The following is a 57,671-nucleotide window of genomic DNA, read 5'->3' on the forward strand; positions in this document are numbered from 1 at the left end:
ATGCTTAGTTGCAAAACGTTTCGCGCCGTGACGTCCTGTTTGACGACGTTCCGCTGGTGTTTGTGTATCGATATCATCTTCAGGAACTAAACAGTGTGGCTTGTCACCAATAAGGTGCTTTTTGCCCATCTCTGTTAGTGCTTCACGGATCATTTTCCAGTTTTTAGGATCGTGATAACGTAATAAACCTTTATGTAGTCGACGTTGACGCTCACCTTTAGCAACGGTCACATCTTCACGCTTTTTATATTTCACACGTTTCAGTGGGTTGGTTTCTGAGTAATACATTGAGGTTGCATTACACATTGGTGATGGATAGAAGTTCTGAACCTGATCACACTCAAGGTTGTTCTTCTTCAACCACATCGCTAGGTTCAGCATGTCTTCATCTTCTGTTCCCGGGTGAGCAGAGATAAAGTAAGGGATAAGATATTGTTTCTTACCGGCTTCTTGGCTGTATTTTTCAAACATAGACTTGAAGCGATCGTACGTTCCCATACCTGGCTTCATCATTAAATCTAATGGGCCTTTTTCGGTATGCTCAGGTGCAATTTTTAAATAACCGCCAACGTGGTGAGTTACTAGTTCACGTACGTATTCTGGAGACTCAATCGCTAAATCGTAACGAACACCAGAAGCAATTAATACTTTCTTCACGCCTTTTACTTTGCGCGCTTCACGGTACAAATCAATTGTATGTACGTGATCAGTATTTAACTTGTCACAGATCTTAGGGAAAACACATGAAGGGCGACGACAGGTTGCTTCCGCTTTAGGAATAGAACAGCCTAAACGATACATGTTCGCTGTTGGGCCACCAAGATCTGAAATTGTGCCAGTAAACCCTGGAACTTTGTCACGAATTTCTTCTAATTCATTAATAATAGATTCTTTAGAGCGGTTCTGAATAATACGACCTTCGTGTTCAGTAATACTACAGAACGAGCAGCCACCAAAACAACCACGCATAATGTTGACTGAGGTTTTAATCATGTCATATGCAGGGATCTTTGCTTTGCCGTACATAGGATGAGGTACACGTGCATAAGGCAGATCAAACACAAAATCCATTTCTTCTGTAGTTAGAGGAATTGGTGCTTGGTTTACCCATAATTCACGATCACCATGACGCTGGATTAATGCACGACCAGAATATGGATTGGTTTCTAAATGCATAATACGACTAGCGTGAGCATAAAGAATACGGTCACCGTTTAGTTTTTCATACGGTGGAATTCGAATCGCTGTTGTTTTTGAATCGTGACTTGAAGCACGAACCGTAATAACTTGCGGTTGTTCTTCTTTTACTTCGGCTTTGTTAGTTTCGCACTGCTCTTCTGTTGCGTATGGATTGATTGGAACAAAAGCGGCTTTACCTGGTTTCTCTATACGAGAAGAATCAATGATTTTAAAGCCTTCAGGTTCTGCGGGTAGATTCACCGCAGTACCACGAATATTGGTCATTGTTTTAACATCTTCGCCACTAGCAAGGCGATGAGCCACCTCAACTAAAGCACGCTCAGCATTACCAAACAGAAGTATGTCACCTTTGGCATCAAACAGTACTGAGCGACGAACTTTATCAGACCAGTAATCGTAATGTGCTAAACGGCGTAGACTTGCCTCTATGCCACCTAAAACAATAGGCGTATCTTTAAACGCTTCACGACAACGTTGAGAATATACCAATACAGCACGGTCAGGACGCTTACCACCTTCATTGTTTGGGGTATAAGCATCATCATGACGAAGTTTTCTATCTGAGGTATAACGGTTGATCATTGAATCCATGTTACCCGCGGTGATACCAAAGAATAAATTTGGTTGACCAAGAGTCATGAATTCGTCTTTATTATCCCATTTTGGTTGGGCAATGATACCAACGCGGAAGCCTTGTGCTTCTAACAAACGTCCGATGATCGCCATACCAAAACTTGGGTGATCCACGTACGCATCCCCAGTTACAATGATAATGTCGCAGCTATCCCAACCAAGTTGGTCCATTTCTTTACGAGAAGTAGGAAAGAAAGGGGCTGTTCCATAGCATTCTGCCCAGAATTTAGGGTATTCGTTTATTGGAGTTACGTTGTGCATTAGTTCACCTCAGAATTTGGAGGCCGAATTATACCGATTTGCGAGTGATTTAACCAGAAAATAAAGCCCTCAGTATAAGTAGGGGCGTCTAATAGCAAGATAGAACTAGATGTATAAACGGCATAAATAGGTAATAGATATGGCTAAAAAAGAGAGGGTAAAAATGATAGCCGTGTCTTTAATCATGGAGAATGTACTCGTCTTATTTTAAATATTGATACGTGAAATGTATCTTTATTCTATAAAAGTTACGTGAGCATTAGGTAAATTGTCTGTCAGGAAACTGCCTATTTAATAATAGCATCACAGAATTAAATGGAAAAATAACAGATAAATTAAAAAAAACGCCAGTAGTATTAAGCTACTGGCGTAAATTAGTTGCTTACCTATTTAACAGATTAAGCGTACATTGGAACTAATACCATTGTGCCTACAATTACTGTGATTAAGCCACAGATAACAGGAACAGAGGTACGTTTCACTACTTCAAATGGGCTGATTTTAGCCATACCCGATGTCGCAACGATAACACCTGATACTGGTGAAATAGTACGACCAAGGTTAGATGCTTGAAGCATTGGAATGATAAGGAACGCAGGGCTTAAACCCATTTTTTCAGCAAGTTGCGGAGCAAGCTCAACAAACGCATAGAATGGAGCATTACCAGAACCCGTTGCGATAGCAGCAGCAACCGTTAAACCAGTAAGAAGAAGCATTAAGGCTACACCACCAGCCCCCGCTTTATCAGCTAGGTGTAGAAGGTTATCAATTGCACCAACAGACATTAGACCTTGTGCAAATACACCAGCAGCAACCAATAGCATTACCACGCCTTTAAAGGCATCAGCCATACCAGCGTAGCAAGATTCTAGGTCTTCTAGTGTAGCTCTGCCATTGAAACGATTAGTTATAAAGTTAATGACTGCACCGATGAAGATTGAAGCAACAACGATGGTATAAATATCTAGAGATAAGCCTGGGATAGTTTCACCATTGAAGACAAAAACACCAACGATTGGTAAGAAAGGTAAAATCGCGTAGTAAGAAGGCGCGTTTACTTCCATTGCAGAAATATCCACTTTTTCCATCGGTGTATTTTCTTTCTTATCTAGGTATTTATTCCAGAAGAAAGCGGCAGCAGCCATAACAATGATTGCACAGATAGAAACAGGTAATACTGTTTCAACAGCAAAACTGTGTAGAGGCATACCCGATTTTTCTGCTGCAACAATAACGTCACCAGAAGTTGGCGAAAGAATGATGGCTGCTGGAGATGCACAGACTGCAACTGCTGCAGGACGGGAGATACCCATCGCTGTCATCATAGGGAATAACGTTGCCATTAGTAGCACACCAAGACCTGTAGCAGAACTTACAGCAAGAGACATTAAACAAGCAACGATATAAGCTGCTACCAGTAAAACGTAAGGTGATTTAATAAAAGCTAATGGTTTAGAGAATTGTTTTACAACAACATTGTTTGCGCCAATGTGAGTCATGTAAGAAGCAAAACCACAAAGTAGCATGATCTGCATACCTAGGCCGCCCCCACGATATTGCAGCATATATTTTACGTATTCTAGTGCATCTGTTAATAAGTTACCTGTCGCGGTAACTTTTGCAGGTAAAACGGTATGACCTAATAAGCCTGCAATAATAAGTAATGCTAAACCAGCAGTTAGTAGTACCCCAGCCGCCTTGTATCCTTTTACGATAAAGTACCCCACCAACACGGTGATTACTAAACCAATCATTAACTCCAACATGGAATTTTCCCCTATTAAATTTCAAAAATACAAAAATTGTGTAACTTATATACATTTTCTTACACATTTCGTAATAGAAACTTACCTAATTTTTATCTGTGGCACATCTGATACTTGAACTCTCTATGATCTAAAACAAATAATAAATAATACTGTTAATAGCATGCTACTTTAGTGTTAATCGTCTTATTCTAAAAGGATGAAAATTTGAAAATAGAGAGATGGAATTATGAGAGATCGAATAATGTGATGTTTTTTTTCCATCACTAGACGAAGTGAAAATAGCGTTTATACTATTGTCATTCTAAATCGGTGGCGTAATTATGTTTTTTCAAACCTTACAATATATTTTGATCCCCGCACTGCTAGGTGCACAAATCCTATTAACCATTATCTTAAATAAAGGTGATATTTGTCCCGGTCAGCGTGGGCGCATCCATAAATGGTTACCCGTATTGATTTTAGGTTGGTGTGTTGTTGCTGGATTTGGTATGACTTATGCCTCGATTTTTGCCATTAATTTTGTTCCAGCGATAGCTATTGCTGCTTTCTATTTGAGTGTTAAAACTGGAAAAACTCGTGATAAAGGACCATTGATTGTTATGGCATTATCTAATGGTTTTGCAGGAGCAAGTTTTGTTAATTTAGCCTTGGGTTCAGGTTCATTTACACAGTTATTTTTTGCAATCACAGGTCCATTTTTATTTGGAGCGTTATTAACGCATCTTCTTTTGACGTTGGCGCGAACTCGCTTACAAGCATTTCATAAATTATTGCCGATTAGTGGTGTGGTGAGTGGAATTGTTATGGCTATTATTTTGCTGTGCCAAACGTTAAGTATTCATGAGATATTTTTGGATAAGATGGCGGTTAAGTTAGGTATTGCATTAGGCTTGATGCTATTAAGTATTGGTTTGTGGAGCTTTCACTTATTTAAACAACAAGCTGTAAAGTGGCAAATGTTGCTTGCTTCTAGCGTTATTATGGCTATTTCTGGTTATTATCAATTTCAGTTGTTTTTTGTGATGTAGGGCACGCATTACTTTCTAAAACTGATCTAATCTAAGGGTGTCTCTTAAGCAACATGGAGGGTGAAGATTGGATTTAAGTAATGCTCACGGACTAGAAAGTGGAATTCTACTCGGCATCATTAATGAAAAATTGCGATTGGAATGTCACAGTCTAGAAGAATTGTCCAGCGTGTATGAGCTTGATACACAAGGAGTTCAAGACAAGCTCAGTGGCTTGGGTTATCAATACGACCCATTAACGAATCAATTTAAAAATAGATAAGTTTTAAATTAACGCAATAGAAATAAAGCAATAGAAGATACCTCGATTTAAGTCATTTTAATTCCATCTAAATGACTCTGGCTCTGCTGTTTCGCAGTAGAGAAAAATGCTTGTAAATATCTTTTATCATGTTCGCTGTCCCTAACGGCAGCGAACAATCTTCTCCACAATCCTTTCCCTAGTGGTTTACTCTCAATTAACCCTTGCCTTGAAAATTCACTGATTGCCCAGTTAGGCAGTGCCGCCACACCTAAGCCCGCCGACACCATTTGTATTAACATTAATGTGTTTTCTGCTTGTTTCCATTTGGCTGGTTCAACATGATTTGGTGATAGGAAGTGCTTTACGACATCTAAGCGCTGTTTTTGTACTGGATATGTCAACATGGTTTGATCGAGTAAATCCTCCGGCTCAATGCACTCTTTATTGGCAAGAGGATGATTTGTTGCCATGACAAGACGCATTTCAAAATCAAACAATGGCTCGTAATGTATCTCACCACGAGGTTGAATGTCAGATGTGATTACTAAATCTAGATCACCATTCACTAATGCAGGTAAAGGTTCAAAACCAAAGCCTGATGAAAAATCTAATTCAACTTCAGGCCAACCAACTTGATATTCTTTAATTGCAGGCATTAGCCATTGAAAGCAAGAGTGACATTCAATCGCCATATGTAATCGGCCATGTAAATCTTCTTTTAGACTGGCAATATCATATTCAGCTCTGGCCATTTTTGGCAAAACCTCATCTGCAAGTTTTAATAAGATCTCACCTTCAGAGGTGAATTTTACTGGGCGTGTTTTTCGTAAAAATACATGATTACCAAGGCGCGCTTCAAAATCTTTCAGTTGGTGAGAAAGGGCTGACTGGGTTAAATGGAGCGCATTAGCCGTTGCGGTTAATGAGCCAGTATCTCGCAATGTAGTTAATGTTTTTAGATGTTTTAATTCAATCATTACTGTACCTCAAGTTCCGTTTGAGTAAGCCTAGTTACCTTCACAGTAAAGTGAAAATAGAACAAAGTAAACATCTAGACGGCTAAATAAAATTAATCCATTTAAATTAAGCGAACACTTAGTTGAAATAAATTCATAATCAAAGTGAAGTATTCGACGTTGTAGACAGTTAGAAAAAAGGTCATTGTTTAGCCATCCAAACGGCTAAGGGAATTAGACAAATGACAACAAAATTAAACAATACAGTAGGAAAAACAGTTACTCATATTTTAGGCTACCCACGAGTAGGTGCTCAACGAGAGTTAAAATTTGCACAAGAAAAATATTGGCGTGGCGAGATAGAGCAAAAAGAATTATTAGCAGTTGGCAGTGAATTACGCCAACGTCATTGGAAAGATCAAACAACATCTGGCCTTGATTTCGTTACTGCGGGTGATTTTGCTTGGTACGATCATGTATTAACGACAAGTTTACTTTTAGGTCACGTACCTGCTCGTCATAATCACGGTTTTCCTGATTTAGACACATTATTTAAAGTGGGTCGTGGTCAATCTCAAAACAGCTGTGGTTGTGGTGAAGCGGCATCAGACATGACTAAGTGGTTTAATACTAATTATCACTATATCGTGCCGGAATTTTCTAAAGACGATAAATTTAACGTTAGTTGGTCACAGCTGTTTGATGAAATTGCAGAAGCGCAAAAGCAGGGGCATACCGTTAAACCGGTACTTCTTGGCCCATTAAGTTATTTGTGGTTAGGTAAAGAAGTGAATGATGAAGAAGTAGAACAAGGGTTTGATCGTTTAGCGCTTCTTCCTCGTTTACTCACCGCTTATCAGGCAATTTTTTCGAAGTTATCTGCGCTTGGTGTTGAATGGGTACAAATTGATGAACCAATTTTAGCGCTTGAGTTACCCAAAGCATGGGCAAATTCATTTAAATTGGCTTATCAAGTGATTCAAAGTGATCTGAAGTTACTATTAACAACCTATTTTGATGGTGTCGAACATCATTTAGATAAGATTACCGAATTAGCAGTAAATGGTTTACATATTGATATATCAGCAGACCCTAAACAATTAGACACGATTGTAGATGCATTACCAAAAGAGTGGGTGTTGTCTGTTGGTGCGATAAATGGTCGTAACGTCTGGCGTGCAGACTTAGAGCGTTTACATGAAAAATTACAACCAGTGAAAGCTAAATTGGGTGATAAGTTGTGGATTGCAAGCTCATGTTCATTGTTGCATAGCCCAGTAGATTTAGATCAAGAAACGGAATTATCACAAGAAACGACACAGTGGTTTGCGTTTGCAAAACAAAAGCTAAAAGAAGTTACTTTGTTAGGTGGTGCACTAGATGGTAACCAAAACGCAATCCTAGCGTGTCACCAATACAGTCAGCCACTGCGTGAACGTGAAACGGCAGAGCACATTAATAAGCCTGCAGTACAGCAACGTTTAGCGGCAATTACTCCTGCGTTAGCAGAGCGAGCAGAAGCGTATTCAGTTCGAGCACAACACCAAGCGGAAAAATTAGGTTTACCATTATTGCCAACTACAACGATTGGTTCATTCCCACAAACCTCAGATATTCGTCAGCAGCGCAGTGCGTATCGTGCAGGTAAATTGAATGAACAAGATTATGTGGCAGCAATGAAAGGTCATATTGCTGATGCAGTTGAGCGTCAAGAGCGTTTAGATTTGGATGTGTTGGTACATGGTGAGGCTGAACGTAATGATATGGTTGAATATTTTGCGGAGAATCTAAATGGATTCCAAGCAACACGATTTGGTTGGGTTCAAAGTTATGGTTCTCGCTGTGTTAAACCGGCTATCGTGGTGGCAGATATTGAGCGTGAAGCTCCAATTACAGTCGATTGGACTCAGTACGCACAGTCTCTAACAACCAAACAAATGAAAGGTATGCTAACAGGCCCTGTAACTATTCTTGGTTGGACGTTCCCACGTGAAGACATTACTCGTAAAGAAATCGCACAGCAGTTAGCTCTAGTATTACGTGATGAGGTTTCTGATCTTCAGCAAGCGGGCATTAATATTATTCAAATTGATGAGCCAGCAATTCGTGAAGGATTACCTATTAAAAAGAGCGATCAAAAAGCGTATTTAGATTGGGCAGTAGAAGCGTTTAAGATCTCAGCGGCAAGTGCGAAATCAGAAACTCAAATTCATACCCACATGTGTTACAGCGAGTTCAATGAAATTATCGAATCAGTGGCAGCGTTAGATGCAGATGTGATCACCATTGAAACGTCTCGTTCAAACATGGAATTATTGAAGGCGTTTGAAGACTTTAATTATCCAAATGAGATTGGACCGGGTGTTTATGATATTCACTCTCCAAACATTCCAAACGAAGAGTGGATTGTTGATTTAATTGAAACCGCAGCAGCAAAAGTGCCTGTTGAGCGTTTATGGGTGAACCCAGATTGTGGTTTGAAAACTCGTAACTGGAAAGAAACAGAAGCAGCGCTTGAAAACATGGTAAAAGCGGCAAAAACGTTGCGTAAGAAATGGCAAGTTAACGCTGCTTAGATAAGAATGACTAATATTACTGGTTAATAACGTTCATTTACGTGGGACCAAATAAAAGCGAAACACCTTCATTTAGGGTTTCGCTTTTTTATTTTACTGTTTTTTAATGAGTCGCTTTATTAACGAGTCGTTACCCAAAGGGCGTGGATCATTCCTGGTACCCAGAAGAAAAGAGTCAGTACAATATTGATTAAGAGATCTTTTCCTACCCCTTTTGCAAAGAAAACACCTAGTGGTGGAAGTAATACACATAAAATAATTAAAACAAGCTTGTTCATATAATCCCTTTTTAAACTATGTTTACCATCATTAATAAGTACTAGATGAACAATCATTGGTCAACTAATACCTTATCTAATTGCATGAGTGTTGCGGAGGATTCTTTGATTTAAGAGTAATTTATTAATTTGTGATTCGTCGACAGGCTTTGAAAAGTAATATCCTTGGTATTTATCACACCCTTCTATTTTCAGTATATTAAGTTGTTCTTTGTCTTCAATGCCTTCAGCGGTGACTGCAATCCCTAAGTTATGACCGAGTTGAATTATGGTTCGAACAATCATGTGATCTTTTTCGTTCGTCGCACAATCATCAATAAATGACTTATCTATTTTAATAATATCAACAGGTAATTGTTTTAGATAACGAAGAGATGAATAGTCAATACCAAAGTCATCAATGGCAATTTGCACTCCTAATTTTCGTAATTGAATGCATTGTTGGATCACTTTTTCTGGCTGTTTCATTAAGGCGGTTTCAGTTATTTCAAGTTGCAGGTATTTGGCTTCTAGTCCTGAATCGTCCAAAGCATCACGGACAGAGCCGGTAATATCATCATGGGATAATTGAACCACGGAAACATTAACCGAAATAGAAATAGGGGTTCCGTTATCACACCATGCTTTACCTTGTTTGCACGCCTCATTTAACACCCACCGTCCCATCGGTATAATGTCATGACTTTTTTCTGCAATTGAAATGAATTCAAGAGGGGATATCACACCGAGGTCTGGGTGATGCCAACGAATTAATGCCTCTACTCCTGCTATTGTGTCCGTGGGGATCATTACTTTAGGTTGATAAAGAAGATGAAATTGTTTTTCGTTTAATGCAGTCGATAGTTCTTTCTCAAGCTGATAATGCCTAAAAGTTTCTTGCATTAAATCCTGATTAAACCATCGAGCACAATTTTTACCTTGCTGTTTTGCTTTATATACTGCGATATCACTATTTCGACACCAAAGATCAGTGAGATTTGAGCAATCATCATATAGCGATACGCCAATGCTCGTTGTAAGGTTATAGTGTGATTTTAAGTGTTTATAAGGTGTGCTGGAAAAGTTTAAAATAATTTGAATTAGGCTATCCGCTGCAGTTTTAATATCAGCGTGTTTAATGATTATTGTAAACTCATCTCCGCCAATTCGATAAGCGGTAATGTTCTCTGTTTCGATGGCATTTAGGCGGGCTGAAAAATCAATCAATACCAAATCACCAATGTTATGGCCTAAATTATCGTTAATTTGCTTAAAGCTATCGAGGTCAATTTGAATTAATGCGAATTGCTGTTGGTTCGTTTTCTTTAATTTGATTTGGCTAAGATCAAAATAAAATTTCTTTCGATTATTCAATTGAGTTAGAAAATCCGTTTCACTGTCTTTTTTATAATCAATCATTTTTGTTCTTAGTTTTTTCTGATAGAACGACATAACAGAAGCAAAGCCAGAAATAGCGAGAAGTTCCAGAGCATCTTCAATAAATTCGTCAAATTCTGAAGCGGGTAACTCTATCGTGTAAGAAAGTAGTAATAAAATAGCAGAAGCAATTGGCCATAAAGAACCAGGATATAAAATAATATAAGTTAATGGGATGACGATAAAAGACTCTTCAATGGAGTCCATTTCGAGTGGCTCAATCATATTGCCAATTATAATAATAGAGAAGGAAAGTAGTGCCGAGTAATAAGCTATTTTTTTATTAGGACAAAAGCGAGCTATTAGCATCAATATTGGGTAGCTAAAGTAAGCGTACGTTCCTATATCATGTTCAGAGATAAGAGTATCGCTGACAAGATAGACAGATAAAAGGAAGAATGCAGTGATCCAAAGATTGATATTACGAAGCTTTACCCAAATAGATGTCATGGCTTGTTTGTTTCTATTGTGTTACTTGTCATTAGTGACATGCTACCCTCTCAGTATACGGTATGCAATGGTATAAATTGTGTTTTGCCGCATCACTCGCAAATTTGATTAGATTTAAGAAGCATCTGCAGATAAGTACACTTTAGAATTAACCTAGTAGTTGTTAAAAATATGGATTACCTATTTATAATAATTATGGATGCTATAAAATAGTTTGCAAATAATCACATTAATAATGAAGTTACTTCGCTTATGAAAAAAGTTTTAGTCGTTTCTCACTCTCAAAGTGGGCAGCTTGCAAAATTTGTTGAGCTCGCAACTGCACCTTTACGTCAAAGTGATGAAGTAAAGGTTGATTATCATTGTGTTGAACCTGTCAATAAATACCCTTATCCATGGTCGTTTTACCCGTTCTTTGATGCTTTTCCTGAAGCGATTTATATGAATGGCTGTGAAGTGAAGCCTGCAGAAAATTTAGAAGAAGAGTATGACCTAGTTATTATCGGTTATACGGTGTGGTTTTTATCCCCTTCAATTCCAATGACAGGGTTTCTTAAAACAGCGCAAGCAAAGCGTCTAATCAAAGATAAACCTGTTATTACTCTTATTGCCTGTCGTGATATGTGGGTAATGGCACAAGAGAAGATGAAAGCAGTCATTACAGAATTAGGCGGTACATTGATTGATAATGCGGTATTAACTGATCAAGGTGGTTCTGTTTATGCCTTTATTACTACTCCTCGTTGGTTATTAACGGGTAAAAAAGATCCATTTTGGATTTTCCCAGCTGCTGGGGTATCTGAAAAAGATCTACAAGAAAGTGAGCGCTTTGGTCATCGCCTTGTTAGTGCATTAGAAAACGATTTAGAAAAGAAAAAAGAACCATTACTTAAAAAACTGAATGCCGTGACAGTAAATGGAAAACTGATTGGTTCTGAAAAAATTGCCACACGTTCGTTTATGGTGTGGGGTAAGTTAATTCAAAAGTCGGGTAAGCCGGGTTCTTTTCCTCGTAAAATAGTGATTACTATATACGCAGTATTTTTGGCGCTAATGGTATTAACTTTGGTACCGATAAACTTATTAGTGAAGAAACTTATTTCACCTTTTAGAAAGAAAGCAGTAGAAGAAAGTATTACCTATTACGAAAAACCGTCAGGACGTTAGAATGAATAAAAAAGTATATATCAATGACATTCAGGCTTTTTTGCCGAATGATGCCGTTGGTAATAAAGAAATCGAAAACGTTCTTGGACAAGTTGGTTCGCGTCCCTCTCGTGCAAAAAACCTCATTTTGCGATCCAACAAAATTAAGCAGCGCTATTATGCAATTAATCCTGCAACAGGTGAAACGACACACACGAATACTGAACTTACAGCAGAAGCAATTAGAAAATTATCGTCACCTTCCTTTGATATTAATACTACCGAATTGTTAGCTTGTGGTACGACGATTGCGGATCAAATTTTACCAAATCATGCCCTAATGGTACATGGTGAGCTTGGCATCCCTAGCTGTGAAGTGATTGCGACATCAGGCATCTGTTTGTCAGGCACTATGTCATTAAAATATGGTTATATGTCGATTTTGAGTGGTCAAAGCAGTAATGCGGTAGTGACAGGATCTGAAAATGCATCAGCGATGATGAGAGCCAATAAGTTTGAAGCTGAAATTGAAAATGTGGTGGATGAATTAGAGCGTCAGCCAGAAATTGCCTTTGAAAAAGACTTTTTACGTTGGATGTTAAGCGATGGCGCAGGGGCTGCACTATTAACCTCTCAACCTAATCCCGATTCAATCTCTCTTGAAATTGAATGGATGATGCAAAAATCATACGCTAACGAGCTTGATGCTTGTATGTATGCAGGTGCTGAAAAACAAGCAGATGGCAGCTTAAAAGGCTGGCGTGAATATGGATCTCAAGAGTGGTTAGATCAATCAATCTTTTCAGTTAAGCAAGATGTAAAACAACTGAACGATAATATTGTTGAATACACTGTGACTAAGCCATTAAAAGAGCTAGTCGAGCAGGGTAAAGTGAAGGCCGATGAAATAACGTATTTTGTGCCTCATTACTCATCAGGTTATTTCCGAGATCGCCTATACCAAGGCATGCTAGAAGCAGGGTGTGATATTCCACAAGATCGCTGGTTTACTAACTTGCCAAGCAAAGGTAATACAGGTTCAGCATCTATCTATATCATGCTAGAAGAGCTATTTCATTCAGGTGACTTAAAAGTAGGTGATACATTATTGTGTTATGTGCCTGAAAGTGGTCGATTCTCTACCGCCTTTATGCAATTGAAGGTGGTCTAATGGAAGCGAAAAAAGTACCACAAGATAATATTTCTACTTATGCCAATAACGCAAAAGCCGTGTATGCCACCGATGAAAATGGTGAATATTCAGTGGTCGCGTCTACCGGTTGGGAAGTAGAAGAAGAAGTCACAAAACAAGCCTTAAATGAGTTTGAACGCCAAGCCCTTGAAGCGTATGAGTTGGCAAGAAAAGGGGAAAAGTCCTCTTTGTATTATCATATGTTTGCTCAACGTATGGATTTAATGGTGTTAGCGCAATCTGTAGGTTGGTTTCAATGGCGAGTCAAACGTCATTTTTCACCATCGGTGTTTGCTAAATTATCACCCGCTAAGCTTTCGGCCTACAGTGATGCATTAGGTGTTTCAGTTAAGCAATTAACTAAATTACCTAACCTTTCGAATAAAAATAAATAAAGCGTGTTTATGACCACTATCTTGAAAAAACAGAATACTCAGTTTCAACATAAACACTATGCACACTGCGAGAGTGGTGTCATGTCTTCGATGCTTACTCATCATGGCTTGCCATTATCTGAGCCAATGGTGTTTGGTTTATCAAGCGCTTTAGTGTTTGCTTATCTCCCATTTGTAAAACTCAGTGGTATGCCATTGATTGCCTATCGTTCGATGCCAAAATCCATTATGAAAGGATTACAAAAAAGCATCGGTTTGAAGATGAAATTAGAGAAATTTTCAAAACCAGAGCAAGGTACGAAGCGATTAGATGAATTACTTGAACAGGGTAAGATCGTAGGTGCACAAACGTCTGTATTCTGGTTGCCGTATTTTCCAGAAGAGATGCGTTTTCATTTTAATGCTCATAACCTTATTGTTGTTGATAAAAAAGATAAAACATATCAAATCAGTGATCCTGTCTTTGAACATTTGGTTGAAGCCGAAGAGAAGGCGCTACAAAAAGCCCGTTTTGTTAAAGGTGTAATGGCACCAAAAGGGTCTTTATATTATCCAACGCATATTCCAAGTTCGATTGATTATCCTAGCGTGATTGAGAAAAGCATTAAGAAAACAGCTAAAACGATGCTTAAAACCCCAGTCCCGATTGCTGGCTTAAAAGGGATGCATTTTCTAGCAAAACATATTCGCCAATTAGAAAATAAAGATGAGCATTATGCCAAGCTATTTTTAGGTCATATCATTCGTATGCAAGAAGAGATTGGTACAGGTGGTGCAGGTTTTCGTTATATCTACGCCTCTTTTTTACAAGAAGCGTCAGAATTAATCAAAAACGAAAAGCTAAAAGCCGCTTCTATTGAGATGACGGCTATTGGTGATGAATGGCGTGAATTTGCATTATTAATAGCAAAAGCGATCCGCCCTCGAAATAAAAAAGCCATTGAATTTAATGTTATTGCCGAAAAATTAGAATCAGTTGCCGAGCAAGAAAAGCAGTTGTACTTATCATTAATGCGAGCGTTTTAATGATCAAAATTAGTGGGTTAAATAAATCCTATGGTAACAAGAAAGCGTTAGATAACTTAACGCTCTCCATTCCCTCAAATAGTATTTATGGTTTGCTCGGTCCTAATGGGGCAGGAAAAACCACGCTGATCTCCATTTTAAATGGCTTAGTGTCGTTTGATTCTGGAGAGGTTTCTTTTTTTGATTTACCGTTAAAAAAGAATCTAAATACTATTCGTCAGCGCTGTTCTTTAATCCCTCAAAGCTTGGCCTTTTATGAAAATTTAAGTGTAAAAGAGAACTTAAACTTCTTTGCTGGTGTGCAAAAAATAAAAGGCAAAACCTTAAAAGGTAATTTAGCGTATGCGGTAGAAACTAATCGCCTTGCAGCCATGATGGATCAAAAATCATCAACCCTATCTGGCGGTCAAAAACGTCGTTTAAATATCGCGATTGGTTTGTTGAATAACCCTGATGTTCTGTTTTTTGATGAGCCGACAGTGGGGATTGATCCTGAATCTCGTAATGAAATTTTAGATACAATTAAGGCCTATAAGTCAGATAATAAAACCGTGATTTATACATCTCACTATATGCCAGAGATAGAAAAAATCTGTGATGACGTGGCAATCATGAATGAGGGTCAAATCGTTAAGCAAGGCTCTATATCCTCATTGATTAATAATCAAGAGAGTCAGCAAGTGATTGTAGAGCTTTATGCTCACTCATCAGTACAGCTACCTCTTTCTATCATGAATATGGAGGCTGTGAGTGCAGTTGATGCGACAACCTTATTGTTAGAGCATTCAAGCAGTGAATTGGTTGCTCAAGTGATCAGTGAATTAGAACAACAGCACATCAAAGTGAAACAAATCCGCTATGGTGCAACCACACTTGAATCTCTGTTTATCAACCTAACATCAAAAGGAAGAACCGATGTTTAAAGCCATGTTGATAAAAGAATTCTTATTGGTAGGCCGAGATAAACACGCGTTAGCTGCGTTGTTTATTATGCCTGCGGTGTTTATCTTGATCATGTCATTGGCCCTTAAAGATGTGATGAATGAAGATAAATCATTAATGACTTATGCGGTGATTGATAACGATCAAAGCAGCAGCAGTGAATCGTTAATAAATAAGCTCTCTTCACTGCCGACATTAACACTGCATGAATTAACGTCTGATGAGTATCGTTCACCTGAAGAAGAGGGGGTGCAGTTTATTATTGATATTCCTGAAGGGTTTTATCAAAACGAATTGCCACTACAGATCAGCGTTGCAGCAGATACTTCTCCCTCTTTACTTACCATTTTCAAGAACCAAATAGCGCTGAGTTGGATGGGAAACAAACTTGATGAAGTGAATTCAGCCAACCAAGACAGTTTTGATTTTTTAGATGATGACAGTACTGATAATTCTTTTAATGAAGCGTCATTAATGGAAGTCCAATATGCCAAGTTATCCCAAGATGAAAAACCGACCTCGACTCAACAAAGTGTGCCTTCATGGATCGTGTTTGGCCTGTTCTTTGTCATTATCCCCATGTCGACCATTTTCATTAGTGAACGAAAACAAAATACATTAATGCGTTTAAGCACCATGAATCTTAGTTTAGCTGCGTTGTTTGGTGGGAAAATATTACCGTATATGCTGATAAATCAAGTGCAAGTATGGTTAATGATTGGTGTTGGTATGTATATCGTTCCTCTATTTGGCGCTGCGCCATTAACGATTGGCGGTTCGGTTTTTGGTTTGGTATTAGTCTCATTATCACTCAGTTTGTCGGCAATTGGCTTATCTATTTTGATTGCAACCGTGGTCGATAGCATTGAACAAGCAACGACGATTGGCGGCATTATTAATATTTTATTAGGGGCGATTGGTGGTGTCATGGTACCTAAGTTTGTGATGCCAGAAGCGATGCAAACCTTCTCTAATATTTCTCCGATGTCTTGGGGATTAGAAGGCTTTTTAGATATTTTCTTACGTCGAGGAAGCGTGATGGATGTGCTTAATGAAGCCATGGCATTAACGTTATTTGGTGTGGTTTCATTATTGATTGCCAGTATTGTATTTACTTATAAACAAAGGAAAAGTTCATGAAAGGGTCGTTAGATACAGAATTCAAAATCAAACTTAAAAATATGATCCTTGAAGAGTGTGACAGAGAAGAAATCGCAGCAGATGAATTGGCAGATGACGTAGAGCTATTTTCTGATGAGAGTGGTTTAGAGTTAGATTCAGTAGATGGATTGCAAATTTCGATGTTATTGCAGCGTCATTTTAATTTACGTTTGGTGGACCCAAAAGAGTTTCGCCGTATTGTCACGACGATTAACCACCTTGCTGATCACCTACAACCAGAATAATAGTGATGATTACGATACTTGGTGGCGAAGTGTTAAGTGCACTTGGCAATAAAGCACAACAATTGGATTTAATGAAAGCGGGCGAATACCTGACTGTTGATAAATCAGTAAATGTATTTGAGCAGATCAAAACGTTGCCTTATTACGCGATTCAGAATAATGGTGATTTTGAAGAACTGTTTGATCCTATCCCCTATTTGAACAAATTGATCAGCACCTTGTTTGAACTGCACAATATATCAGAGCAAGATCGCCAACGTTGTGGTCTGTTTTTAGGGGGTGCCGCCAATGACCTATCTCTAATGCACCCACTTGGTATCAGTATTAAAGAAAATCATTCTCCTCAGTTTTCAGGTGGCAGAGTCGGAAACGGTGTATATGCAGATAGATTAACGGCTGAGTTTGATTTAAATCCATTTAGTTTAACTTACAACACCGCTTGTACGTCGAGTTCTAATGCTATTTTAGATGCCGCAACGATGCTGGAAGCGGGTGTTATTGATTATGCACTGGTCATTGGTATGGAAATGTTCGCCTCTCACTCTTTTGAGGGGTTTGTATCAATGCAATTATTGGCTCAACAACAGACCAAGCCTTTTGATGCTAACAGAGATGGATTGCTATTGGGAGAATCCTTAGGTGCATTATTAATGAGTCGTGATGATGTCAAATTGTCACCTTGGCAGTTTTGTGGTGGCAGTAGCCAATGTGAAACACACAGTGTGACAGGCGTAAATCCTGATGGTTCTGGTATAGCTCAAGTGATTAAGAATGCACTGCAAGCCAGTAACGTGGATGAAGAGGATATCACTGCTGTAAAGGCACACGGAACAGCAAGTAATCTAAGTGATTTAGCTGAGATTAATGGTATGAAACAGGTGTTCTCTCAAACCCCCTCCTTTTTTTCATTAAAGCCGTATATTGGGCACACGTTAGGTAGCTGTGGCGTGAGTGAGTTGGTGATCATGATGCAGGCTATTAATGATGGATTCATACCTAAAACGCCAAACTTTGAAATGCAAGACGATGAGATTAACTGGACTCCAACACAAGAAAGTATTCCGTGTGACTCTGGGGTATTTTTACTGAACTGCTTTGGTTTTGGTGGTAACAATAATGCACTTGTTGTGAAGAAGGACATTGTATGATGTATGTGCATTGCGTTTCTAGTGTGAATATTAAACAAGACCAAGATATTGATGTAAAAGCAGAATGTAAAAAAGTAGCCCCCAGTTTTATTCGTCGAACAGGTCGTTTTATTCAACTCGGTTTATTAGGTGTCTCTGGTATTAAAGAACAGCAAGAAGTAGATAAAGATACCGCGCTGTTTATGGTCTCTGGTCAGGGAAACTTATCTGTATTTAATCGATTGTGTCAGCAGCGTTATGTGGAAGAAGTCCCGCCTAAACCAGTCGATTTTATTAATTCATTAAGTAATACTTCTGGATTTTATATTGCAAAATTTTTAGGTCTTGAGAGCAAAAACCTAAACCTAGCGCAGCAAGGATTTGTGGTTGAAAATGCGTTGCTACTCGCTGATGCGAGCCTAAAAAGCCAACAAGAAAAGAGTATATTGTTGGGAGGGGTAGATGAGCGAGTAGAGCAATCCAATGATCCCCATGGTTATTTAGATCTTTCAGAAGATACGGAGATAGGCGAGGGATCAAATTGGATGTTGTTGAGTGCGAGTAAGAATGGCGCTAAAGCAAAAATTGATGTATTACCTCAACAGTTTGACCAACAATCGTTACTGGCATATGTGACTTCCTTATTAACGACTCAAGCCTTCTTTGCAACACATGTCGCATTTGGTCAACGAGTTTCAAATGATCTAATAACTTGTGTTACGGACGTTGTGCCTAGTGAGATATTTGACTGCCAACCTGTTTGTGATTTCTACGAAACCAATCAATTTTATGCTTTGAATCTATTTATAGAAGAGCAACAAGGTAGCTTACTGTTCATTGATGGCTTTGAGGGGCGATATAGAGTAATAACCCTAACCTTAGAGCTATAAATCAATAAGTTAGTATGGCTTTATTTTATCTTGTTAGCTCAACGACAGGAAATGAGGTGATGTATATTCATTGCTGTCTTGAAGTGATATAGTCATCGCAATGTATATTTTTTATGAAAGTTGAATGGATGTCTGATTCTTTATTATTCCACAGAGCTTATGAACATGAATCAAGCTCTAAGTGGGTTGTTTTTGTTCATGGTGCGGGTGGAAGTTCGACAACATGGTTTAAGCAAGTAGCTGCTTTTAGGAAGAATTTTAATGTTCTGCTAATTGATCTACGTGGTCATGGACGTTCGAATAATTTCTCGAAAATTAAAGAATTCATGAACAAGCAATACTCTTTTAAAGTGGTAAGCCAAGATATTATTGATGTGCTTGATCATCTTAATATTAAATCTGCGCATTTTGTTGGGATGTCTTTAGGCACCATCATTATTCGTAATTTAGCCGAGTTAGCACAAGATAGAGTAAGTTCTATGGTGTTGGCGGGGGCAATTACTCGTTTTAATTTTCGATCTCAATTTTTAATTAAGATGGGAGATATGACGAAAAATATCATGCCTTATATGTGGCTATATAAACTTTTCTCTTATGTGGTTATGCCACAGAAAAGCCAAAAAGAATCACGTCATATTTTTACTCGTGAAGCAAAAAAACTGTGCCAGAAAGAATTCAAACGTTGGTTTAAATTAGCCGCTGATGTGAACCCACTGATGCGCTATTTTAAAGATAAAGAGTTAGCTATTCCCACACTGTATGTGATGGGAGCCAATGATTATTTATTTATGAAACCAGTCGAAGAAATGGTCGCAGTGCATAAATACAGTCAGTTATTACAGATCCCAGAATGTGGTCATGTATGTAATATAGATAGACCAAAAGAATTCAATAAACACGCGATAGAGTTTATTGCTGCTCAATAGAAAAAACATAAGAATTGAATGGAAAACGGCGATCATCATGATCGCCGTTTTTATATCCGTTAACTCATGTTCTGAATTAAAGAATGACGGTTTTGTTACCATATACAAATACGTGATCATTTAAGACTTTAGTTAACGCCTTACTTAATACTGATTTCTCCACATCACGGCCGGCCATCGCCATGTCTTCAGCACTGAAGTTATGATCAACAGGAATAACATCTTGCTTAATGATTGGGCCTTCATCTAAATCATTAGTTACAAAATGGGCTGTTGCCCCAATAATTTTCACGCCACGATCGTAAGCTTGTTGGTAAGGTTTTGCACCAATAAAAGCCGGTAAGAAGCTGTGATGAATGTTGATGATTTTTTTAGGAAACTGGGCAACAAAGTTAGCGGTTAATACGCGCATGTACTTTGCTAATACAACATATTCAGGTTGGTATGAGTTAATCACATCCAGCATTTTTTCTTCGTGCTCTTCACGTGATAAGCCTTGATAACAAACATGATGGAATGGAATGTCGAATTTTTCGATTAATCCACCCAAGGTATCGTGGTTACCTATTACTGCGGCAATCTCAATATTCATTGCACCTGAATAGGCTTTGATTAAAATGTCGCCAATACAGTGTGCCTCTTTAGTTACTAGAATAACCACTTTTTTGCATGGTTCAGTGACTAATTTACGGTGACTGCCTGCTGGTAAAGCTTGATCAATGTCTAGTAAGAAGGTTTCATCATTGAAAATACCTTCTAGCTCCGTTCTCATAAAGAATTGACCAGTGACATTATCAACATACTCATTATTGTGAACTATGTTCAATTGATGCTTGTAACAAATGTTGGTTATTTTCGCAATTAGCCCACGAGAATCAGGGCAATCCGTTAATAATATTTTCTTTTCCATTTTATCTCTCGTGATCACAAAGTATTTGATTAAAATTTGTTATACCTATGGTTGTACCTATAAAAGAATGGCTCGTAAAGCAGTTTTATTAAAATAGAATTAAAATAATAGAACATTGCAGAGGTATAACTTTCTTTTGTTCTCTACATTTTAAGGATAAAAATTATGGATAACACATTAGCTAGTAAGCTTTATAAAGAACGTGTCGCTTCAATTATGAGAATGCCTCTAGATGACTTAGACGACAGTAAGCTATGTAATTTATTTGAAAACCATACATCTCCATGTGATGCCGCAAAAGAGCTGAGTTCTCCGATCCAGAGTGCATGGTTGAACCGATATATAAATAAGTAATACCTAAACTTAATATTTGGTTTTTTCTAAAATCTTGGCATAATCTCACCTTATTTTTATCACTAGAATGCAGGTTGACATGATTGCCAAGATTTTTTCTTCTTCAGGCGCGTTAGGTAAAGCTATTCCTGGTTTCCAACCTCGTCAACCTCAGCTTGATATGGCTCATGCCGTTTATGACACAATTAAGAATGGCACCCAGTTAGTTGTAGAGGCTGGGACAGGGACAGGAAAAACCTTTGCATACCTTGCTCCAGCATTAGTTAGTGGTAAAAAAACCATTATTAGCACTGGGTCTAAAAACCTACAAGAACAACTTTTTCATCGTGATCTTCCCCTCATGACTTCGTCATTGGGCTTTTATGGCCAAGTTGCGTTATTAAAAGGGCGTTCAAATTATTTATGTCCTGAGCGGCTAAATCAACAATTGGTAGAAAGCCATACACCGCAAGCTGATCCTGAATTATTAACTCAATTAGTTAAAGTAAGATCTTGGTCATCTGAAACCAAAACGGGTGATCTAGGTGATTGCACTGCAATTGCAGAAGACAGCCCAATTATTCCTTCAATAACCTCTACCAACGACAATTGTTTAGGTAAAGATTGCCCAAGTTTTGATGAGTGTTTTGTAGTGAAGGCACGTAAGAAAGCGATGGATGCAGATGTCGTGGTGGTAAATCACCATCTGTTTCTTGCTGATTTAGCCATTAAAGAAACGGGCTTTGGTGAGTTAATACCTGAGGCTGATATTTTCATTTTTGATGAGGCGCATCAGCTTCCAGATATCGCGAGTCAATATTTTGGTCAAAATCTATCTAGTCGCCAGTTAACTGAATTAGCAAAAGATATTGAGATCGGTTATCGCACCGAAGCAAAAGACATGCGTCAGCTACAAAAAGTCGCAGAGCGATTAGCAGGTTCTGCAATGGATTTACGTATTATCCTAGGTGATACCAACTTCCGTGGTAACTGGCGAGAAGCGATTAAATCACAAGCGGTTCAACGTGAAATTGTCCGAATTAATGATGCGTTTGAACTAGCTCATGATGTATTAAAGCTAGCACTAGGACGTAGTCAATTATTGGATGCGGCTTTTGATCGTTGTGCTTTATTGAAGAACCGTCTTGAGCGTGTTTGCGATACCACTATTGGTGGTTATTCTTATTGGTATGAATGCACGCCACGTCATTTTAGTTTGAATATTACGCCATTATCTGTGGCTGATAAATTTAAAGAGCAAGTGGCAGATAAAGAAGGCGCTTGGATTTTTACGTCTGCAACGTTAGCGGTAAATGATGATTTCTCTCATTTTACCCAACGCTTAGGGTTAGAGCCGACAAAACAATTTTCTTTACCAAGTCCGTTTGATTATCAAACTCAAGCATTACTGTGTGTTCCTCGCTTTTTGCCTGAGCCAAATAGTTATGGCATTGCAGATAAGTTAGTTGAGTTGCTACAACCGGTAATCAAACAAAATAATGGCCGTTGCTTCTTTTTGTGTACTTCACATCAAATGATGCGAGATTTAGCGGAACAATTTAGACAGACTCTCGACTTACCTGTGCTAGTTCAAGGTGAAACGACAAAGCAAAAACTATTGTCTGAATTTATGGAACTTGGGAATGCATTATTGGTTGCTACAGGGGCTTTTTGGGAAGGTATCGATGTTAGAGGTGACGCGCTAAGCTGTGTTATCATAGACAAACTTCCTTTTACAGCACCTGATGATCCATTGCTAAAAGCTCGAATTGAAGATTGTCAATTGAGTGGTGGTGATGCATTCTCGCAAGTACAAATCCCAGATGCGGTGATCACCTTAAAACAAGGTGTGGGTCGTCTTATTCGAGACACTAAAGATAAAGGGGTATTGGTTATTTGTGATAATCGTTTGGTTACTCGGCCTTATGGTTCTACATTTTTGCAAAGTTTACCACCGATACCACGCACACGAGATTTACGTAATGTGTCTGATTTTTTAGCGAAAGCCAATCAGACCAATGAAAATGAATCAGAAAAACAAGAAGCTATTTTAGAAAATTGAGGCATTAATGAGCGCAAATATTTTAGCGGTAGATACCGCCACTGAAAACTGTTCTGTCACACTGATTTTTGACGGAAAAGTCTATTCTCGACGTGCAGTGGCACCGCGTGAGCACACGATTAAAGTACTTCCATTTGTCGATGAAGTATTAAAAGAAGCGGGTGTGCGATTACAAGATTTAGACGCCTTAGCATTTGGTCAAGGCCCTGGCAGTTTCACTGGTGTTCGTATCGGTATCGGTATTGCTCAAGGTTTAGCATTTGGAGCCGATTTACCTATGATAGGTATTTCAACATTAGAAGCAATGGCGCAAGCGGGTTACCGAGTTCATGGTGCTACGCAAGTGGTTGCAGCTATTGATGCTCGTATGGGTGAGGTCTACTTTGGTATGTATCAACGTAATGATGATGCAACATGGACTTATAACGTTGCAGAGTCAGTATTTAAACCAGAAGCACTGCTAACGTATTTACCAGAGCAATCAGGTGAGTGGTTAACTGTAGGCACCGGTTGGGATGCGTATACGGAAGCTTTAGTTGAATTACCATTAGAACGCAAAGCCTCTGAGGTTCTTTATCCTGATGCTGAAGACATAGCGTTTTTAGCGCAACAAAAATTTGAGCAAGGGTTGGCGTTGCCAGCAGAAGAATCTGCACCTGTTTATGTCCGTGATACGGTTACTTGGAAAAAGCTACCAGGTCGCGAATAACTTTTAAATCAACGGAGTGATGAGCTCCGTTTATTAATTAATAAAGAAAGGTCACTATGGTATCGATTCATGGATTACCGCCTGCATTAGTACAACATCAAAAAGTACAAAAGCAGCAAACCGTTGGAAAGAATAATCAGGTTAAGAAAGCTAATGGCAGTAAAGCTATGGTTGCTCAGCCGTCCAAAGTGGCTACAGCAGTTACTAATCAAGTAAAGCAACTTAATGCCTCTGAATATGCCAATTCTCGATTGCAATATGATTTACCGGAAGGGGGAAATCGTAAGGCGATGGAAGAGTACATGGACATTATGTTGCAAAAGCGCAGAGAGGAACTTGCACAGCTCGTTGGTGTCGATCTGTATATCTAAAATTAAATTAAGGATATTTATGAAATCTTCATTATTGTTTCTTTGTGTTTTATTTCTTGCTGGCTGCAGCCTCCCTTCCTAAAGAATTAGCTTCGTCTCAGGCGACTACGTTAATTGAATATGATGCTTTCGTTAATGCGGCTCAAAATGATAACAATGCCGAAGTTCGTTTAGGTGGTGTGATTGCCCGTATTGATAACCTAAAAGACACGACCCGTATTGAAATTGTTAACCTTCCTATCTCTTCAGCAGGTAAACCGGATCTCTCCCAAGAGCCAAATGGACGTTTTGTTGTCTATCTTAATGGCTTTATCGATCCTGTCACTTACTCTGTCGGTCGATTAGTCACGGTTTTAGGCCAGTCAGCCGGAATAGAAGAGTCAAATGTTGGAGAGTTTTTGTATCCTTTCCCTGTGATAAAAGCCTCAGCGTTGCACTTATGGCAAATTCAAGAGTACGTAATCAGTAATGACATAAACATGAGCTATATGCCGTGTACTGGTAGCCGATGTATTCATCAGCGTAGTATTGAAAGCCGACGTGGGAAAGTCGTACAGGAAGTAAAATAAAACAGTATGAGTCCATTTCAAGAATCAAGCATTGAACTTCATCATGGCACCTTAGCGGTGATGGAAATTAAACCAAAAGAGATCCATCAAACGGTATTATTTTTACATGGCTGGCAAGATAATGCGGCCACGTTTAAAACCACGATGGAAGCTTACACAAAGCATCATCCATGTCATCATTTAATCGCGATAGATTGGTTTGGTCACGGGCTATCAAGCCATAAAGGAGATGATAATTTTTATCACTTCTTTGACTATATTGACGATCTTCACCAGATAATACTTCAGACAAAATTAGAAAATGTAGTGTTAATTGGGCATTCATTAGGCGCTTTAATTGCGAGTGCTTATTGTGCTGTTTTTCCTGAAAAAGTGTCTGCACTTATGATGATTGAAGCATTAGGCCCATTAAGTGAAGAAGAGGATAAGATCACTGAACGGTTACGCCAAGGGATCTTAAGTCGCCAACGGTATCGTAATAAACCTCAACGAAGATTAAAAGATAAGCAAGCAGCAGTCGAACTGAGATCGAAAGTTAACCAGTTGCCTGAGTTATTGATAGAACCAATGGTAACACGTTCATTAATAGCGTCATCTGAGCAAGTTCAATGGACAACCGATGCAAAAGTGAAGTGTGATTCACTCTATCGAATGAGTGAAGTTCATGCTCTATCATTACTTTCAAAGATAGAGTGTCCGGTTGTTGCTGTCATTGGCAATGAAGGTTATGGGCATCTAAAGCAGAAAACCCATCGATATCATCATATTTCAAATTTTGAATCTTTTAAAATAGAAGGTGGTCACCATTGTCACTTAGAACATCCAGAGCAAGTAAGTGATTATATTAGTGTTCTGGTTAACAAAATAGCCACATAACTGCTTCACATATTTAAAAAAAAGCCATTTTTATGGTCAAATAAGCCCCGAATAAGTAATTGATAATAAAAATAGTTGACTATACTTGTAGAGTAAATAGTCTACTCATCAAAAGTGATATTGATCACTGTTATTGAGTTATTGTCAAAAGAGCAATGAATCGTATATAGAATAGGAGAAAAGCGTGGATAAAGTTTGGCTTTCACGTTACCCAGAAGACGTACCAGCAGAAATTAACCCAGACCAATACAGTTCATTGGTTGATATGTTTGAGCAATCGGTTCATAAATATGCCGATCAGCCTGCATTTATCAATATGGGTTCAGTAATGACATTTCGTAAGTTAGAAGAGCGCAGTCGTGCTTTTGCTGCTTACTTACAAAATGAACTTAAACTGAAAAAAGGCGACCGAGTTGCCTTAATGATGCCGAACTTATTGCAATACCCTATTGCGCTGTTTGGTGTACTACGTGCAGGTATGGTAGCGGTAAACGTTAATCCACTTTACACACCACGTGAATTAGAGCATCAGTTGAATGATTCTGGTGCGGCGGCAATCGTGATTGTTTCAAACTTTGCTAGTACGCTAGAAGAAGTAGTAGATAACACGCCAGTAAAGCATGTGATCTTGACGAATTTAGGTGAGCAACTCCCTCGTGCTAAAGGCACTATTGTGAACTTCGTTGTTAAGTACGTGAAAAAAATGGTACCCAAATACAGCTTACCGCATGCTACATCAATGCGTAATGCACTACGTAAAGGCCGTAGAATGCAGTACATCAAGCCATTTATTGATAGTGAAGACTTAGCTTTCCTACAATATACAGGTGGTACTACTGGCGTAGCAAAAGGCGCAATGCTGACTCATCGGAATATGATAGCGAATGTAATGCAGGCTAAGGGAGCTTATGGTCCTGTTCTGACAGAAGGTCGCGAGCTTATTGTTACCGCATTACCGCTATATCATGTGTTTGCATTAACCGTAAACTGCTTACTATTTGTTGAAATGGGTGGCCGTAATTTACTTATTACTAATCCTCGTGATATACCTGGTTTTATTAAAGAACTACAGAAATATCCATTTACGTCAATTACTGGAGTGAACACACTCTTTAATGCATTAGTGAATAATGAAGATTTCCATGAGTTGGATTTCAGTAATCTTCGTTTATCTGTGGGTGGTGGTATGGCTGTGCAGCGTGCTGTTGCTGAAAAATGGCAGCAACACACTGGCTGTTATTTACTGGAAGGCTATGGTTTGACTGAATGTTCGCCATTAGTTGCTGCATATCCTCATAACTTAACCTCATACAATGGGTCTATTGGCTTACCTGTTCCATCAACTGAAGTTCGAATGGTTGATGAAGAGGGCAATGTCGTTGCCAATGATCAAATCGGTGAGCTTCAAGTTCGTGGCCCTCAAGTGATGAAAGGCTATTGGAACCGTGCTGAAGCAACGAAAGATATGATCACTGATGATGGCTGGGTAAGCACAGGTGACATCGTTAAATTTGATGAAGAAGGCTTCCTGCACATTGTTGATCGTAAAAAAGACATGATTTTAGTCTCTGGCTTTAATGTGTATCCAAATGAGATTGAAGATGTTGTTGCTCTACACGGTAAAGTGCTAGAAGTTGCAGCGGTAGGTAAACCGCACCCAACATCAGGTGAAGTGGTTCGTATTTGTGTTGTTAAGCGCGATCCTAGCCTTACTAAAGATGAACTTATTGCTCACTGCCGTAAACATTTAACTGGTTATAAAATTCCTCGTATTGTTGAGTTTAGAGATGATCTTCCAAAAACAAACGTAGGTAAAATTTTGCGTCGTGAGCTGCGAGATGAATATAAAGCAGAAGAAAACGCATAATTTAGTTACTATATAGAAACATGATAATGCCAGCCTATAATCGCTGGCATTATTTTTATAATAAATATAAATAATAGAGACAAGATAGCTTAGTTTTTTAGAGGTTAAGCTATCTTGCCTTATTAATTCTTAAGGAAGAACCGTGGAATTTGAAATCGTTACGCACAGTCAACGTTTAGCTGAGATCTGTCAACAAGCAAGTCATAAACCATTTTTAATGTTAGATACTGAGTTTGTACGAACAAGAACGCTATATGCGCGTTTAGGCTTAATTCAAATGTTTGATGGAGAAACGTTAGCACTGGTTGATCCGGTTGAAATTGATGATTTAACACCGCTTTGGGATTTATTAAAAAATGAATCAGTCACTAAGGTGCTTCATGCCTGTGGTGAAGATTTAGAAGTATTCCAACACTACGCAGGTTGTATGCCTACACCTATGATAGACACTCAAATTATGGCTGCATTTTTAGGTTACGGTTTATCTACAGGCTTTGCGAAGTTGGTGTCGGATTATTTAGGTGTAGACCTAGATAAAGGGGAATCTCGAACGGATTGGATGGCTCGACCTTTATCTGATAAGCAGTTGGACTATGCTGCTGCCGATGTACACTATTTATTGCCACTATTTGAAAAATTACAAGCAGAATTAGCTCAAACTCAGTGGGCTGACGCTGCGTATCAGGAGTCTGCACTTGCGGTCAAAAAACGTGAGAAGCAACCTGATGCAGAGAAAGCATACCGAGACATCAAAAATGCATGGCAATTAAACCCTAAGCAACTAGCTATATTGAAAATGGCTGCAAAATGGCGTTTAGAAGAAGCTAGAAAGCGCGATTTAGCAGTTAACTTTGTAGTCCATGAATTAAGTTTGTGGAAGTTAGCGCGTTTTGGCTTACGCAGCAAAGAGCAAATGCTAAAAGAGGGCTTTGATCCAAGAGAAGTTCAACGTCATGGTAGCAAACTATTACGCTTTACTTATTTAGCTGATGATTTAGACCCAGCTGAATACCCAAAAGAGATCTCTCGATTAATGGATTACCCAGGTTATAAGCAGATTTTTAAGCTATTGAAAGATGAAGTGAAATTAGCCTCAGAGCAATCAGGCTTAATGCCAGAGTTTATTGCTTCTAAAAAACAGTTGAACCAATTATTGTCTTGGAAATGGAAGAAGAACTGCGATCCAGAGCAAAAACCTGATGTATTACAAGGCTGGCGAGGTGAACTAGTTGAAACTCGTTTTATGTCGGTGATTTCTGAGAGCTAGAGATATAAAAAAGGTGGCTATCGTAGCCACCTTTTTATTTTTGAATAACATAACGAAATTAAACATCATCTTCTGGAAGAGTAACATTTAACTCTAAAACTGATAAATCTTCTTCTTTTTGTTCCAAAGAAACCGTTACCATCTCTGGACTAACATTAACGTATTTGCTGATCACTTTAAGGATGTCTTCTTTCAGTTGTGGCAAATAGGAAGGCGCAGGCCCACCATTACGACGTTCGGCAACAATGATTTGTAACCTTTCTTTTGCAATATTAGCTGTGCTCTTTTTCTGTGGTCTAAAAAACTCAAGTAATGCCATTGTTAACCTCCAAATAGTCTTTTAAAGATGCCTTTCTTCTCTTCTTCTAAAAAGCGGAATGAGACCTCTTGGCCTAAAAGGCGATTAACTGCATCTTGATATGCAGATCCAGCATTTGATTCTTCATCAAAAATAACAGGGATACCTTTGTTTGAAGCGTTTAGTACTGATTGACTTTCAGGAATAACACCTAATAAAGGAATATTTAAAATTTCTTCAACATCACCAACGCTTAACATTTCACCTTGATTAACACGAGCAGGGCAGTAGCGTGTAAGTAGTAAATGTTGTTGCACAGGTTCTAATGACTCTTCAGCACGACGAGATTTAGAATCTAAAATCCCAAGAATACGGTCAGAATCTCGAACTGAAGAGACTTCAGGGTTGGTTGTAATAATTGCTTCATCGGCAAAGTATAGAGCCATTAAAGCTCCAGCTTCAATACCTGCTGGAGAATCGCAGATAATAAAGTCAAAATTCATAGCAATAAGTTCATCAAAAACTCGGCGAACACCATCTTTAGTTAGGGCGTCTTTATCACGAGTCTGAGAAGCAGGTAAAATGAATAAATTACCTACACGCTTATCTTTAATTAATGCTTGATTAAGTGTAGCTTCACCATTAATAACATTAACAAAATCATAAACTACACGACGTTCACAGCCCATAATTAAGTCAAGGTTACGCAAACCAATATCAAAATCGATTACTGCTGTTTTCTTACCAGCTAAAGCAAGTCCAGATGCAATAGCAGAACTCGACGTAGTTTTTCCTACACCGCCTTTGCCTGAAGTTACAACGACAATACGTGCCATTTTTATTATTCCTTTTTGTTTTGCTATAACGTTAGGGTATCGATTTGGATACGGTCTTCAATCATGGTAATCATGACATTTTGATGCCAATGTTCTTGTTCAATTTGGTCACTAAGCCAATAGTTTCCCGCAATGGAAATTAGCTCAGCTTGGAGATTTTTACAGAATACTTTCGCTTCTGTTTGACCACTTGCACCAGCAATTGCTCGGCCTCGTAATGTTCCATGAATATGTATACTGCCATCAGCGATAACTTCAGCGCCTGGGCTTACATGATTTAAAATTACAAGATCAGCATCTTTTGCATAGACTTGTTGCCCTGAACGAATTGGTGTCTTAATAACTTTCGTTGGTTGCATGCTGACTTTTTGTGTTACTTGTTGAGGGGTGTAAGAGGTCATCACAGCAAAACCTGCTGCTATTGCTTGAGCTTGTTTCTTCTTGTCTTTGCAGCCTGTAACCCCTACTGGGATCATTCCGGTGTGCTCAACACCAGACTTTAGCTCTGCAAAGTTAATTTCATTAGATACATTTTCAATATTAACGACAACAGGGGCAGAAGCAAAAAAGGAAGGTGCTTGAGCAACCTTTTGTTCTAGCATGCTTAGTGCTTGAATTATATCATTATTAGGTAAATGTAATACTGAAAGGGTGAAATTACTGCCCTTTAAATCGGCTGTTTTTGTCATACCATTCTGTATCTTGATTATTTTAATACCACAATTCTAATACCATGTTATAGTCAGTTTAGCTATACAGCAAGTTATCTTATTGTCTTAAGTGTACTTTTTACGACGGTTCTCATCAAATAGACATCGCTTAGTGTTGTAAGTTGGGACAGAGATCAACTCTTTTAAAAATAGGTTATAAAATGTTTTGTTCTATTTATAAAAGCGCGAAGAAACAAGGCGCTTATCTTTACATTGAAAAAAAAGATGACTTTAGTTCAGTTCCAAAAGATCTAATGACAATGTTTGGTACTCCAACCATGGTTATGGTGGTTAATTTAGCAGGTAGAACCTTAGCTTCTGTTGATGTTGAGAAAGTAAAAACGGCGATAAAAGAGGATGGTTTCTTTTTGCAATTACCGCCACCGCCTGAAAATCAGCTTGAAAAATACAAACAAGAAAAAGCCCAACGAAACGAGAGCTAAATATGAAGAAAGAAATACTGCTAGGGATAGCTGGCTTAATAATGGCAACATCAGTTACAGCAAATACTTCTGAAGGGAAATTTCAAGATTATGTTGTTGAATTAAAAAATGAAGCAAGAGATAAGGGGATTTCGGAACCGATTCTTGAGCGTGCATTTAAAAATATTGTCTTTAAAGCAAAAGCAGTTAAGTCAGATCGTAATCAACCAGAAAAAAGATTAACACTCGACGAGTACATTCCACGAGCTGTACCGAAGTGGAAAATTAAGCAAGCCAACGATTTATATAAAAAACATTATAAAGATCTTGCTCGTATAGGGAAAGAATACGGCGTTCAACCTCGTTTTATTGTTGCCTTATGGGGTGTCGAAAGTAATTTTGGTAAGTTTACTGGTGGTTATAATGTGATTGAAGCGTTAACTACTCTAGCATATGACGGACGCCGAGAAGCATTGTTTAGAAAGCAAACAATGGCGGCATTAACTATTTTACAGCAAGGTCACATTACTCCTGAAAACATGAAAGGTTCATGGGCAGGGGCGATGGGGCAATGTCAGTTTATGCCAACGTCATTTTTAGCTTATGCAGTCGATGGCAATGGTGATGGACGCAAAGATATCTGGACTACTGAGGCCGATGTGTTTGCTTCTGCTGCGAACTATTTAAAACAAGTAGGTTGGGATGATACTTATACATGGGGTCGCCAAATACAGCTACCTACTTCATTAGATGCTGAAAGCTTAAAAGGTTTATCTGATGAAAAAGGTAAATTATTATCTCAATGGCAAGATCTAGGGATTCGACGTTTAAATGGTAAAGCATTACCTTCTGTTGATATAGAAGCTTGGCTAGTTCAGCCAGACGATAAAAATGGTCGTGCATACCTTGTTTACAATAATTACCAAGTATTAATGGATTGGAACCGCTCGCATTACTTTGCGCTAGCGGTGAGCCATTTGGCTGATTCTATTAAGTAACAGAGCAGGGTTCAGATCGCTTCGCTCTAAGGGTTCAGGGGAGTTTGTTGTGAGTTTATCGCTTACAACGAACGCCCTGAAACCTGAAATGGAGGTGGCGAGCGACCTAGTCCCTGCTCTTACTTTATCTTAAATATCCAACGGCTTTCCTTTCAACAATCTTCGCACCCACAATCTTCCTGGATGTAACCCTTCAAGCACTGAGTTTGGTAATGGAATTGGGTCACCCATAATTTGTGATGCTAAGGTTTCAGCCAATAATGGAGCAGAACTTAATCCACGAGATCCCAGCGTTAACATACAGAATAAACCTTCATAAACAGGAATATCTTTCGCTTCACGTAACCAGTGGCGTTTTTTATAGATATATTTGTACTCTTCTTGCATATCTTCAAAGCGAACCACATTACCAAGAAATGGCAGGTGATCACGACTGGCACAGCGAATACCGACACGAGCGTGATTGTCAGACGTATCTGCCTCTTTCACCCAAGCTTCATTAGGTATACATTTCTGTAATCGCTCGCTATTCTCAATCTGATCTGATTCTTTAAACGCTAAATCTAAATCACGACGATCGTAACTTGCACCAATACAATGGCTTTGATTCTTGGTGTTTTCAGGGGTTAAATAGCCGTCATAGCACAGTACTGTTTTCAGCTTTTTCAGTGAGTCAGTTGTAGAAATATGACTCACTTGGCCTCGAACCGGTGTTGCTGGAATATCTTTTGTCTGTTCGAAATCAGTAAATTTATGGCCATTAGCAACCACAACGGCTTGATGTTTATTTATTTTCTCACCAAGAACAACGTTCCATTGCTTATCGTCCGTTTGAGTTAATTGTGTCACTTCAGCGTTATTATGCAGAGTGAATAATGGATTTTCTGATAAATGAACAAAGAGGCCACGAGTTAATTGTTTTGGGCATAACCAACCGCCAAGAGGGTAATGGACGCTCTCCATATTGATTGGTAAGCCAACATGTTGATTGGTTTCCTCTTTATTAAACGCTGTAACTAATTCATTAGGAAAATTAGCAGTTAGCATTTTATTGAGCTTATTTTCCGATTTATCATCCCATTTTAGTTGGGTAACACCGCACCAATCATGATCAAACTTAACATGCTTAGCGGCTTGGTCGATAAATTGACGAGCAAAGATAAAACCAGGAGCAAAGAAGCGAGACAGCGAGTTAAATTTTTCATTTAATAAAGGATATACCGCGCCTTGTTGATTGCCAGAAGCGCCTTGGGCTGCTTTATCGTCTTTACAATAAACGGTTACATTCACACCACGACGAAGCAGCGTTGTCGCTAATGCTGCACTGGCAACTCCGCCGCCAATAATGGCCACATCAGCGATGTTATTTGGTGTCGAGCGGGCATACCAAACCGCATGATTCGCCTTGGTTTTACGTTCTGTTAATGTGCCAGCTATCATTTCACGCTTATGAGCAAAGCCTTTGACTTTTTTCATATCAAAGCCTGCTTCAATCAAGCCTCGACGAACAAAACCAGCTGCTGTAAAAGTGGCGCAAGTACAGCCTTCTTTAGCAAGGCTTGCCATGTTATTAAATAGATTTTGATTCCACATTTCAGGGTTCTTACTCGGGGCGAAACCGTCTAAGAACCAAGCATCGATGACACCTGAATCATCCATCCAAATTTGTGGCATACAGTCTTTGATATCACCAAACCAGAGATCAAGTGTGATCATGCCATCTTCTAGTACTAAGCGATGACAGTCAGGCACAGCTGCAGGGTAATGTTCTTGCAGTTGCTCAGCGAGCTCAGCTAATTCAGGCCACGCTTGGTGTGCCTTAATTAAATCGGCTTTAGTCACTGGGAATTTTTCAAAACTGACAAAGTGAAGTTCTTTAAGTGCTGCGTCTGGGTTTTGCTCTCTAAAGGTTTTAAACCATTGCCACACAGCAAGGAAGTTTAATCCTGTGCCAAATCCAGTTTCACCAATGACAAAGCGACGTTGGTCATATTCTTGCCATCTTTGAGGTAGATGATTTTGCTGTAAAAAGACATATCGTGTTTCTTCTAACCCGTTATCGTTAGAAAAATAGACATCATCAAAATCATTTGAGATAGGGGTTCCAGACTCATTCCAATCAAGGATTGCATTAGTGATGCTGTTTTGTGGTAAAATGTGATTTCGTGACATAAATTAGTACCATTAAAGATAATCTACGTCGGATTTTAACGACTTATAGGAAAGCTGACCACTTTGTTGTGCTATCTTCGCTATTATCTACCAAGATTTATGACTTATTAGGAAAGAATCATGAAAAGAGCCGTAATTACAGGCATGGGCATTGTATCAAGTATCGGTAACAATGCAGAAGAAGTATTAGAGTCTCTGAAAGCTGGTAAATCAGGAATTAACTTCTCTGAGCAGTTCGCTGAAAAGGGTCTGCGCAGTAATGTTTGGGGCGATTTGAAAATGAACCCTGCTGACCACATCGATCGCAAAAAAATGCGTTTCATGGGTGATGCGGCTGCATTTGCTTATATCTCAATGGAGCAAGCAGTAGCAGATTCTGGCTTAACAGAAGATCAAGTTTCAAATGACCGTACAGGTATCGTTGCTGGTTCTGGTGGTGCATCATCACTAAACCAAGTTAATGCGGTAGATATCTTGCGTGAAAAAGGCGTTAAGCGTGTTGGACCATACATGGTTCCACGTACAATGGCGTCAACGGTTTCTGCATGTCTTGCAACGCCGTTTAAAATTCGTGGTGTTAACTACTCAATGAGTTCTGCATGTGCAACTTCTGCACACTGTATTGGTCACGCGGTAGAGCTTATCCAACTTGGTAAACAAGACGTAATGTTTGCTGGTGGTGGTGAAGAGCTAGATTGGTCTCTAACGATGATGTTTGATGCGATGGGCGCACTATCATCGAAATACAATGACACACCAGAAAAAGCCTCTCGTACTTATGATGCAGACCGTGACGGTTTCGTTATCTCTGGTGGCGGCGGTATGGTTGTTATCGAAGAACTTGAACACGCACTTGCTCGTGGCGCTAAAATCTACGGTGAAATCGTAGGTTACGGTGCAACATCAGATGGCTACGACATGGTAGCACCATCAGGTGAAGGCGCAGTTCGTTGTATGAAGATGGCAATGCAAAACGTAGACAGCGTTGATTACGTGAACACTCACGGTACATCAACACCTGTTGGTGATGCAAAAGAGCTAGGCGCTATCCAAGAAGTATTTGGTGCGAACAGCCCAGCAATCTCAGCAACAAAAGCAATGACTGGCCACGCATTAGGTGCGGCTGGTGTTCATGAAGCGATTTACTCAACTTTAATGCTAGAGCACGGCTTTATCGCGCCAAGCATCAACGTTGCAACACTAGATCCTGCAGCTGAAGGTCTTGATATCGTTACTGAAAAACGTGATCAAAAACTAACAACAGTTATGTCTAACAGCTTCGGTTTTGGTGGCACAAACGCAACGCTAGTAATTAAGAAATACGAAGCGTAATTGCGTAACCACTAAAAACAGATAGTAAAACCCAGTCATTTTAATTGGCTGGGTTTTTTTATGCCTGTTTTCTATCACGGAAGTGTGTGATACCAATCGTAGTAAATAATTGATCATCCTAGCTGGTTAAAATGCTCGATAACTGCGTTTAATTTTTTGATTGTAGAATAACTACTTATCAAAAAATCCGCCTTGTTCTCAAGCATTTTTCCTGCGCTATTTCTGAACACTTACTTACTGTGATTGGTATGATAAACTGAATTCATAAATCGAAAAGGATAACTGATTAAAAAATGAAAATATTGATTGATGAAAATATGCCTTATGCTGCTGAACTATTTAGTGAGCTAGGCGAGGTTGTTGCTAAATCAGGAAGAACACTAACAGCAGATGATTTAATTGATGTTGATGCATTAATGATTCGCTCTGTAACCAAAGTGAATGCTGAGCTAATCTCAAAAGCCAATAAACTTAAATTTGTAGGCACAGCAACAGCAGGTATGGACCATGTTGATCAAATTTTATTGAAAGAAAAAGGGATATTTTTCACGGCAGCTCCTGGCTGTAATAAAGTAGGTGTTGCAGAATACGTATTAAGCTGTGTCATGGTATTGGCTCAACAGCATGGCTTTTCAATTTTTGATAAAACGTTTGGTATTGTGGGTGCAGGTCAAGTTGGTTCTTATTTAGCTAAATGTCTTGATGCATTAGCTATTCCATACTTACTTAATGACCCAATAAAAGAGCAAGAAGGCGATAGCCGTACATTCGTGCCATTAGAAGAATTATTAGAAAAATCAGACGTCATTAGTTTTCATACACCGATTACACGTGATGGTGAATTTCCAACTCATCATCTGCTGAACGAGAAAAGATTAACAGCACTGCGTAATGACCAGATAGTGATCAATGCTGCACGTGGACCGGTTGTTGATAATCAAGCCTTAAAACAGCGCTTATTAAAACAAGATGGTTTTAAAGCGGTATTAGATGTTTTTGAGTTTGAACCACAAGTTGATATGGAATTATTGCCTTTGCTGTCTTTTGCTACACCGCACATTGCAGGCTATGGATTAGAAGGCAAAGCACGCGGTACGACGATGATCTTTAATTCTTACTGCGAGTTTTTAAATCGCACAGAACGAGCGGATCCTCAGGCTCTATTGCCGATAGCTCCAATCCCTAATGTGACACTAAATCAGCCATGGGATCATTCAACACTGCACAATTTGATTCAGTTAGTCTATGATGTGCGAAAAGATGATGCCATATTCAGAACAGAAATCTCAACAGTTGGCTCATTTGACAAAATGCGCAAAGATTATTGGGATAGAAGAGAATACAGTGCTATCACGATCACAGGTGATAAAAACTGTGGTCTTACCCCGTTACAACAACTTGGATTTACAATCGAGGAAGTCTAATGACTCAAGAATTTGATGTTGCCATTCTTGGCGCAACTGGTGCCGTTGGCGAAGCAATGATAAATGTATTACAAGAACGAAAGTTTCCTGTACGTAATTTATACCTTTTAGCTTCTGAGCGCAGTGAAGGCAAAGCAGTTCGTTTTAATGGTAAAACATTAACCGTTGAAAACGTAGAAGAGTTCGATTGGAGCCAAGTACAAATTGGTCTATTTTCTGCTGGCGGTGAACTTTCAGCAAAATGGGCACCAATTGCTGCTGAATCAGGTGTTGTTGTTATCGATAATACCTCACACTTCCGTTACGATCACGATATTCCATTAGTGATCCCTGAAGTAAATCCAGAAGCACTTGTTGATTTCCGTAACCGTAACATTATCGCGAACCCTAACTGTTCAACGATTCAGATGTTAGTTGCATTAAAGCCAATCCATGACGCTGTGGGTATTGATCGTATTAACGTATCAACGTACCAATCAGTATCTGGTTCAGGTAAAGCGGGTATTGATGAGCTAGCAGGTCAAACCGCTAAGCTGTTAAATGGTCTACCAGCAGAGAATAAAGCATACGATAAGCAAATCGCATTTAACTGCTTACCACACATTGATGAGTTTATGGATAACGGCTACACCAAAGAAGAAATGAAAATGGTGTGGGAAACGCAGAAAATTTTTGCTGATGATACTATTACAGTTAATGCAACATGTGTACGTGTTCCTGTATTCTATGGCCATGCTGAAGCGGTTCATGTTGAAACTCGTGCTCCTATTGATGCGGCAGAAGCCACTCGTTTACTTGAAGAAACAGATGGAATTGAAGTATTCCATGGTAATGACTACCCAACACAAGTAAGTGACGCTACAGGTAAAGACCATGTAATGGTTGCACGTATTCGTGAAGATATTAGCCACTCAATGGGGTTAAATATGTGGGTTGTTGCCGATAATGTACGTAAAGGTGCAGCAACAAACGCAGTTCAAATTGCAGAAGTATTAATTCGTGATTATTATTAATTGATATATTTAAGCTTAATTATTTATAAATAAAGTGTCATATTGATTGAAAATAAAAAGCCTTAGTGAAAGCTAAGGCTTTTTTCTTCCATAAACCACACAGTTTTTGCTTAAAAACTACAGATTCTTTATTATGATCCGATATAGTTGTATCGGTATTGATTATTCATTTTATAAAAGAGGCATCTCTAGTGTCTGACGCATCCAAAAAAATATTAAGAACGCTGACTCCTTTAGCGTTATTTGTTGCATCTCAGTGTTCTGTTGCTAATGCGGCAGGTACAATTCAGATTGTTGGTCCTGATGGGAAGGATCAAACTGTCAGTTCACAAGTTGTGATGGACTCATCACCAGCGAGAGTTTCGACTTATGATAAGTCAAAACCAACAACTCAAATATATGGCCCAACAAAAAATAAAGAAACCTTATGGTCGATTGCAAGTCGAGTAAACCCTTCTAGTACAACATCGGTACAACAAACATTACTTGCTATTTTTCGATTGAATCCACAAGCATTTGAAAATAACAATATTCACAGATTGCAAGCTAATAGCCGTTTACGCTTACCGACACTAGAACAAGTTCGTCGTGAGAATACAGATGATGCAAAACAACTATTAGCAGCACATAAGAATAAACCGCTTAAAACACCACAAACGGCTCCTATAGCTAAAAAGACAGCACCGGTTTCATCCGTTAATACGAAGGTGCCCTCTAACGTAAAAACTGTTTCTACACTTGTAAAAGAAAAACCTGTTGTTGTTTTAGAGAAAAAAACAGTCCTTGATAATAACGTCGTTAAATCAGCAGTTCCGGCTGTATCGACGATTGCACTAAAATCAGAACTAGAAACGACAGAACAAGAGTTTTCAGCACTTCAAGAAAATAATCATCAATTACGAGTGCGTCTAGCAGAAGTTCAGTATGAAGTTGAAAACTTAAAAGTAGAATTAAGTGATGAAGACCGTATTCGAAATGAAGTAGAAAAATTCATTAATGAGCAAAAACAATTGGCTGTTGCTGAAAAGAAAGCAGAGCCAAGTGCTATGGATAATTTAGCATCAAGTCCTGGTCTAATTGCTCTTCTCGCTCTGATCCCTGGAGCATTGATTGCAGGCTTAATTGCCTTTTTCTTATTCCGTCGAAAGAAAGATGAAGAAGATGAATCAGGAGAAGATAAAGCAGTAGAAGAAAAATCAGGGCTTATTATCCCTGAAGATAATTTCAGCATGGATGATGATATCCCAGAAATTAGCCTAGATGATGATGACGATATTCTAGGCGACTTAGATGATGATGATTTCTTATTTGATAGTAATGATTCAAATGAAGATTCAAATGATGATTTATTTGCTGAATTCGAAAGCGATAGTAGTGATTTGGATGACGACCCATTTGCCTCATTGGATGGTGGAGATGATGATTTAGAATCAATGCTATCTGAAGGTGATACAGATCTTGACTTCAATTTAGATGATTCTGATGATTTAGATGACCTTGATATGTCATCGAACACATTAACTGTTGATGCGGAAGAGAAGGCCTTAGGCCTTGAGGAAATGGAAAAAGCCTTAAACGATTTTGATAGCGATCTATTTAGTGAAAGTGATTTAGAAGCTGAAGATGATGACTTTGATTTATCGTTAATCGATGATTCTGAGCTATCTGCTTTAGGTAATTCAGACTCTGAACTAGATGGGAATGAAGATCTTGAAGGTGGTGAATTAGATCAATCAATGCTTGATGATCTATTCTCGTCAATGGATAGTGATGAAGATGAATCTGAGCTTGATCAAGGCTGGGACCTTGATGAAAAAGAAAGTACCAAATTAGCTCCAGAACCAAAAAATGACTCTATTGAAGATGAGTTAGATTTTGATACTTTACTATCTGGCACTGAAAATGAAACAGATACTGATTTAGATCTAGAAGATGATAGTTCAGCATTACTTGATGAGTTGTTAGAAGGTGATAATGATGAAGAAGATAGTATAGATTTAGATCTTGAAGATGAAAGTACAGCGTTACTTGATGAGTTGCTAGAAGATGATAGCGATGAAGAAGATAGTATAGATTTAGAGCTTGAAGATGAAAGTACGGCGTTACTTGATGAGTTGCTAGAAGACGATAGCGATGAAGAAGAGAGCATAGATTTAGAACTTGAAGATGACAGCACAGCATTGTTAGATGAATTGCTAGAAGACGATAGCGATGTAGAAGAGAGCATAGATTTAGAGCTTGAAGATGACAGCACAGCATTGTTAGATGAATTGTTAGATGATAACAATGATGAAGACGATATAGATTTAGAGCTTGAAGATGACAGCACAGCATTGTTAGATGAATTGTTAGAAGATAACAATGACGAAGATGATATTGATTTAGAACTTGAAGATGACAGTATAGCTTTACTTGATGAATTAATTGGTGATGATAAAGAGGATGATGTCGCTTTGGGAAAGAGTGGCGATGATACTGGCATAGAAGGTGTAGCAGTATCTGAGGCAATTTCTGAAGACACCCCAAGAGATGAAGATTGGTTAACAAATAGTGAAGGTGATGAAGATGACGGTATTTCATTATTTGATGAAGATGAATTTGATTTAACGCCTAAATTGGATCTTGAAGACGAATCAGAATCAAACCTTGATGATGATTTAGATCTTGATGACTTATTTGCAGAAAGTGACGAATCTCTTGAGCTAGAAGAAAATGCAGAGTCTGAAGTTGAAATAGAAGCAGAGCCTGAAACAGAATTAACTGTAGAAGACGATGCAGAAGCTGCAATTGAAGAGACTGAAGACGATGAGTTAGAGCTAACTCCAGAGCTGGATTTAGATGACGAGTTGACTGATACAGAAAGCTCAGCATTAGAGTTAGATGATGAAGACGCTCTGGAAGTCACGGATGAGAACCCGCTTACAGATAGTGATGAGCTTGAGCCAGAATTAGCGCTTGAAGAAGAGTTGGATTTTGAAGATGAGTTAGATCTCGAAGAAGACCTAGAACTTGAAGACGAGTCAGAAACAGAATCAAACCTTGATGATGACTTAGAGCTTGATGACTTATTTGCAGAAAGTGACGAACCTCTTGAGCTAGAAGAAGAAAATACAGAGTCTGAAGTTGAAATAGAAGCAGAGCCTGAAACAGAATTAACTGTAGAAGACGATGTAGAAGCTGCAATTGAAGAGACTGAAGACGATGAGTTAGAGCTAACTCCAGAATTGGATTTAGATGACGAGTTGACTGATACAGAAAGCTCAGTATTAGAGTTAGATGATGAAGACGCTCTGGAAGTCACGGATGAGAACCCGCTTACAGATAATGATGAGCTTGAGCCAGAAGCAGAGCCTGAATTAGCACTTGAAGAAGAGTTGGACTTTGAAGATGAGCTAGATCTCGAAGAAGACTTAGAACTTGAAGATGAGCTAGAACTTGAAGACGAGTTAGAGCTTAAAGACGAATCAGAAACAGAATCAAACCTTGATGATGACTTAGAGCTTGATGACTTATTTGCAGAAAGTGATGAACCTCTTGAGCTAGAAGAAGAAAATGCAGAGTCTGAAGTTGAAATAGAAGCAGAGCCTGAAACAGAATTAACTGTAGAAGACGATGCAGAAGCTGCAATTGAAGAGACTGAAGACGATGAGTTAGAGCTAACTCCAGAATTGGATTTAGATGACGAGTTGACTGATACAGAAAGCTCAGCATTAGAGTTAGATGATGAAGATGCTCTGGAAGTCACGGATGAGAACCCGCTTACAGATAGTGATGAGCTTGAGCCAGAAGCAGAGCCAGAATTAGCACTTGAAGAAGAGTTGGACTTTGAAGATGAGCTAGATCTCGAAGAAGACTTAGAACTTGAAGATGAACTAGAACTTGAAGACGAGTTAGAGCTTAAAGACGAATCAGAAACAGAATCAAACCTTGATGATGATTTAGATCTTGATGACTTATTTACAGAAAGTGACGAACCTCTTGAGCTAGAAGAAGAAAATGCAGAGTCTGAAGTTGAAATAGAAGCAGAGCCTGAAACAGAATTAACTGTAGAAGCTGCAATTGAAGAGACTGAAGATGATGAGTTAGAGCTAACTCCAGAATTGGATTTAGATGACGAGTTGACTGATACAGAAAGCTCAGCATTAGAGTTAGATGATGAAGATGCTCTGGAAGTCACGGATGAGAACCCGCTTACAGATAGTGATGAGCTTGAGCCAGAAGCAGAGTCTGAATTAGCACTTGAAGAAGAGTTGGACTTTGAAGATGAGCTAGAACTCGAAGAAGACTTAGAACTTGAAGATGAGCTAGAACTTGAAGACGAGTTAGAGCTTAAAGACGAAACAGAATCAAACCTTGATGATGACTTAGAGCTTGATGACTTATTTGCAGAAAGTGACGAACCTCTTGAGCTAGAAGAAGAAAATATAGAGTCTGAAGTTGAAATAGAAGCAGAGCATGAAACAGAATTAACTGTAGAAGACGATGTAGAAGCTGCAATTGAAGAGACTGAAGACGATGAGTTAGAGCTAACTCCAGAATTGGATTTAGATGACGAGTTGACTGATACAGAAAGCTCAGCATTAGAGTTAGATGATGAAGATGCTCTGGAAGTCACGGATGAGAACCCGCTTACAGATAATGATGAGCTTGAGCCAGAAGCAGAGCCTGAATTAGCACTTGAAGAAGAGTTGGACTTTGAAGATGAGCTAGATCTCGAAGAAGAGTTAGAGCTTAAAGACGAATCAGAAACAGAATCAAACCTTGATGATGATTTAGAACTTGATGACTTATTTGCAGAAAGTGACGAACCTCTTGAGCTAGAAGAAGAAAATGCAGAGTCTGAAGTTGAAAGAGAAGCAGAGCCTGAAACAGAATTAACTGTAGAAGACGATGCAGAAGCTGCAATTGAAGAGACTGAAGACGATGAGTTAGAGCTAACTCCAGAATTGGATTTAGATGACGAGTTGACTGATACAGAAAGCTCAGCATTAGAGTTAGATGATGAAGATGCTCTGGAAGTCACGGATGAGAACCCGCTTACAGATAGTGATGAGCTTGAGCCAGAAGCAGAGTCTGAATTAGCACTTGAAGAAGAGTTGGACTTTGAAGATGAGCTAGAACTCGAAGAAGACTTAGAACTTGATGCTGATCATGAGTTAGAAGATGATAATGAAGATAGCATGTTTGAGGGGCTTTCTATCGAAGATGCATTAGCTGCATTAGAAAGTCAAGATGCCCAAAATGCTTCAAGTCACGCTTCTGAAAGCTACGTAGAGGAAAAGGCAGACGATTTAAATGATGAATTTGTTGAAGAAGTAAAACCTCTTTCATTTAACTTCGATTCACAAGTTTCTGATGAAGAGAAAGAAGCATTAACTCATCTTGATAGTGCAGGCTTAGATATTGATAGTATGCTAGAAGATGGTGGTAGTGACTGGAGTGGATTCAACCTAAGTAATGTATCTAACTCAGGGTTAGAAGACGAGGATTGGTCTGCTCAACCAAGTATGGAGAATGATCCTCATGGAGCTGATCGCTTTTTAAGTATTGAAGCATTAATTGCTGAAACTGAAAATGGTGATAAAACAGACGTTGAAGATGAAAGCCTTAATTTAGATGTAGGCTTGGAAGAGTTCCCAGATATGCTTGGTGATGTTGAAGCTTATGATGTAGACGTGAATAGTGATGCGCAAAGTAAGCTTGATTTAGCAAAAGCATACATTGAAATGTCAGATGAAACTGGTGCTTTAGAGTTATTAGAAGAGGTATTACGTTGTAATGATTCATTACTCAAAGTGGAAGCTGAAAAATTAATGCGACAAATTGATTAGTTTAGATCGACAATAATCTTAAAAAGGCGGTAGCGGTGAGCTCCGCCTTTTTTTATAATGGCGTATTATTGAATAAAAAGAATCAAATATCATGCGAATAGCTTTATGTATCGAATATGATGGTGCCAGTTACCACGGGTGGCAGAGTCAAAAAGACGTAACGAGTGTCCAAGAAGAATTAGAAAAAGCCTTAATGATTGTTGCGAATGAACCTATTGAGGTTATGTGTGCAGGCCGAACTGATGCTGGGGTACATGGAACCGGTCAAGTCGTACATTTTGATACAAATAGCACCCGTAAATTACCAGTCTGGATGGTAGGGGTAAACGCAAACTTACCAAAAAATATAGCGGTTCGTTGGGTTAAAGAAGTTAACGAGGATTTTCATGCTCGTTTTACAGCTACTGCACGACGTTACCGTTATATCATCTTTAATAACCGCCAACGTCCTGCTATTTTTAGCCATGGTGTTAGCCATTACCATGAGGCATTAGATGCTGAATTAATGCATCAAGCAGGGCAGTATTTACTAGGTGAAAACGACTTTACTTCGTTTCGAGCTGTCCGTTGCCAGTCACGAACTCCTTGGCGTAACCTAATTCACTTGAAAGTAACTCGTCATGGAGACTTTATCGTGATTGATATTAAAGCCAATGCATTCGTTCATCATATGGTGCGTAATATTACTGGTAGCTTAATTGAAGTAGGCAGAGGTAAGCAAAAACCAGAATGGATACAATGGTTACTAGAGGCAAAAGATCGTAAAATAGCAGGTCCAACAGCCAAAGCAGAAGGCTTATATCTTATTGATGTAGATTATCCGAAAGAATGGGATTTACCACGAGTACCGTTAGGTCCTCTATTTTTACCTGATAATTGATCTTTCAACGAAATTAAATATGCGTATTTAATTAGCAAAAAGTTGATATAGGTTCAATCTTGAAAATAGGTACAACCAGTTTTTTATCTACACTGGCTATTATTTATGGTTTAATCTATTTAATTGATTTTATTTCTCTTGCGATGGTGCGAGAGATCACTAATAGAAAGGTCGTCCATGAGTTGGCTTGAAAAGATTTTTAATACAAGCAATATTGTTAGTTCACGTAAAGCATCGATCCCTGAAGGGGTTTGGACGAAATGTACGTCATGTGAACAAGTGCTTTATTCAGCAGAGCTAGAACGTAATCTAGAAGTGTGTCCTAAATGTGACCATCATATGCGAATGAAAGCTCGTAAACGTTTAGAAACGTTTTTAGATGCAGAAGGCCGTGTAGAAATTGGTCAAGAATTAGAACCAAAAGATCTTTTAAAATTTAAAGATTCAAAACGCTATAAAGATCGTATTTCGGCAGCACAGAAATCAAGTAATGAAACAGATGCTCTTATCGTAATGAAAGGAACATTATTAGAATTACCTGTTGTCGCTTGTGCATTTGAATTCTCATTTATGGGTGGTTCAATGGGTTCTGTTGTTGGCGCTCGTTTTGTTAAAGCTGTTGATGCGGCAATTGAAAACAATTGCCCATTAGTTTGCTTCTCTGCAAGTGGTGGTGCTCGTATGCAAGAGGCGCTTATGTCTCTAATGCAAATGGCAAAAACAAGTGCTGCACTAGCGCGTTTATCTCGTAAAGGCCTACCATTTTTCTCTGTACTGACTGATCCAACAATGGGCGGCGTATCAGCAAGTTTAGCAATGCTAGGTGATATTAATATTGGTGAGCCAAAAGCTTTAATCGGTTTTGCTGGCCGCCGTGTTATCGAGCAAACTGTTCGTGAAGATTTGCCAGAAGGCTTCCAACGCAGCGAATTCTTATTAGAACATGGTGCAATTGATATGATTGTTGATCGCCGTGAAATGCGTCAGCGTATTGGTGGTTTAATGGCAAAAATGACAAATCAAGCATCACCATTAGTCGTCTCTGTTGATGGTCCTCAATAAAAATTAAATCAAATGAAGGTAAGGTTGCGAGTTCTTACTTTAAAACAGCAACCTAAGTCATATATACTGTCTCTATATTCCGTCAGTGAAGTAGTTGAATTATGACCACCTTTGATTCTCCGAAAGCCACATCTGATTTATCAGTGTGGCTTCGTTATTTAGAAAGCATTCATACAAGTGCAATTGATTTAGGCCTTGAGCGTGTTCAACGTGTTGCACAACGAGCAAAATTAACTAAACCAGCGTCGACCATTATCACCGTAGCTGGAACCAATGGTAAAGGTTCTACTTGTGCATTAATGGAATCGATCTTAATAAATGCAGGCTATCGTGTCGGTGTTTATAGCTCTCCTCATCTTATTCGTTATAACGAACGTATTCGTATTAATGGTAACGACTTATCTGATCAGCTTCTTACTCAATCTTTTTCTGCTATAGAAGCGTGGCGTAAAGAGACCTCATTAAGCTTTTTTGAATTCGGCACGCTAGCTGCATTATGGGCATTTAAAACGCATCAGGTTGATGTAGTGTTGCTAGAGGTTGGCCTTGGTGGGCGTTTAGATGCTACTAATGTTGTTGAACACGATGTTTCAATAATCACTAGCCTTGCGGTTGATCATGTTGATTGGTTAGGTGATGATATAGAAGTGATTGGTTTTGAAAAGGCGGGGATCTACCGTTCTGAAAAACCTGCAATTTGTGGCCAACCCAATCCGCCTTCAAGTGTTGCTGCTCATGCTGATGATATCAAAGCTGATTTATACCAAGTTGGTTATCAATTTGATTATCAAGTGGATGTAGAAAATCAAACATGGTCTTGGAAAAGTGGTGCGTTTGATCTAAATAATTTACCATTGCCGAATTTACCCTTAGCAAATGCAGCTACAGCGATAATGGCTTTAGGAACATCAGGGTTAGAGTTAAGTGATGTTAATATTGTTGAAGGGTTAACATCAGCAAGTTTACCTGGGCGCATGCAGCGTTTAAGTCGTGATCATGGGGAAAGTGATCCAACTATTATTTTGGATGTTGCACATAATCCACATTCTGCACAATACCTTGTACAACAAATAAAACAGCGCTTCCCAAATAAGAAGGTTCATGCAGTCGTTGGTATGCTGCATGATAAAGATATTGAATCTACGCTTAATGAGCTTATGGGGATTGTTGATGTTTGGTATCCTTCATCATTATCAGGTCCAAGGGCAGCAAATGCGAATGAATTAACAGCAGTTATCAATATAGAAACAATAGAATATTTGTCGCCTATAGAGGCATTTAAGGCTGCATTAGAGTCAGCTGAAAATGATGATTTAATTTTAGTTTTCGGTTCTTTTCATACGGTTGGTGAAGTATGGGATTACTGGAAAGAAGAAGCATGAGGAACCTAAGTGTCTAGTCCATTTCAACGACGTTTAGTCGGAACTATTATATTAGTCGCTATTGGAGTAATCGTATTACCTGATGTATTTGATGGTAAGAAAAAGCATTACCAAGAAGAATTTGCAAGTATCCCTATTAAACCAGAGGTTTCTGAAGCTGTTGAACAATTTGAGGTTCAAGAGCCTATAGACTTTGATGCAGAGCTTCCTGAAGAGCCTGTTGAAGTGATAATTGAGTCTTCTGCGGAAGAGCCAGAAAAAGAAGTTTTAACGATTGTAGAGAAAAAGAAACCAGTAGAAGAATCAAAGATAGATTACACAAAAAATGCATGGGTAATTCAACTTGGTGTTTTCAGAAATGCTGATAATGCTAAAAATTTAGCACTCAAATTACGTAAGCAAGGTTTCCAAGCTCATACTTTCCCTAAAGAGCCTCAAAAAGGTGATTTAGTACGAGTAGCTGTTGGTCCTGATATTTCTAAAGCGGATCTTGAAAAACAGTTACCGAAATTAAAAGAAATAACAGGCTTAAATGGTCAATTGCTTAAATTTACACCACTAAACCCATAAGAAAACGTTTGCGTCGCGGATTTTTCTGTTAAAATGCGCAGCAACAGAGAAAAGATAAATTATGATTTGGATCGATTTTGTCATTTTAGGTGTTATTAGCCTATCAGCTTTAATCAGTTTGATTAGAGGATTTGTAAAAGAAGCGTTGTCATTAGTGATATGGTTTGGTGCTTTTTTTATAGCCAGTAATTTTTATTCAAAATTAGCGGCATACTTTACAAACATACATGATGAAATGATAAGAAATGGCAGTGCAATTGCTGCCTTATTTGTAGCAACCTTAGTTGTTGGTGCTGTTGTGAACTATGTGGTAGCACAATTAGTCCAAAAAACAGGGTTGTCAGGAACAGATCGGGTATTAGGGATTGTTTTTGGAGGGTTAAGAGGTGTGCTAATTATAGCCGCAGTTCTTTTCTTTATTGATGCCTTTACTACACTATCAGATTCAGAGTGGTGGAAACAATCTCAATTAATACCGCAATTTTCGGTAGTGATTGAATGGTTTTTCGATTACTTAAAAGATACATCAAGTTTTCTTCCTGGCGCTAAATAGCGCCAGTTTTTTAGCAAATTGAGGACTCTAGGACATGTGCGGTATTGTTGGAATCGTAGGCGCAACACCTGTAAACCAGTCAATCTATGACGCTTTGACAGTGTTACAACATCGTGGTCAAGACGCCGCTGGTATTATTACCATAGAAAGCAATCGTTTCCGTCTGAGAAAGGCGAATGGTTTAGTTAAGGATGTATTTGAAACAAAACACATGCAACGACTACAAGGTAATGTAGGGATCGGTCATGTTCGATACCCAACTGCGGGTAGCTCTAGTGCTTCAGAAGCTCAGCCTTTCTATGTAAATTCACCTTTTGGGATTACATTAGCGCATAATGGTAATTTGACCAATGCGAATGAAATCCGTGAGACCTTATTTGAACAAGAACGTCGACACGTTAATACAACTTCAGACTCTGAAGTTTTATTAAATATTTTTGCTCACCATCTTGATGAGTCAAAAAACTATCCATTAACTCAAGATGATATTTTTAGAACGGTTAGTAAGGTTCATGAACAGATTCGTGGAGCTTATGCCGTAACAGCAATGGTCATTGGCCACGGCATGGTGGCTTTTCGTGACCCTAACGGTATACGTCCTCTATGTTTAGGTAAGCGCGAAGTAGAAGGCCGTACAGAGTATATGGTTGCATCTGAATCAGTAGCACTTGATGCGGTTGGTTTTGACTTTGTCCGTGATGTTGCACCAGGTGAAGCGATTTATGCTCCATTTGAAGGTGGCTTATATACGCAACAGTGCGCTCATGATCCAAAGCTAAACCCATGTATTTTTGAATTTGTTTATTTTGCTCGTCCTGATTCATTCATTGATAAAATTTCAGTGTACAGCGCTCGTGTTGAAATGGGTAAACGCTTAGGCGAAAAAATTAAGCGTGAGTGGGAAGACCTAGATATTGATGTAGTTCTGCCTATACCAGAAACATCATGTGATATTGCTCTTGAAATAGCACAAATTATTAATAAACCATACCGTCAAGGTTTCGTAAAAAACCGCTATGTTGGTCGTACCTTCATTATGCCAGGTCAGCAAGAACGTAAGAAATCAGTTCGTCGTAAATTAAATGCGATTCGTTCTGAGTTTAAAGGCAAGAATGTTTTATTAGTTGATGACTCAATTGTTCGTGGTACTACGTCTGAGCAGATCATTGAAATGGCTCGTGATTCTGGTGCTAAAAACGTGTATATGGTCTCTGCTGCCCCTGAAATTCGCTTCCCGAATGTGTATGGTATTGATATGCCAAGTGCCAACGAATTAATTGCTCACGGTCGTGAAGTTGATGAGATTAGTAAGAAAATTGGTGCGGATGCGTTAATTTTCCAAGACTTATCAGACTTGGTTGATGCTGTAGGTTGTGGTAATCGTGAAATCGAACGCTTTGAAACATCAGTGTTTAATGCGCATTATGTTACTGGAGATGTAGATCAAAATTATCTTGAATACCTTGAAGGTCTGCGTGGAGATGACGCTAAACAAGAAAGTGAAGCACAAGATATCGCAAGTTTAGACATCTATAATGAAGGCGTGTAAATACACTTACATCGCATTTATTGGTTAAAAGAAAGCCTGTGAGATACTCATAGGCTTTTATTTTCTGATAAATTGAAGTGTTAATCAGGAACGTGATTACTAACAAAATCAATAAATAATCGTACTTTTTCAGGTTGATGATCTTTATAATTATAGATCATATAAATATCTCTGGGATTGGCAGACCAATTTTTTAGAACTCTGACTAAAGAGCCATCATTAATATATTGGCTTATCATAATATTTGGCATTAGTGTAATGCCTAAACCATCCGAACAAGCCATTCTAATCACATTAAGCTCACTCGCTTCAAAGCGACCTGCGTCGGTGATGGTAATTGACTCCCCCTCGGTATTAGTTAATCGCCAACGCATTAACGGATCACCTTTCAATAGACTATGAGAGTGTAACTCCTGTGCATGAGTCAGCTCTGGGTGTGTCTCTAAATAAGTTGGACTAGCGACTAAAATATCTTCTAAAGAACCAATTTGTCGAGCAATAAGAGAAGAGTCTCGTTGTTTTCCGACTCTAAAAATAATATCCCAATCAGTAGGGTCAAGTTGCTCAGGTTGGTTGCTCATAGTTAAATTGATACTAATATTGGGGTAGAGCAACATAAATTTATTTAAAATAGGTTGGATCATACGTTTTGTGAGATTAGAAGGAGCAGCAATTTTGAGTTTACCCGCAGCGCCACGACATTCTTCACTTAAACATTCACTAGTATTAACGAGATTTGATAAAATAGGTGCACACTCATCGTAAAACTTTTGTCCAGCTTCTGTAAGCGACAATTTACGAGCATGACGGTTGAGCAATCGAATATCTAAAGAATCTTCTAAGGCTTGAATCCGACGAGTAATTGTCGCAACAGGGATAAGTGTTTTTCTTGAGGCGGCTGTATAGCTACCATTATCAACCACTTGTCGAAACAAATTTAAATCATCTAACTTCATTATATTGAGATACTCTCTGTTTTTTTCGAGTGATAGAGTGTAACTAAAACCCTAGATTAGGTGTTGTTATAAGTCAACTAAAGTCAATGTTGAGAAGTAAAGTGATAAATAATCGATTAATTTATTAATAATGTAGCACATATTTATTTGTGCTCTATCTGATCTACAACTAAATTTATTTCATAGAACAAATATAATTGCTGCAATTATAGAGCGTACAGAGGGTATTCGTATGTCAGTAGAGCAAATTAAAGAACAGATGAGAGATTATAATACGCCAGTTGAAGATCTTTTAATGAATAAAGATATTTTGATTGTTGATGATGATCCTGTTTTTCGTTCCATGGTAAAGGCGGTTTTAGAGAGTTACTCTTGTAATGTAAAAGAAGCAAGTAATGGATTAGAAGGTTTGCAAATGCTACAGCATTCATTACCTGATATCTTGTTTTGTGATCTGGCTATGCCGATTTTAAATGGAATTGAATTTGTTGAAGAAGCCGTACTAGAGTACCCAATGTTACCTATTATCGTTATCTCAGGCAGCGGAGATATGCAGGACGTTGCTAAAGTATTGCGTTTAGGAGCAAAAGACTTCTTAGTGAAACCGATTCATGATATATCAATTTTAATTAAGTCATTAGCGTCAGCATTGAAGTTGAGTGAAGAAAGCTCTTATCGTATGCAAGATTTTTCAAGTCAATGGTTTAGAACCTCAGAGTTAGATCGAAGCTGTAATGATGAGCTACATTGGCATTTAGATTATTTGCAAAATGAACCAAATGTAGGCCGAGAACTGTTATTTGAATTATTACCAGAAAGTGATGCCCAGCATGGTGATTGGAAGTTAGGTTACCGTCTTTTACAATCTACTGATGGTATGCCATTAATTTTTGATTATGAATGGCTACTGGATGGTCGCTTGTTCTTTTATTTGGTTGATTCAAACTCAGGAGGGGAGAACAGTGTTGTTTCTTGTTTATTAATCAGAGCTTTTTTTAATGATTTTATTCGAGATCAAAATAGTTCATTAAATACGATACCAAACATGGTAACGTCGATAGAAAAAGGAATGTCTACTATAGAAAAAGCACAGCCAATGTCAGCTATTTTTGGTTATGTTGATTTAGCTGATGAGGCCTTATTTATCTTATCAGCGGGGCTAGATGCAATATGGGAGAATAAGACAGATCGTCACATCTTACATGCAAGTGAACAACTAATGTTGAGTGCTTATAAGAACCAGGTTCATCGATTTCCAATTATTGGCTACAATAGCTTGTTATTGAATAATCCAGGATCCAGTAGTTTTAAATTAGAGTTAGCTGTGCTTTAAATTGATGGGATAAGGCAAATAGTGTAATAATTAAATATTATTATGTGTTTATTAAAGAGGCCTAATTTGTATTTTACTCGAAGAGCGTGTTGGTTTCTTCTTGGAGCTCTTTCGCTTGTTCTTGGTCTTATTGGTATCTTTTTACCTTTATTACCAACAACCCCTTTTCTTATCTTAGCCAGTGCTTGTTTTATGAGAGCTTCTCCTCGGATACATACCTGGCTTGTGAGCCACCCCTATCTAGGTCCTCCGATTTTCGAATGGCAAGAACAAAGAACGATTAAGTCGTCAATAAAAAAGAAAGCTGTAATCATGATAATACTTAGCTTTACGTTATCGATTATCATCACTCCAATCGTGTGGATTAAAGTTTTACTAGTGGTGTGTCTACTAGGGCTTCTTTACTGGTTTTCTAATATTCCAAGTACTTAATATTTATTGTGCATTCTACTTAATAAGTATTTATCAACAATCGTTTAACATTTGAATTAGTTTTTGCTCGACACCTCATATAGAGGGGTAATACTTGCTCATGGCAAAAAAAGTGAATAACATAACTCGGTTAATTTTTCATATGCCAAATGTAGGCACAATAGGTCAAAAGCATGTCAACAGAAACACTAGAACTAATTAAAAACAGCATTAAATCAATTCCTGATTATCCTAAAGTAGGCATCATGTTCCGTGATGTAACAAGCTTAATGGAAGAGCCAAAAGCATATCAAGCCACGATTCAATTACTTGTTGAAAAATACAAGGATGGTGGATTTACTAAAATTATTGGTACAGAAGCACGTGGCTTCCTATTTGGAGCACCATTAGCATTAGAGTTAGGTGTTGGGTTCGTTCCTGTTCGTAAACCAGGTAAGTTACCTCGTCCAACGATTGCTCAAACTTATGATCTTGAATATGGAACGGATACATTAGAAATCCATACAGATGCGATTGTTGAAGGCGACAAAGTACTTGTAGTTGATGATTTACTTGCAACAGGCGGTACGATTGAAGCAACAGTTAAACTAATCCGCCAACTTGGTGGTAATGTAGAGCACGCAGCATTCGTGATTAATTTACCAGAAATTGGTGGTCAAACACGTTTGGAAGGACTAGGTTTAAACGTATACAGCATTTGTGAATTTGCTGGTCACTAATTCTTCATATAGACAGTAAATTCAGTGAGATCTCTCTATCAAGGGAGATCTCGCTTTTTTGCTGTGCTACGATTTAGAACTATTTCATTTTGGGCTGTATTCTATGAGCTATCAAGTTCTGGCACGTAAATGGCGTCCACATCATTTCAAAGATGTGGTAGGTCAACCTCATGTGCTAACGGCGTTGGAAAACGCACTTGAACATAATCGACTTCATCACGCTTATTTATTTAGCGGGACTCGCGGTGTAGGTAAAACGACCATAGCACGTTTGTTTGCTAAAGGACTGAACTGTGAAGAGGGGATCACCTCGACGCCATGTGGTGTGTGTTCTACTTGTAAAGAGATTGACGAAGGTCGTTTTGTTGATTTACTTGAAATTGATGCAGCTTCTAGAACAAAAGTAGAAGACACTCGTGAACTTTTAGATAATGTACAATATAAGCCGGCCCGTGGTCGCTTTAAGGTATACTTGATCGATGAAGTACACATGTTGTCACGCCATAGTTTTAATGCATTGCTTAAAACATTGGAAGAGCCACCTGAATACGTAAAATTTTTATTAGCAACGACAGATCCTCAAAAATTACCTGTTACGATCCTATCTCGTTGTTTGCAATTCCATTTAAAACATATCAGTGTTGATCAAATTCATGAGCAACTCGATTTTGTTTTAGATAAAGAAAAAGTGACTAAAGATGCGAGAGCATTAGGACTTATTGCACATGCTGCTGATGGAAGTATGCGTGATGCGTTGAGTTTGACTGACCAAGCAATTGCTCTAGGTAATGGTTCTGTCACGACAGATATCGTTTCTGCGATGTTAGGAACACTGGATACCGATCAAGCGGTTCGAATTTTAGAAGCGATTAGCACTAAAAACATGCAGACACTAATGGGCTGTGTGAATGATCTTGCTGATATGGGCATTGAATGGGATGGATTAGCAAAAGAAATCGCTAACCAATTGCATAAATTAGCCATGTATCAAGCATTGCCTGCAACCTTGGATAAATCGCAGCCAGATGCTGAGCGTATTGAGTTATTAAGTAGCCAGTTATCACCTCAAGAAATCCAATTGTTTTATCAAATTGCATTACAGAGTCGTAAAGACTTGCCTTTGGCACCAAGTCAAAAAAACGGTGTTGAAATGATGCTATTAAGAATGGTGGCATTCCGTCCTGTGCATGCTCAACCATTAGATGCACAAGCGATAGTCGTACCAATAGCAGAGCCTCAGATAGAAGCTAATGTACCAAACACGGTACAAAAACCTATGCAACAACAAAGCGTATCACAGCCTCAGCAAGTTGCTACTCAAGCACCGGTATTACGTAATAGAACTCAGACAGCGCCAGCGTCTCAATCAATGCAGCCGCAAGAGCCGATGCAGAATCAATATGCATCTGCTCCAATGCATTCAGAGCAGCCAGCAGTTTATGAGAAACAACCGAATATTGTGCCTCATCATTATGGTGATAACCAACTACCGCAGGTTTCTTCTGAACCGGTTATGCCACAAACTCCTGCTGCTCGAAAAAGTGGCCTATTAGGTATGCGTAATCAATTGCGTAGTGCAAAAAATAATTTATCAAATAGTAATGTAGGTGCTGACGCAAAAAAGACAAATGCGACATCCGATAAGAAAAAGACGAGTTCAGTGCTAGATCGTATTGCTGAGAAGCAGCATTTGGCCCCTCGTACTCAGGTGTCGCAAATTGGAAACTCAGCAACACAAGAGAAAAAAACAGAAGAGCCTTATCGTTGGAAATCGACAAAACCTGAAATAGAAAAGACAGTCAGTGATGTGACTCCAACAAAACTGAAGCAAGCTTTAGAGCATGAGAAAACACCGGAGATGGTGCAGCTATTGGTGGACGAATCATCAAAGCAAGATCCATGGTCAGCATTGGCAATGTCATTAACAACATTACCAAAGCTTATTCAACAATTGGTCTTAAACTCTTCTTTTGTTGAGCAAGACAATCAAATAGCGTTACATTTAAGAGCGGAGCAATCACATTTAAATGGTGATAAAGCCAATGAATTGATTACTCAAGCATTGAGTCAGGCATTAAATAAAAACGTCAATGTATCAATTGATATCAGCACTGAAGGAACAACACCTTTAGAGTTGCGCGAACAAATGTACCAAACAAAATTACAAACGGCGTATCAAAGCCTACAACAAGATCCGCACGTAAATTTCTTTATTCAGAGATTTGGTGCCCAAATGGATCAAGAAAGTGTTAGACCTATTTAGTAAGATAAAAGTATTAATGGGTTGAAATTTCAATTTTTAACCCCATTTTTTTAGTATTCAGATATAAACATAAGAGAGAATGAATATGTTCGGTGGAAAAGGCGGCATGGGCAACTTAATGAAGCAAGCCCAGCAAATGCAAGATCGTATGCAAAAAGTACAAGAAGAAATCGCAAGTACAGAAGTAACTGGAGAGTCAGGTGCTGGTCTTGTTAAAGTGACTATCAATGGTTCTCACAGCGTTCGTCGTGTTGAAATTGATCCAAGCTTAATGGAAGAAGATGAAAAAGATATGCTAGAAGATCTGATCGCAGCGGCGTTCAACGATGCTTCTCGTCGCATTGAAGAAACACAGAAAGAAAAAATGGCTGGTGTAACTGGCGGAATGCAAATGCCACCAGGCTTTAAAATGCCATTCTAAGCTATGTTAATAATACTGTCTTGATGAGTCTCTGTGGTTCGTCTTGATAAAATTAGGCGGCTACGTGGCTGCCTTTTTCTTTTCTGGAATATAAAAAAACTATGCGAACCAGTGGTTTATTAGAACAATTAATGGAATCGTTACGATACCTTCCTGGGGTTGGGCCAAAATCAGCTCAGCGAATGGCGTTTCATCTTTTACAGCGTAATCGTCAGGGTGGTATGCAATTAGCGGATTCATTGTCTCGTGCAATGTCTGAAATCGGTCATTGTTCAGAGTGCCGGACGTTTACAGAAGAAGATACTTGTTCGATTTGTTTAAATCTAAAACGTCAAGCAAGTGGCGAATTGTGTATTGTTGAAAGCCCTGCGGATATTGTCGCAGTAGAGGCTACAGGTCAGTTTTCGGGTCGTTATTTTGTTCTAATGGGGCATTTATCGCCATTGGATGGTATTGGGCCAAGTGATATAGGTTTAGATCTTTTTGATCATCGCTTAGGACGTGGGGATATAAAAGAAGTGATCCTCGCTACTAACCCGACGGTAGAAGGTGAAGCAACCGCGCATTATATTGCAGAGTTATGCCAAGAACACCAAGTACCTGCTAGCCGAATTGCGCATGGTGTTCCTATGGGAGGAGAGTTAGAGCTAGTGGATGGCACAACGTTATCTCACTCTATTTTAGGTAGGCAGAAGCTTTTTTAAGAAAGTTAAATAGAGTAAATAGTTGGAGTATTGCACCACTGAATGCTCCAATAAGATGGGCTTCTATAGCAACCCTTGCATTGATAAGAGAAATGGTTGAAGCACTTGCTCCAAAGTATTGCTCCCATTGAAACCTTAGAAATGATGCCAAAAAGTAGTAGCCATCCTGTATTACGCTTTTGTCTTATATCTTCAATAGCAGCCCAAATAAACAAACCATGTAATACACCTGATAATCCAACATAGGATTGAATAGGGCTGAGTAATAATAGTAAGCCAGTCATTAAGCTGATAGACAGTACTAATAGCCATAACCTTTTAGGGGTTAAAATATCCTTAAAGATAAAGGTAAATACGGTTAGGGCAGCAGAGTTCATTAGTAAATGAGCAAGATTAGTATGGGTAAAATTACCTGTAATTAATCGCCAGATCTCGCCTTGTAAAATTAAGCTTTTGTCCCAAGTAAAAAAATCTGATACCGGAGTTAGCTGTGCAATACCAAGCACAACTAAAATAGGAAAAAGTAATTTCAACAAAACAAAGGTTCCTTGTGATTCGATTTTGTCTTCAATGCCTAAAAACAAAAAAAGCCTGTATCTGTGAGTGGATAACACCGATCTCTACTGAGGTTGAACTCATCATACTACAGCATCCAACAGAAGCTAAGCGACCATTAGGAACGGCAAAAATACTGTCGTTAAGTTTAGCTAATTGTCGAACTTTCATTGGTGAAAACTTTTCAGAGCATACTGAGTTGAATCAGCTATTAGCTGACGATAATTACCAACATAAAGTGCTTTTCTTAGATAGTACTAGCCAAGTAATTTCATCATCATCGCATGATTCTGTAAAAAATCAGCGTGTGATTTTATTGGATGGCACATGGAAGAAAGCCTATAAAATGTGGCAGCTTTCTACTAACTTACACTCTTTACCTAAAGTGCATTTAAATACGGAACTGTCAGGTAACTATCGAGTACGCAAAG

52 protein-coding genes (2 of these 52 cut by a window edge) are annotated in these 57,671 nt (G+C 38.7%); 40 read left to right on the forward strand and 12 right to left on the reverse strand.

The window, feature by feature from the left end; translation table 11 throughout:
• Positions 1-2,094 carry the 5' portion of a YgiQ family radical SAM protein gene (locus tag ACU5DF_RS08995; protein WP_446712612.1) on the reverse strand. It extends 327 nt beyond the left edge of the window, so only the first 2,094 of its 2,421 coding nucleotides appear in the window; it begins with the start codon at positions 2,092-2,094; the stop codon falls past the left edge of the window.
• A 398-nt stretch (positions 2,095-2,492) separates the two neighbouring features.
• Positions 2,493-3,860, reverse strand: coding sequence for an anaerobic C4-dicarboxylate transporter DcuC (dcuC, locus tag ACU5DF_RS09000; RefSeq protein ID WP_446712613.1), 1,368 nt, complete (start codon positions 3,858-3,860; stop codon positions 2,493-2,495).
• A 323-nt stretch (positions 3,861-4,183) separates the two neighbouring features.
• Between dcuC and ACU5DF_RS09005 the strand changes: the two genes are divergently transcribed.
• Positions 4,184-4,891 (forward strand): HI_1241 family integral membrane domain, encoded by a 708-nt coding sequence (locus ACU5DF_RS09005; protein WP_446712614.1) that lies wholly within the window; start codon positions 4,184-4,186, stop codon positions 4,889-4,891.
• 67 nt (positions 4,892-4,958) lie between these two features.
• Positions 4,959-5,153 carry a DUF4250 domain-containing protein gene (locus ACU5DF_RS09010; protein WP_045102512.1) on the forward strand — a complete coding sequence of 65 codons (195 nt, stop codon included), beginning with the start codon at positions 4,959-4,961 and terminating at the stop codon, positions 5,151-5,153.
• Positions 5,154-5,200: 47 nt separating this feature from the next.
• Here the strand turns inward: ACU5DF_RS09010 and ACU5DF_RS09015 are convergent, their stop codons facing one another.
• Positions 5,201-6,112 carry a LysR substrate-binding domain-containing protein gene (locus tag ACU5DF_RS09015; protein WP_446712615.1) on the reverse strand — a complete coding sequence of 304 codons (912 nt, stop codon included), beginning with the start codon at positions 6,110-6,112 and terminating at the stop codon, positions 5,201-5,203.
• Between the two features lie 221 nt (positions 6,113-6,333).
• Between ACU5DF_RS09015 and metE the strand changes: the two genes are divergently transcribed.
• The gene (metE, locus tag ACU5DF_RS09020) at positions 6,334-8,667 is read left to right on the forward strand and encodes a 5-methyltetrahydropteroyltriglutamate--homocysteine S-methyltransferase (protein WP_446712616.1); all 2,334 of its coding nucleotides are present in this window, start codon (positions 6,334-6,336) and stop codon (positions 8,665-8,667) included.
• Positions 8,668-8,786: 119 nt separating this feature from the next.
• Here metE and ACU5DF_RS09025 read toward each other — a convergent pair whose 3' ends face one another.
• Together ACU5DF_RS09025 and ACU5DF_RS09030 are read right to left on the reverse strand one after the other, a co-directional pair.
• Positions 8,787-8,945, reverse strand: coding sequence for a YqaE/Pmp3 family membrane protein (locus ACU5DF_RS09025; protein WP_122033882.1), 159 nt, complete (start codon positions 8,943-8,945; stop codon positions 8,787-8,789).
• Between the two features lie 72 nt (positions 8,946-9,017).
• Positions 9,018-10,811, reverse strand: coding sequence for a putative bifunctional diguanylate cyclase/phosphodiesterase (locus tag ACU5DF_RS09030; protein ID WP_446712617.1), 1,794 nt, complete (start codon positions 10,809-10,811; stop codon positions 9,018-9,020).
• A 252-nt stretch (positions 10,812-11,063) separates the two neighbouring features.
• Between ACU5DF_RS09030 and ACU5DF_RS09035 the strand changes: the two genes are divergently transcribed.
• From ACU5DF_RS09035 to ACU5DF_RS09080, 10 genes are all read left to right on the forward strand, one after another.
• A complete protein-coding gene (locus ACU5DF_RS09035; RefSeq protein ID WP_446712618.1) occupies positions 11,064-11,978 on the forward strand; it encodes a dialkylrecorsinol condensing enzyme in 915 nt (304 codons plus the stop codon).
• Position 11,979: 1 nt separating this feature from the next.
• The gene (locus tag ACU5DF_RS09040) at positions 11,980-13,128 is read left to right on the forward strand and encodes a beta-ketoacyl-ACP synthase III (protein WP_446712619.1); all 1,149 of its coding nucleotides are present in this window, start codon (positions 11,980-11,982) and stop codon (positions 13,126-13,128) included.
• Entirely contained in the window at positions 13,128-13,544 is a 417-nt protein-coding gene (locus tag ACU5DF_RS09045) for a DarG family dialkylresorcinol biosynthesis protein (protein WP_446712620.1), read from the forward strand. Before ACU5DF_RS09040 ends, ACU5DF_RS09045 begins: the two co-directional genes overlap by 1 nt.
• Positions 13,545-13,553: 9 nt before the next feature.
• The gene (darH, locus tag ACU5DF_RS09050) at positions 13,554-14,570 is read left to right on the forward strand and encodes a BtrH-related acyltransferase DarH (RefSeq protein ID WP_446712621.1); all 1,017 of its coding nucleotides are present in this window, start codon (positions 13,554-13,556) and stop codon (positions 14,568-14,570) included.
• Positions 14,570-15,493, forward strand: a complete 924-nt coding sequence (locus ACU5DF_RS09055) for an ABC transporter ATP-binding protein (protein ID WP_446712622.1) — start codon at positions 14,570-14,572, stop codon at positions 15,491-15,493. The genes darH and ACU5DF_RS09055 overlap by 1 nt, the downstream gene beginning before the upstream one ends.
• Positions 15,486-16,652 carry an ABC transporter permease gene (locus ACU5DF_RS09060; protein WP_446712623.1) on the forward strand — a complete coding sequence of 389 codons (1,167 nt, stop codon included), beginning with the start codon at positions 15,486-15,488 and terminating at the stop codon, positions 16,650-16,652. The genes ACU5DF_RS09055 and ACU5DF_RS09060 overlap by 8 nt, the downstream gene beginning before the upstream one ends.
• Positions 16,649-16,918, forward strand: a complete 270-nt coding sequence (locus tag ACU5DF_RS09065) for an acyl carrier protein (protein WP_045102501.1) — start codon at positions 16,649-16,651, stop codon at positions 16,916-16,918. Before ACU5DF_RS09060 ends, ACU5DF_RS09065 begins: the two co-directional genes overlap by 4 nt.
• Before the next feature lie 5 nt (positions 16,919-16,923).
• Positions 16,924-18,066: a beta-ketoacyl synthase N-terminal-like domain-containing protein gene (locus ACU5DF_RS09070; RefSeq protein ID WP_446712624.1), complete on the forward strand. Its 1,143-nt coding sequence runs from the start codon at positions 16,924-16,926 to the stop codon at positions 18,064-18,066.
• A complete protein-coding gene (locus tag ACU5DF_RS09075) occupies positions 18,063-18,935 on the forward strand; it encodes a hypothetical protein (protein ID WP_446712625.1) in 873 nt (290 codons plus the stop codon). Before ACU5DF_RS09070 ends, ACU5DF_RS09075 begins: the two co-directional genes overlap by 4 nt.
• A 128-nt stretch (positions 18,936-19,063) precedes the next feature.
• Positions 19,064-19,861, forward strand: a complete 798-nt coding sequence (locus ACU5DF_RS09080; RefSeq protein WP_446714214.1) for an alpha/beta fold hydrolase — start codon at positions 19,064-19,066, stop codon at positions 19,859-19,861.
• Positions 19,862-19,937: 76 nt separating this feature from the next.
• On the opposite strand, the gene purU is transcribed toward ACU5DF_RS09080, so the two are convergent.
• Positions 19,938-20,771 carry a formyltetrahydrofolate deformylase gene (purU, locus tag ACU5DF_RS09085; RefSeq protein WP_446712626.1) on the reverse strand — a complete coding sequence of 278 codons (834 nt, stop codon included), beginning with the start codon at positions 20,769-20,771 and terminating at the stop codon, positions 19,938-19,940.
• 165 nt (positions 20,772-20,936) lie between these two features.
• Here purU and ACU5DF_RS09090 point away from each other — a divergent pair, with 165 nt between their 5' ends.
• From ACU5DF_RS09090 to rnd, 8 genes are all read left to right on the forward strand, one after another.
• The gene (locus ACU5DF_RS09090) at positions 20,937-21,125 is read left to right on the forward strand and encodes a hypothetical protein (protein WP_045102497.1); all 189 of its coding nucleotides are present in this window, start codon (positions 20,937-20,939) and stop codon (positions 21,123-21,125) included.
• Between the two features lie 79 nt (positions 21,126-21,204).
• On the forward strand, positions 21,205-23,166 hold the full coding sequence (gene yoaA / locus ACU5DF_RS09095; protein WP_446712627.1) for a DNA repair helicase YoaA: 1,962 nt from the start codon (positions 21,205-21,207) through the stop codon (positions 23,164-23,166).
• Between the two features lie 7 nt (positions 23,167-23,173).
• On the forward strand, positions 23,174-23,875 hold the full coding sequence (gene tsaB / locus ACU5DF_RS09100) for a tRNA (adenosine(37)-N6)-threonylcarbamoyltransferase complex dimerization subunit type 1 TsaB (RefSeq protein ID WP_446712628.1): 702 nt from the start codon (positions 23,174-23,176) through the stop codon (positions 23,873-23,875).
• A gap of 56 nt (positions 23,876-23,931) precedes the next feature.
• A complete protein-coding gene (locus ACU5DF_RS09105) occupies positions 23,932-24,246 on the forward strand; it encodes a chromosome partitioning protein ParA (protein WP_446712629.1) in 315 nt (104 codons plus the stop codon).
• A gap of 44 nt (positions 24,247-24,290) precedes the next feature.
• Positions 24,291-24,815: a Slp family lipoprotein gene (locus ACU5DF_RS09110; protein ID WP_446712630.1), complete on the forward strand. Its 525-nt coding sequence runs from the start codon at positions 24,291-24,293 to the stop codon at positions 24,813-24,815.
• Between the two features lie 6 nt (positions 24,816-24,821).
• On the forward strand, positions 24,822-25,691 hold the full coding sequence (locus tag ACU5DF_RS09115; protein WP_446712631.1) for an alpha/beta fold hydrolase: 870 nt from the start codon (positions 24,822-24,824) through the stop codon (positions 25,689-25,691).
• A gap of 184 nt (positions 25,692-25,875) precedes the next feature.
• Positions 25,876-27,558: a long-chain-fatty-acid--CoA ligase FadD gene (gene fadD / locus ACU5DF_RS09120; RefSeq protein WP_045102492.1), complete on the forward strand. Its 1,683-nt coding sequence runs from the start codon at positions 25,876-25,878 to the stop codon at positions 27,556-27,558.
• 142 nt (positions 27,559-27,700) lie between these two features.
• Complete coding sequence (rnd, locus tag ACU5DF_RS09125; RefSeq protein WP_446712632.1) at positions 27,701-28,825, forward strand: ribonuclease D; 1,125 nt, start codon at positions 27,701-27,703, stop codon at positions 28,823-28,825.
• 58 nt (positions 28,826-28,883) lie between these two features.
• Here rnd and minE read toward each other — a convergent pair whose 3' ends face one another.
• Genes minE through minC form a run of 3 tightly spaced genes read right to left on the reverse strand, consistent with a single transcriptional unit; the run spans position 28,884 to position 30,648 of the window.
• Positions 28,884-29,144, reverse strand: a complete 261-nt coding sequence (gene minE / locus ACU5DF_RS09130; protein WP_045102490.1) for a cell division topological specificity factor MinE — start codon at positions 29,142-29,144, stop codon at positions 28,884-28,886.
• A 2-nt stretch (positions 29,145-29,146) separates the two neighbouring features.
• Entirely contained in the window at positions 29,147-29,959 is an 813-nt protein-coding gene (gene minD, locus ACU5DF_RS09135) for a septum site-determining protein MinD (RefSeq protein WP_446712633.1), read from the reverse strand.
• Positions 29,960-29,982: 23 nt separating this feature from the next.
• Positions 29,983-30,648: a septum site-determining protein MinC gene (gene minC, locus ACU5DF_RS09140; protein WP_045102488.1), complete on the reverse strand. Its 666-nt coding sequence runs from the start codon at positions 30,646-30,648 to the stop codon at positions 29,983-29,985.
• 182 nt (positions 30,649-30,830) lie between these two features.
• Between minC and ACU5DF_RS09145 the strand changes: the two genes are divergently transcribed.
• Positions 30,831-31,112, forward strand: a complete 282-nt coding sequence (locus tag ACU5DF_RS09145; protein ID WP_045102487.1) for a YcgL domain-containing protein — start codon at positions 30,831-30,833, stop codon at positions 31,110-31,112.
• A gap of 2 nt (positions 31,113-31,114) precedes the next feature.
• Entirely contained in the window at positions 31,115-32,089 is a 975-nt protein-coding gene (locus tag ACU5DF_RS09150; RefSeq protein ID WP_446712634.1) for a lytic murein transglycosylase, read from the forward strand.
• A gap of 129 nt (positions 32,090-32,218) precedes the next feature.
• Here ACU5DF_RS09150 and mnmC read toward each other — a convergent pair whose 3' ends face one another.
• Positions 32,219-34,261: a bifunctional tRNA (5-methylaminomethyl-2-thiouridine)(34)-methyltransferase MnmC2/FAD-dependent 5-carboxymethylaminomethyl-2-thiouridine(34) oxidoreductase MnmC1 gene (gene mnmC, locus ACU5DF_RS09155; RefSeq protein WP_446712635.1), complete on the reverse strand. Its 2,043-nt coding sequence runs from the start codon at positions 34,259-34,261 to the stop codon at positions 32,219-32,221.
• Positions 34,262-34,381: 120 nt separating this feature from the next.
• Between mnmC and fabB the strand changes: the two genes are divergently transcribed.
• The 10 genes from fabB to purF all read left to right on the forward strand — a co-directional run bounded on the left by fabB (position 34,382) and on the right by purF (position 49,857).
• On the forward strand, positions 34,382-35,593 hold the full coding sequence (gene fabB / locus ACU5DF_RS09160) for a beta-ketoacyl-ACP synthase I (protein WP_446712636.1): 1,212 nt from the start codon (positions 34,382-34,384) through the stop codon (positions 35,591-35,593).
• A gap of 293 nt (positions 35,594-35,886) precedes the next feature.
• Complete coding sequence (locus tag ACU5DF_RS09165) at positions 35,887-37,017, forward strand: 4-phosphoerythronate dehydrogenase (RefSeq protein ID WP_446712637.1); 1,131 nt, start codon at positions 35,887-35,889, stop codon at positions 37,015-37,017.
• Positions 37,017-38,030, forward strand: coding sequence for an aspartate-semialdehyde dehydrogenase (locus ACU5DF_RS09170; protein ID WP_446712638.1), 1,014 nt, complete (start codon positions 37,017-37,019; stop codon positions 38,028-38,030). The genes ACU5DF_RS09165 and ACU5DF_RS09170 overlap by 1 nt, the downstream gene beginning before the upstream one ends.
• Positions 38,031-38,221: 191 nt before the next feature.
• On the forward strand, positions 38,222-43,861 hold the full coding sequence (locus tag ACU5DF_RS09175) for a FimV/HubP family polar landmark protein (RefSeq protein ID WP_446712639.1): 5,640 nt from the start codon (positions 38,222-38,224) through the stop codon (positions 43,859-43,861).
• Between the two features lie 91 nt (positions 43,862-43,952).
• A complete protein-coding gene (truA, locus tag ACU5DF_RS09180) occupies positions 43,953-44,741 on the forward strand; it encodes a tRNA pseudouridine(38-40) synthase TruA (RefSeq protein WP_045102480.1) in 789 nt (262 codons plus the stop codon).
• A 177-nt stretch (positions 44,742-44,918) separates the two neighbouring features.
• A complete protein-coding gene (accD, locus tag ACU5DF_RS09185) occupies positions 44,919-45,803 on the forward strand; it encodes an acetyl-CoA carboxylase, carboxyltransferase subunit beta (protein ID WP_045102479.1) in 885 nt (294 codons plus the stop codon).
• A 101-nt stretch (positions 45,804-45,904) separates the two neighbouring features.
• Entirely contained in the window at positions 45,905-47,185 is a 1,281-nt protein-coding gene (gene folC / locus ACU5DF_RS09190) for a bifunctional tetrahydrofolate synthase/dihydrofolate synthase (RefSeq protein ID WP_446712640.1), read from the forward strand.
• Between the two features lie 9 nt (positions 47,186-47,194).
• A complete protein-coding gene (locus tag ACU5DF_RS09195) occupies positions 47,195-47,755 on the forward strand; it encodes an SPOR domain-containing protein (RefSeq protein WP_446712641.1) in 561 nt (186 codons plus the stop codon).
• Positions 47,756-47,816: 61 nt separating this feature from the next.
• Entirely contained in the window at positions 47,817-48,308 is a 492-nt protein-coding gene (locus ACU5DF_RS09200) for a CvpA family protein (RefSeq protein ID WP_045102476.1), read from the forward strand.
• Between the two features lie 34 nt (positions 48,309-48,342).
• On the forward strand, positions 48,343-49,857 hold the full coding sequence (gene purF, locus ACU5DF_RS09205) for an amidophosphoribosyltransferase (RefSeq protein WP_446712642.1): 1,515 nt from the start codon (positions 48,343-48,345) through the stop codon (positions 49,855-49,857).
• Between the two features lie 80 nt (positions 49,858-49,937).
• Here the strand turns inward: purF and ACU5DF_RS09210 are convergent, their stop codons facing one another.
• Positions 49,938-50,813: a LysR family transcriptional regulator gene (locus ACU5DF_RS09210; protein ID WP_045102474.1), complete on the reverse strand. Its 876-nt coding sequence runs from the start codon at positions 50,811-50,813 to the stop codon at positions 49,938-49,940.
• Between the two features lie 232 nt (positions 50,814-51,045).
• Here ACU5DF_RS09210 and ACU5DF_RS09215 point away from each other — a divergent pair, with 232 nt between their 5' ends.
• The 6 genes from ACU5DF_RS09215 (at position 51,046) to recR (ending at position 56,685) form a co-directional block, all read left to right on the forward strand.
• Entirely contained in the window at positions 51,046-52,146 is a 1,101-nt protein-coding gene (locus ACU5DF_RS09215) for a response regulator (RefSeq protein ID WP_045102473.1), read from the forward strand.
• Between the two features lie 42 nt (positions 52,147-52,188).
• Complete coding sequence (locus ACU5DF_RS09220; protein ID WP_045102472.1) at positions 52,189-52,578, forward strand: YbaN family protein; 390 nt, start codon at positions 52,189-52,191, stop codon at positions 52,576-52,578.
• Between the two features lie 173 nt (positions 52,579-52,751).
• Complete coding sequence (gene apt, locus ACU5DF_RS09225; protein WP_446712643.1) at positions 52,752-53,297, forward strand: adenine phosphoribosyltransferase; 546 nt, start codon at positions 52,752-52,754, stop codon at positions 53,295-53,297.
• Between the two features lie 103 nt (positions 53,298-53,400).
• Positions 53,401-55,560 carry a DNA polymerase III subunit gamma/tau gene (gene dnaX / locus ACU5DF_RS09230; RefSeq protein ID WP_446712644.1) on the forward strand — a complete coding sequence of 720 codons (2,160 nt, stop codon included), beginning with the start codon at positions 53,401-53,403 and terminating at the stop codon, positions 55,558-55,560.
• 85 nt (positions 55,561-55,645) lie between these two features.
• Positions 55,646-55,981, forward strand: coding sequence for a YbaB/EbfC family nucleoid-associated protein (locus ACU5DF_RS09235; RefSeq protein ID WP_045102469.1), 336 nt, complete (start codon positions 55,646-55,648; stop codon positions 55,979-55,981).
• 101 nt (positions 55,982-56,082) lie between these two features.
• Complete coding sequence (recR, locus tag ACU5DF_RS09240) at positions 56,083-56,685, forward strand: recombination mediator RecR (protein WP_446712645.1); 603 nt, start codon at positions 56,083-56,085, stop codon at positions 56,683-56,685.
• A 5-nt stretch (positions 56,686-56,690) separates the two neighbouring features.
• Here the strand turns inward: recR and rrtA are convergent, their stop codons facing one another.
• Entirely contained in the window at positions 56,691-57,221 is a 531-nt protein-coding gene (gene rrtA / locus ACU5DF_RS09245; protein WP_446712646.1) for a rhombosortase, read from the reverse strand.
• A gap of 14 nt (positions 57,222-57,235) precedes the next feature.
• On the opposite strand from rrtA, the gene ACU5DF_RS09250 reads away from it, so the two are divergent.
• A protein-coding gene (locus tag ACU5DF_RS09250) for a tRNA-uridine aminocarboxypropyltransferase (protein WP_446712647.1) crosses the window boundary here: on the forward strand, positions 57,236-57,671 show its 5' portion. It continues 191 nt past the right edge of the window; only the first 436 of its 627 coding nucleotides appear in the window; its start codon is at positions 57,236-57,238; its stop codon lies beyond the right edge, outside the window.

It is taken from the genome of Aliivibrio wodanis (assembly GCF_052920805.1).

What these genes read in the sequence shown, in the direction of transcription:
- dcuC (WP_446712613.1), bottom strand. Translation starts at nt 3,860, where the DNA reads ATGTTGGAGTTAATGATTGGTTTAGTAATCACCGTGTTGGTGGGGTAC.
- ACU5DF_RS09005 (WP_446712614.1), top strand. Translation starts at nt 4,184, where the DNA reads ATGTTTTTTCAAACCTTACAATATATTTTGATCCCCGCACTGCTAGGT.
- ACU5DF_RS09015 (WP_446712615.1), bottom strand. Translation starts at nt 6,112, where the DNA reads ATGATTGAATTAAAACATCTAAAAACATTAACTACATTGCGAGATACT.
- metE (WP_446712616.1), top strand. Translation starts at nt 6,334, where the DNA reads ATGACAACAAAATTAAACAATACAGTAGGAAAAACAGTTACTCATATT.
- ACU5DF_RS09025 (WP_122033882.1), bottom strand. Translation starts at nt 8,945, where the DNA reads ATGAACAAGCTTGTTTTAATTATTTTATGTGTATTACTTCCACCACTA.
- ACU5DF_RS09030 (WP_446712617.1), bottom strand. Translation starts at nt 10,811, where the DNA reads ATGACATCTATTTGGGTAAAGCTTCGTAATATCAATCTTTGGATCACT.
- ACU5DF_RS09035 (WP_446712618.1), top strand. Translation starts at nt 11,064, where the DNA reads ATGAAAAAAGTTTTAGTCGTTTCTCACTCTCAAAGTGGGCAGCTTGCA.
- ACU5DF_RS09040 (WP_446712619.1), top strand. Translation starts at nt 11,980, where the DNA reads ATGAATAAAAAAGTATATATCAATGACATTCAGGCTTTTTTGCCGAAT.
- ACU5DF_RS09045 (WP_446712620.1), top strand. Translation starts at nt 13,128, where the DNA reads ATGGAAGCGAAAAAAGTACCACAAGATAATATTTCTACTTATGCCAAT.
- darH (WP_446712621.1), top strand. Translation starts at nt 13,554, where the DNA reads ATGACCACTATCTTGAAAAAACAGAATACTCAGTTTCAACATAAACAC.
- ACU5DF_RS09055 (WP_446712622.1), top strand. Translation starts at nt 14,570, where the DNA reads ATGATCAAAATTAGTGGGTTAAATAAATCCTATGGTAACAAGAAAGCG.
- ACU5DF_RS09060 (WP_446712623.1), top strand. Translation starts at nt 15,486, where the DNA reads ATGTTTAAAGCCATGTTGATAAAAGAATTCTTATTGGTAGGCCGAGAT.
- ACU5DF_RS09065 (WP_045102501.1), top strand. Translation starts at nt 16,649, where the DNA reads ATGAAAGGGTCGTTAGATACAGAATTCAAAATCAAACTTAAAAATATG.
- ACU5DF_RS09070 (WP_446712624.1), top strand. Translation starts at nt 16,924, where the DNA reads ATGATTACGATACTTGGTGGCGAAGTGTTAAGTGCACTTGGCAATAAA.
- ACU5DF_RS09075 (WP_446712625.1), top strand. Translation starts at nt 18,063, where the DNA reads ATGATGTATGTGCATTGCGTTTCTAGTGTGAATATTAAACAAGACCAA.
- ACU5DF_RS09080 (WP_446714214.1), top strand. Translation starts at nt 19,064, where the DNA reads ATGTCTGATTCTTTATTATTCCACAGAGCTTATGAACATGAATCAAGC.
- purU (WP_446712626.1), bottom strand. Translation starts at nt 20,771, where the DNA reads ATGGAAAAGAAAATATTATTAACGGATTGCCCTGATTCTCGTGGGCTA.
- ACU5DF_RS09090 (WP_045102497.1), top strand. Translation starts at nt 20,937, where the DNA reads ATGGATAACACATTAGCTAGTAAGCTTTATAAAGAACGTGTCGCTTCA.
- yoaA (WP_446712627.1), top strand. Translation starts at nt 21,205, where the DNA reads ATGATTGCCAAGATTTTTTCTTCTTCAGGCGCGTTAGGTAAAGCTATT.
- tsaB (WP_446712628.1), top strand. Translation starts at nt 23,174, where the DNA reads ATGAGCGCAAATATTTTAGCGGTAGATACCGCCACTGAAAACTGTTCT.
- ACU5DF_RS09105 (WP_446712629.1), top strand. Translation starts at nt 23,932, where the DNA reads ATGGTATCGATTCATGGATTACCGCCTGCATTAGTACAACATCAAAAA.
- ACU5DF_RS09115 (WP_446712631.1), top strand. Translation starts at nt 24,822, where the DNA reads ATGAGTCCATTTCAAGAATCAAGCATTGAACTTCATCATGGCACCTTA.
- minE (WP_045102490.1), bottom strand. Translation starts at nt 29,144, where the DNA reads ATGGCATTACTTGAGTTTTTTAGACCACAGAAAAAGAGCACAGCTAAT.
- minD (WP_446712633.1), bottom strand. Translation starts at nt 29,959, where the DNA reads ATGGCACGTATTGTCGTTGTAACTTCAGGCAAAGGCGGTGTAGGAAAA.
- minC (WP_045102488.1), bottom strand. Translation starts at nt 30,648, where the DNA reads ATGACAAAAACAGCCGATTTAAAGGGCAGTAATTTCACCCTTTCAGTA.
- ACU5DF_RS09145 (WP_045102487.1), top strand. Translation starts at nt 30,831, where the DNA reads ATGTTTTGTTCTATTTATAAAAGCGCGAAGAAACAAGGCGCTTATCTT.
- ACU5DF_RS09150 (WP_446712634.1), top strand. Translation starts at nt 31,115, where the DNA reads ATGAAGAAAGAAATACTGCTAGGGATAGCTGGCTTAATAATGGCAACA.
- mnmC (WP_446712635.1), bottom strand. Translation starts at nt 34,261, where the DNA reads ATGTCACGAAATCACATTTTACCACAAAACAGCATCACTAATGCAATC.
- fabB (WP_446712636.1), top strand. Translation starts at nt 34,382, where the DNA reads ATGAAAAGAGCCGTAATTACAGGCATGGGCATTGTATCAAGTATCGGT.
- ACU5DF_RS09165 (WP_446712637.1), top strand. Translation starts at nt 35,887, where the DNA reads ATGAAAATATTGATTGATGAAAATATGCCTTATGCTGCTGAACTATTT.
- ACU5DF_RS09170 (WP_446712638.1), top strand. Translation starts at nt 37,017, where the DNA reads ATGACTCAAGAATTTGATGTTGCCATTCTTGGCGCAACTGGTGCCGTT.
- truA (WP_045102480.1), top strand. Translation starts at nt 43,953, where the DNA reads ATGCGAATAGCTTTATGTATCGAATATGATGGTGCCAGTTACCACGGG.
- accD (WP_045102479.1), top strand. Translation starts at nt 44,919, where the DNA reads ATGAGTTGGCTTGAAAAGATTTTTAATACAAGCAATATTGTTAGTTCA.
- folC (WP_446712640.1), top strand. Translation starts at nt 45,905, where the DNA reads ATGACCACCTTTGATTCTCCGAAAGCCACATCTGATTTATCAGTGTGG.
- ACU5DF_RS09200 (WP_045102476.1), top strand. Translation starts at nt 47,817, where the DNA reads ATGATTTGGATCGATTTTGTCATTTTAGGTGTTATTAGCCTATCAGCT.
- purF (WP_446712642.1), top strand. Translation starts at nt 48,343, where the DNA reads ATGTGCGGTATTGTTGGAATCGTAGGCGCAACACCTGTAAACCAGTCA.
- ACU5DF_RS09210 (WP_045102474.1), bottom strand. Translation starts at nt 50,813, where the DNA reads ATGAAGTTAGATGATTTAAATTTGTTTCGACAAGTGGTTGATAATGGT.
- ACU5DF_RS09215 (WP_045102473.1), top strand. Translation starts at nt 51,046, where the DNA reads ATGTCAGTAGAGCAAATTAAAGAACAGATGAGAGATTATAATACGCCA.
- ACU5DF_RS09220 (WP_045102472.1), top strand. Translation starts at nt 52,189, where the DNA reads ATGTGTTTATTAAAGAGGCCTAATTTGTATTTTACTCGAAGAGCGTGT.
- apt (WP_446712643.1), top strand. Translation starts at nt 52,752, where the DNA reads ATGTCAACAGAAACACTAGAACTAATTAAAAACAGCATTAAATCAATT.
- dnaX (WP_446712644.1), top strand. Translation starts at nt 53,401, where the DNA reads ATGAGCTATCAAGTTCTGGCACGTAAATGGCGTCCACATCATTTCAAA.
- ACU5DF_RS09235 (WP_045102469.1), top strand. Translation starts at nt 55,646, where the DNA reads ATGTTCGGTGGAAAAGGCGGCATGGGCAACTTAATGAAGCAAGCCCAG.
- recR (WP_446712645.1), top strand. Translation starts at nt 56,083, where the DNA reads ATGCGAACCAGTGGTTTATTAGAACAATTAATGGAATCGTTACGATAC.